Source organism: Roseovarius aestuarii (assembly GCF_019966515.1).
Classification (GTDB): domain Bacteria; phylum Pseudomonadota; class Alphaproteobacteria; order Rhodobacterales; family Rhodobacteraceae; genus Roseovarius; species Roseovarius aestuarii.
In genome coordinates this window covers 56,262-112,887 of record NZ_JAIMIB010000016.1, presented here as the reverse complement: position 1 = coordinate 112,887, position 56,626 = coordinate 56,262, and the positions used below count along the sequence as shown (strand labels likewise).

Below are 56,626 nucleotides of genomic sequence, written 5' to 3'. Positions count from 1 at the left end.
GGGAAAGCCTTTATTTCGGCAAACCGCATCCGCCGATCTACGATCTGGCCCGCCGCCGCCTGACGGCCCTGGGGAAAGACATCGATTCGGCGGCGATTCTGGCGATCGGCGACGGGATATTGACCGATATCGCGGGCGCCATGGGGGAAGATATCGACAGCCTCTTTATCTCGGGTGGGCTGGCCGCCGCCGAGACCAGAACCACTCAGCAACCGGACGAAAAGGCGCTAAGAGCTTATCTTGAAAGCGAAAATAGCAATCCAACCTATACGATTGGCCATTTACGATAAAGCCAGAAAAGACTTGATTTTCTGCAACTGCAAAGTAATAAAGTTCCAACTTTTGACGTTGGCGCATTAGAAAGTTTCGCGCCGATTCTGACTGGAGGGTCGAATGTTGGACAATATGCCCCGCGGAACCATCACTATCGAAGAGATCGAGATGGGCATGACACGGTCTCTGAGAAAGGTCGTGACCGATCAGGATATTGAGATGTTTGCCGAAATTTCAACCGACCACAATCCGGTGCACCTGGATGATGATTACGCGCGCGACACAATTTTCGAGGGTCGGATCGCCCACGGCATGCTAACCGCCGGGCTGATTTCGGCGGTTATCGGCGAGCAACTCCCCGGCCACGGCACCGTCTACATGGGTCAGACGCTGAAATTCCTTGCACCGGTGCGCCCGGGCGACATGGTCGAGGCCGAGGTCGAAGTGATCGGTATCGACCACGCCAAACGCCGTGTGCAGCTGGATTGCCGCTGTATGGTGGGAGGTAAAAAGGTGCTGATCGGTGAAGCGACAGTTCTGGCACCCTCGGGCAAGTTCGACTGACCCCACCGCCATTTAGAGAGGTGAATTCGATATGCAGATTGCTCTTTGAACGATCTGCATGTTTTTTTAAATATCTCGCCATTAATCGTACCGCACGAATGGCCTATCTGTTTGTCACCTTGATCGACAACACAGGAGGCTACCGTGCCCATCAAATTCGTCACCAGAAATATTCACGCTTATCTTGACTATCCCGTCGCCCTCGCCCTGATCGGCCTGCCCTTTCTTCTGGGCCTTGGTGCCAGCAACCCGATGGCGCTTTGGCTGTCGGTCGTCACCGGCATCGCCGCCTTTCTGCTGACGGTCCTGACAGACCATCACCTGGGTATCTTACGGCTTGTGCCCTACTCGGTGCATATGGCGGTTGACCTGGTTGTCGGGCTGACCTTCCTCGCCGCGCCTTTCCTGTTTGGTTTCACCGGGCTCGACGCGGCATTCTACTGGCTTAACGGCGCGGCGGTTTGCCTTGTAATCGCATCGCATAAACCCGAAGCCACGGTCCAACCGGCCGAGTAAACCTGACTAGCGGACTAACCCGCTTGCACAGCATCGCATGGGGCGCTACCCCTGCCCCATGCGCATCATCCGTGACTACGAATACCTTGACCCGTCCGACCGCGGCGCCAGCGTGGCCATCGGTAATTTCGACGGGGTGCACATTGGCCATCGCACAGTGATCGAACTGGCACGCGAGGCGGCCACCGCCAGCAATGTGCCGCTGGGTGTTCTGACCTTTGAGCCCCATCCCAGACAGTATTTTGCGCCGGACGCACCGCCCTTTCGCCTGATGGGTCCCGAGGCGCGCGCGCATCGTCTGGAAAAACTGGGCGTTAGGCGGCTCTACGAGCTGAATTTCAATGCTGCATTGTCGGCCCTGTCGCCACGCGACTTCGTTCAGAATGTCGTCCGCGACGGGCTGGGGCTGACCCATGTGGTCGTGGGGGCGGATTTCTGTTTCGGCAAAGGCCGTGCGGGCAATGCCGCTGACTTTCAAGCTTTTGGGAAAGAAATGGGCTTTGGCGTCACCATCGCCGAATTGCTGGAAGGCGAGCAGGGGCAGGTGTCGTCCACCGCCATCCGCGCCGCTCTTAGCCAGGGCCGCCCCGGAGACGCTGCCGCCATGCTGGGCCATTGGCATCGGATCGAGGGCCCGGTCGTGGGCGGCGAACAGCGCGGACGAGAACTGGGCTATCCCACCACCAACATGTCGATCGAAGGGCTGCACCCGCCCAAATTCGGGGTCTATGCGGTGCTGCTCGATGTGCTGAGCGGACCTCACAAGGGCAGCTACCAGGGTGCGGCCAGCCTTGGCATCCGACCGATGTTCAATGGCGAGATACCCAACTTGGAGACTTTCATCTTCGATTTCTCGGGCGATCTTTACGGGGCCGATCTGTCGGTCGCGCTGGTCGAATACCTGCGCCCCGAAGAAACGTTCGATAGTCTGGAAGCCTTTATCGCGCAGATGGATGCCGATTGCGACCGCGCCCGAAAGATCCTGGCACAGACATGAAAGACCCGATCGACCGCAGCGGCTTGCGACCGCGCTTCTGGGAAACCGTCCGCCCTGACCGCATGACCCAGCAGGAATGGGAAGCGCTGTGCGACGGCTGCGGCAAATGTTGCATGAACAAGCTGGAAGACGAGGACACCGCCGAAGTGGCGCTGACCTGCGTGGCCTGTCGCCTGTTTGACGACGAAACCTGCCGCTGCACCCAATACGCGATCCGCCACCAATTTGTGCCCGAATGCGTCGTCCTAAGCCCAAAAAACATGGATCAGAACTTGTATTGGATACCCGAGACCTGCGCCTACAAGCTGATCTGGACCGGTAAGCCGCTGTTTGACTGGCACCCGCTGATAACCGGTAATCCGCAGAGCGTCTTTGACGCCGGCGTATCGATGCAGCACCGCACCCGGCCCGAATTCGAGGTAGACGAGGACGACTGGGAAGATCACATCATCGAGGAGCCCCAATAGATGTATTTTGCCTCAGACAATTGCGGCCCGGCGCATCCGGCGGTGATGCAGGCCGTTGCGGATGCCAATAACAGCTATCAGCCATCCTACGGCGCCGATGCGATGACGGACGAACTGCGCCGCCTGATCCGCGATCAGTTCGAGGCCCCCGAGGCAGCGGTTTACCTGGTCGCCACGGGCACCGCCGCGAATTCACTGGCCCTTTCGACGCTAGCGCAATCCTGGCAGACGATCTTCTGCACCCCGCTGGCCCATATCCACACGGATGAATGCAACGCGCCAGAATTCTACACCGGGGGCGCAAAACTCAGCCTTGTGGGCGAGGCCGACAAGATGACGCCCGACCAACTGGCCGCGGCGATCGAGGGCTGGACCTATGGCGACGTGCATGTATCGCAGCGCGGGCCGGTCTCGATCACGCAAGTGACCGAACAGGGCCATATCTACTCTCTGAAAGAAATCAATGCCCTGACCGGCATGGCCCGCACCTACCGTCTGCCGGTTCACATGGATGGCGCACGCTTTGCCAATGCGCTTGCGGCGCTTGGCTGCACGCCTGCCGAGATGACCTGGCGGGCGGGTATCGACGCGCTCAGCTTCGGCGGCACCAAAAATGGCTGCATGGGCGTCGAGGCAGTGATCTTCTTCGATCCGAAACACGCCTGGGAATTCGAGCTGCGCCGCAAGCGGGCGGCACATCTATTCTCCAAGCATCGGTATCTCTCGGCCCAGATGATCGGCTATCTGCGCGACAAGCTGTGGCGCGACACCGCCACGCAAGCCAATGCGGCCTGCGCCCGGCTGGTGGCTGGCCTGCGCGAGATACCCGGCGCGGTGATCACCAACACCCCGCAGGCCAACATGATCTTCGCCACCCTGCCCCGCGCGACTCACCAGCGCCTGCACGATGCCGGTGCGGCCTACGGCCTTTTTGCACCTCTAAAGGGCGACGACCCGGACGAGGCGCTGCCGATGCGACTGGTATGCGACTGGTCAATGAGCGATGATCTGATCGACCGGTTTTTGGATATTGCCCGAGGCTGACCCGGGCGTCACCGGGGCGCTTACAATTCCTGCGCCACCTTCCGCAGTTCAAATTTCTGGATCTTGCCGGTCGAAGTTTTAGGCAGTTCCTGAAACACAACGCGCTTAGGCGTTTTGAACCCGGCAAGGTTCTGGCGGCAGTATACGATCAGCGCAGCCTCATCCGTGGCGGCGTTTTTCTTGAGTTCGACAAAGGCGCAGGGCACCTCGCCCCATTTCTCGTCCGGTTTTGCGACCACGGCACAGAGCAACACATCCGGGTGCGCCATCAGCACGCCCTCGACCTCAACCGACGAGATGTTCTCTCCGCCTGAGATAATGATGTCCTTGGCGCGATCGGCAATCTTGAGATAGCCGTCGGGGTGTTGATAGGCGATGTCCCCGGAATGGAAATACCCTCCGGCAAAGGCTTCGGCGGTCGCCTCGGGGTTTTTCAGGTAACCTTTCATCACAGTGTTACCGCGGATCATGATCTCGCCTTGGGTCTCGCTATCCATCGGGATCTGGGCCATGGTCTCGGGATCCATTGAGGTGATATCCTCGGCCATCGGCATCAGCACGCCGGTGCGGGCCTTGATCGCATAACGCTCATCATCGGGCCTGTCGTCCCAGTCTCGGTGCCAGATACATTCGGTAACATGACCGTAGGTCTCGGTGAGGCCGTAGACCTGCATCACCTCAAAGCCAAGCGGTTCAATCTTGCGCAGGGTAGCGGCGGGGGGCGGCGCACCGGCAGTGAAAACCTTGACGGTATGGTCGAAATCGCGGCGATCTTCCTCATCGGCGTTGACGATGGTGTTGAGCACGATGGGCGCACCACCGAAATGGGTAACCTTTTCATCCGCGATCAGATCATAGATGCCCTTCGCGGTGACGTCGCGCAGGCAGATCACCGTTCCGCCCAGAAGTGGCATCATCCATGTGTGATTCCAGCCATTGCAATGGAACAGCGGCACAATCGTCAGGTAGCGCGGGTGCAGCACCATTTCCCAGCTGATCACCGTGCCCATTGTCATCAGGTACGCGCCGCGATGGTGGCAGACCACACCCTTGGGTCGGCCGGTGGTGCCGGATGTATAGTTGAGCGAGATGCTCTCCCATTCATCTTCTGGCATGATCCATTGATAGTCAGGATCGCCCGAAGCAAGCAGATCCTCATAAGTCATATGATCGCCAGTTGCGGGATAGCCTGCTACATCATCGGGCACTTCGATGATGATCGGCGCGGTACCTTCCATCTGTTCAATAGACGCCAGGGCAAGCGGCAGAAATTGCGTGTCGACCAGCAGGGCCTTGGCTTCGCCGTGATCAAAGATATATCCGACGGTGCCCGCCTCAAGTCTTGTGTTGATAGTGTTCAGCACAGCACCGCAGGCGGGCACGCCAAAATGCGCCTCGGCCTGGGCGGGCACATTTGGGATGATCGTGGCAACCACATCGCCCGAGGTCACGCCCAGTTTTGTCAGCCCCGAGGCCAGGCGCGTGCAGCGCTCGTAATAGTCAGCGTAGCTGCGTCTGGTGTTGCGATAAACCACCGCCTCGTATCCCGGAAAGAGATGGGCGGCGCGGCGCAGGTGTGACAGCGGTGTCAACGGTACGAAATTAGCCGCGTTCTTCTCCAACCCGGTTTCGTCATTCATCCAGCCCATTGGCCTCTCCCTGATTCTGCCCCTCGACACGGTTAATTGAGAATATTGAAAAAGAGCGCGCGATCAATTTCTAAATGTCAGACAATTAAGAGTGGAATGTCGAGATATCCTGCCGCAGGTTAGCACACGATCGAAGCGAACTGACCGCTATTGGCCGCTGAGCGGACATTGGCTCAAAGCCGCACATCCACGACGCGCGCGGGGCCGATCCGCCAGTAGTGACTGGTATCTTATCGTAGCCAAACCCGAAAAACTTCAAGTTAAGACGCCTACCTCAACGAATCGCCGCCGTGTGGGGGCGCGTCGTCGATGCGCGGCGGCCTGCGGCCTTGAGTCCGCGCTGGCGGCAAACCCGAATGGCAACTCAAGGCCAAAATTGACGAGAGTGTTTCCAATTGCCTCTGAAGCGATCTAGCCTGCCACCCATGATCATCTCGCCGGGGCGCAATTACATCTTTGTTCATATTCCCAAGACCGGTGGCACGTCACTGGCGCTGGCGCTGGAGGCGCGGGCGATGAAGGATGACATCCTGATCGGCGATACGCCGAAAGCATTGCGACGGCGCAACCGGCTGAAAGGCAAGCAGACCGCTGGGCGGCTCTGGAAACATTCGACTTTGACCGATATTGACGGCCTTGTGCCGCTGGATCAGATCACCCGCGCATTCACCTTTACGCTGGTACGAAACCCGTGGGACCGGATGGTCAGCTATTATCACTGGCTGCAGGATCAAAGCTTCGACCACCCGGCAGTAGAGCTGGCAAAAAGCCGCGACTTCAATGGTTTTCTGAACGCGCCGCAAACCAAAGCGGCACTGATCGCACAACCTTCAGATCACTACATGACCTCCAGCGACGGGCGCGAACATGCCTCGGCCTATCTGCGGCTGGAACATTTCGCGGCGGATGCGGCCCCTTTGTGGGATCATCTGGGATTCGAGCTTTCCCTACCGGCGACCAATCAATCAAAACGCGACCCGGCATACGAAAACTATTATTCAGATGCCGACCGGCAATTGATTGCAGATATCTGCGCATCGGATATCAGGCGATTCGGCTATCGATTTGGTTAAGGAAAGTCGGTCAACTCTCCTAAATTCCTGACCTATCGCAGCAAAAACGTGAACAATCTCGGATAGCAGGAGCTGATTGACCACGTGTAAGCGACATTGCCTTGATTCTGCCCGGTTCCGGCCAAAGAGCTGGCAAATGATGATCTCAAAGTAAACGGGTTAACGCCACAGTCCGGCAGCCACCGGAATTACTTGAGGAAAGCAAGAATGCTTGTAAGGAGATCGACAACAGACGGGACCACCCGTCGCGTGTCAGAGGCCACAGGTGTTCATGAAGGCGGCGCCACCGGGATGATGACGGGCCTCACGATGGCAACCAAAGTCGCCTCCTCACTAGGCTGGCGGAAGGTGGAAGGATTAACCGAAGGCGACAAAGTGCTGACCTTTGACGCCGGGATGCAACCGATCAGCAAAATAACACGCTTTCAACTTTGGGATGGTGACCGGCCGTGCCCACAGCATTTCTGGCCGCTCGAAGTGCCGGTTGGTGCCCTGGGTAACCGCGACATCATTACACTGTTGCCGGACCAAAGCGTGATGATCGAAAGCGACGCAGCGGAGGAAGTCTATGGCGACCCTTTCACTCTGATCCCGGCCGCAGCGCTGGACGGGGTGAACGGCATTCACCGGGTCAAACCTGAAGAGGAGTTCACAGTGTCCATACTCCACTTTGAACGCGATCAGGTTGTCTTTGGGAACAGCGGGGCATTATTGTTTTGTCCCTCCGCCAAAAACCTGCTGGAACATGCTTTCGACACGGCCGAGCAATCGGCCTATGTCGTCAGACCGCTGCGGGAGGCGCGTATCTTAGCAGAAGAGATACGCAACGCCACCGCGGCTGTTTGCGATGTGTCCCCGTGCCACGGCATGGTTGCCGCCTAACAGGCAGAGAATAAGGCGGCAAAAAAAGAAACCGCGCGGCTTGCATGGATGCCGCGCGGTTTTTTTATTCAAGGCAGGTATCCGGTCTGCCAGTTCCGGCGCGTTATTCAGCGGCGTAGAGACCCTCGTAGATCGGACCCAGGGTTTCGGTGTCAAAAAGTGATGAAACCGACGTGCCGTTCCAGATATTCAAGATCGCCTGGGCAAAGACCGGCGCCGTGGGCACGATGCGGATATTGGATGCCTCTGCCACGGATGTGCGCGGTTCAATGGTGTCGGTGATCACCAACGATTTCATGACCGATTTGGTCACCCGCTCTACCGCAGGGCCGGACATGACGCCGTGGGTGATGTAGGAATGCACTTCGGACGCGCCGTTATCCATCAACACTTCGGCGGCCTTGCATAGCGTCCCGGCGGTATCGACCATATCGTCCACGATCAGGCACTTCTTGCCCTTCACGTCGCCGATAACGGTCATCTCGGCCACTTCGCCGGGCTTCTCGCGGCGTTTATCGACGATGGCAAGCGGCGCGTTGATGCGTTTCGCCAGTTCGCGCGCGCGCGCCACACCACCCACATCGGGTGAGACGATCATAATATCGCTCATCGCGCCCTTGAATTGCTTCATGATGTCCAGCGCAAAGACCGGCGAGGCATAAAGGTTATCCACCGGGATATCGAAGAAGCCCTGAATTTGCGCAGCATGTAGATCCATGGTCAGAACCCGCTCAATCCCCGCCTCGACGATCATATTCGCCACCAGCTTGGCCGAAATCGGCGTCCGCGCGCGCGAGCGGCGATCCTGCCGCGCATAGCCGAAATAGGGTATCACAGCCGTGATGCGCTGCGCCGAGGAGCGCCGGAGCGCATCAGCCATGATCAGAAGTTCCATTAGATTGTCATTCGCCGGGTTCGAGGTGGGCTGGATGATGAACATATCCTCGCCGCGAACATTCTCGTAGACCTCGACAAAGATCTCACCGTCGTTGAAGCGCTCCACCCGCGTATCGCAAAGCCCGACATTGGTGCCCCGATGCATCGACATCCGTCGGGCGATAGCCTTGGCAAGCGGCATGTTGGCGTTGCCCGAAATGAGTTTGGGCTCTGGTCTGGATGGCATGTGCGGCTTCCCCAAGTGGTCTGAGATGACAGAATCGTGACATTGACTCCGCTTAGCATGTGCTTAGGGTCTGGCAAAGCTATGCCTAGGGGGGAGGAGGTAAAAAAATGCCACATGTGGATTATTATTTCTCGACATTGTCCCCGTCGGCGTATCTGGCTGGGACACGGCTGGAGGAGATATCAGCCAGACATGGTGCGGACATCACTTACAAACCGCTCGATATCATGGCGCTTTTTGCCCGTACCGGTGGGGTCCCGCTAGGCGAGCGGCATCCAAACCGGCAAGCCTACCGGGCGCAAGACATGGCCAGGCAGGCAAAACGACTTAACATGCCAATCAACGTAAAACCCGCTTTCTGGCCGCCCAATCCGGCGCCGTCTTCCTACGCAATCATCGCCGCACAGAATGTCGGCGGCGGCGATCTGGGCGCGCTCAGCCACTCTGTACTGCGCGCACTATGGGTGGAAGAGAAGAACATCGCTGACGATACGATCATTCGCGACTGCCTGAGCGCCGCAGGGTTTGACGCAGACCTCGCGGATAGCGGCCTGTTGAGTGGGGCCGAGACTTATGCCGCCAACCTGGAAGAAGCAGTGGGTGCGGGCGTCTTCGGCGCGCCGTTTTATATCGTAGATAACGGGCAGATGTTCTGGGGGCAGGACAGGCTGGATGATCTCGAAGCACATCTGTCGGGTGATCTCTGAGATTTGTCAAAGGCGCTGATACCATACTTCCGGCACAGCCCTATAATATCTCAACTAAAACCTGAAACATCTAACGCTGCCTGAAATCAAAGATTTCAATGCATTAGATGATGCCGGTATCTCAAGTTAAAATCGAAACGCTTTGGGTGTCAGATGCAGCGCTTACCCGCGGAACGCGGCGCACCGATTACATTCAACTGCATTTCCACAGCAAAAACCCTATTGGAGGTCGCGTTTCGATGGGAAGGTGATGCATCGTCAGAGAGATACAATTTCAAGGGTCTTACTAGGTTTGGCGGTGACCTACTCTCCCACGCCTTAAGACGCAGTACCATCGGCGCTAAGGCACTTAACGGCCGGGTTCGGGATGGGACCGGGTGTTTTGCTCTTGCTATGACCACCAAACCAAGAAAAACCCTTGAATTCCAAGTCGCGTACGCTGTTTAAGTGTATGCTTTCGATCAGTAAAAGTCTGGCTTTTACTGGATCAAATCAAGCCTATCGGACAATTAGTACCGGTCAACTGAACGCATTGCTGCGCTTACATCTCCGGCCTATCGACGTGGTGGTCTACCACGGTCCTCAGGGATACCTTGTTTTGAGGGGGGCTTCCCGCTTAGATGCCTTCAGCGGTTATCCTGTCCGAACATAGCTACCCAGCACTGCCGTTGGCACGACAACTGGTCCACCAGTGGTTCGTTCACCCCGGTCCTCTCGTACTAGGGGCAACTCCTCTCAAGTATCCTACACCCACGGCAGATAGGGACCGAACTGTCTCACGACGTTCTAAACCCAGCTCACGTACCTCTTTAAACGGCGAACAGCCGTACCCTTGGGACCTGCTCCAGCCCCAGGATGAGATGAGCCGACATCGAGGTGCCAAACACTGCCGTCGATATGGACTCTTGGGCAGTATCAGCCTGTTATCCCCGGCGTACCTTTTATCCGTTGAGCGATGGCCCTTCCACTCGGGACCACCGGATCACTATGGCCGTCTTTCGACTCTGCTCGACTTGTCAGTCTCGCAGTCAGGCTGGCTTCTGCCATTGCACTCAACGAGCGATTTCCGACCGCTCTGAGCCAACCTTCGCGCGCCTCCGTTACGCTTTAGGAGGCGACCGCCCCAGTCAAACTACCCGCCACACAGGGTCCCGGATCCGGATAACGGACCGCGGTTAGACATCAAGCAGAACAAGGGTGGTATCTCAAGGGTGGCTCCACGATGACTGGCGTCACCGATTCAAAGCCCACCACCTATCCTGCACATGTTCGGCCTAATGCCAATGTGAAGCTGTAGTAAAGGTGCACGGGGTCTTTCCGTCTAACCGCGGGAAACCTGCATCTTGACAGGTAATTCAATTTCGCTGAGTCGATGTTGGAGACAGCGGGGAAGTCGTTACGCCATTCGTGCAGGTCGGAACTTACCCGACAAGGAATTTCGCTACCTTAGGACCGTTATAGTTACGGCCGCCGTTTACCTGGGCTTCAATTCAAGGCTCTCACCTCTCCTTTTAACCTTCAGGCACCGGGCAGGCGTCAGACCCTATACGTCGTCTTGCGACTTCGCAGAGCCCTGTGTTTTTAGTAAACAGTCGCCACCCCCTGGTTTGTGCCCCCAGCCAATACTTGCGTAGAAACTGGGCCTCCTTCTCGCGAACTTACGGAGGTATTTTGCCGAGTTCCTTCAACATCGTTCTCTCAAGCGCCTTGGTATTCTCTACCAGTCCACCTGTGTTGGTTTAGGGTACGATCTAATGGAGGTGCTATTTCCAGGAACCGATTAACGGCCCACCCAATCCGATAAGGGTGAACAATCTTCACGATCCGTCACATTCCTCCTGGCCTGGGAATATTAACCCAGTTCCCATCGTCTACGCCTTTCGGCCTCGACTTAGGGGTCGGCTTACCCTGCTCAGATTAGCTTTAAGCAGGAACCCTTGGACTTTCGGCGAGAGTGTCTCTCACACTCTTTGTCGCTACTCATGTCATCATTCTCACTAGTGATCTCTCCACCGGATCGCTCACGCGCCGGCTTCATCGAAAGCTCCGCTCCTCCAATGCACCGCGAACGGTACTAAGGAGGAATGGAACTATGTCACACTACGCTCTGCTACCATGCCTTACGGCATCCTAAGCTTCGGCTCATGGCTTGAGCCCCGTTACATCTTCGCCGCAGGATAACTTATTTAGACCAGTGAGCTGTTACGCTATCTTTAAAGGATGGCTGCTTCTAAGCCAACCTCCTGGTTGTTTTGGTCGTCCCACCTGCTTTCCCACTTAGCCATGAATTGGGGGCCTTAGCTGTAGGTCAGGGTTGTTTCCCTCTCCACTACGGACGTTAGCATCCGCAGTGTGTCTGCCATCTAGTACTCCTCGGTATTCGGAGTTTGGTTAGGATCAGTAAGCCTGTGGGGCCCCATTACCCATCCAGTGCTCTACCCCCGAGGGTATTCGGATGACGCTCTACCTAAATAGATTTCGCAGAGAACCAGCTATCTCCGAGTTTGATTGGCCTTTCACCCCTAGGCACAGCTCATCCCGATCTTTTTCAACAGATGTGGGTTCGGTCCTCCAGTAAGTGTTACCTTACCTTCAACCTGGCCATGCCTAGATCACTCGGTTTCGGGTCTGATCCACCTAACTCATTCGCCCTATTAAGACTCGCTTTCGCTGCGCCTACACCTAACGGCTTAAGCTTGCTAGATAGACCAAGTCGATGACCCATTATACAAAAGGTACGCCGTCACAAGACTGGACACTAATGACAACCCTGTAGTGGGGTTATTTGGTGGGAATTGAGACCCGGAATTGGACGGTTTCCAGACCAGGATTGTCGCTGTAGATCCCGAGGTTCGATCTGTGATCGACGCTCAGGCTCATGCGAACACCGGCTTTGTTCTGATATCCGACCGACAGGCCCGATCGAAATTCAATGGGTCCGCCCAGATCGACGCCACTGCCTTCTTCATAAAGGCCGGTCATGGCGTTGAGCTGCAGGAAAAGGTTCTGCTTGCGGTTCGTGAGCGTGTAGGCATGACCCACACCAGCCCAAAGTTCGCCGTCAGATGAGGCGGATATACCCCAAATCCGCTGGAAAGGACCGTCTGCAACGCCCGTTTCCCGCCGGAAGTAGAATTCTTCTCCAACTTCGTCTTCCTGAAAATACGTGTTTCCGACCGATATGCTGTTATATGATTGCACTTCGTTTTTGGCGAAGCAGCCCTCGTTTGGGCAGTGATTTACACCTGCATCAATTAGTCCTGCTATCAGGAAAACTACTGCAGCTGTACCATCTGTTATAAAAGCTAGGTCTGACACGTTTTGCTCCATCCGCGATTCATTAATCACGTTGATGAAGCAGATTGTCATTAGAGTCCAGTCAAGCTCCGACTGATTGTAGGCGTTCGGTTTCAGGTACTGTTTCACTCCCCTCGTCGGGGTGCTTTTCACCTTTCCCTCACGGTACTGGTTCACTATCGGTCAGTAAGGAGTACTTAGCCTTCGAAGGTGGTCCTCCGATCTTCAGACAGAATTTCACGTGTTCCGCCCTACTTAATACGTCCAATCATGCTTCATATACGGGGCTGTCACCCACTATGGCCGTGCTTCCCAACACGTTCTATTCACACTCATGGCTCGGCTGGTCCCCGTTCGCTCGCCGCTACTAGGGGAGTATCAATTGATGTCCTTTCCTCCGGGTACTTAGATGTTTCAGTTCTCCGGGTTTGCTCTTAAAAACCTATGTATTCAGTTCTTAAGTACCTGTTTCAGCAAGTTATAAGCTGCCCGAGGGCAATTATAACAAACTGTCAGGTGGGTTGCCCCATTCAGAAATCCATGGATCAAAGCTTATTCTCAGCTCCCCATGGCTTATCGCAGAGTATCACGTCTTTCATCGCCTCTTACTGCCAAGGCATTCACCAAACGCCCTTCTCGCGCTTGATTTGATCCAGAAAAAGCAAGACTAGCTTGCGCGATAACAGAAGCTGGTAAGAAACTGTCATCCTTATTCTGAATCAAAAGCATACTTTCCCGCACTCTATCAAAGAACCTCATGTCGGTGAGGTCCCCCGTAAGATAGAGTACTTAATGAGCAATCTTGCGACTGCTCGGGTTAGTGTACTTGACTTGGACAACTCTGTTCGTTTCAGCTGGCAGACGCATGGCAGGTCGAGGAAACAACCCGGTCATACGCTCGCTTTGGAATTTTCTGCATCCGTCATCCTTGCGGGTGACATGGACAGAATTCCGCCGCACCAAACTGAGATCATCCACTTACTCGTGGCGATCAAACAGTGTTGATATTTGTATCTCTCTATACGATGTCAATTCGTCCGATTGGACGGTTAAGAACTGCGGGCAGTACTTAACGGTCAAATCGGTATATGGTGGAGCCTAGCGGGATCGAACCGCTGACCTCCTGAATGCAAATCAGGCGCTCTCCCAGCTGAGCTAAGGCCCCATAATGTCCTCATGGGACAATGGTGGGTCGAGGAGGACTTGAACCTCCGACCTCACGCTTATCAGGCGTGCGCTCTAACCACCTGAGCTACCGACCCAGACAGGCCGGTAGGGCCTGAAAACTTGTCTGAAGAGATATGAGGACGGTCCGGTCCTGATGTTGACCAGCTTTGTTTGCTGATCTTCTGCTAAGTGTTCCACGATCAAGAGCAAGCCCTGTGATGCTAGGAACATCCTTAGAAAGGAGGTGATCCAGCCGCAGGTTCCCCTACGGCTACCTTGTTACGACTTCACCCCAGTCGCTGAGCTCACCGTGGTCCGCTGCCCCCTCGAAAGGTTGGCGCACGGCCTTCGGGTAAACCCAACTCCCATGGTGTGACGGGCGGTGTGTACAAGGCCCGGGAACGTATTCACCGCGTCATGCTGTTACGCGATTACTAGCGATTCCGACTTCATGGGGTCGAGTTGCAGACCCCAATCCGAACTGAGACAGTTTTTTGGGATTAACCCATTGTCACTGCCATTGTAGCACGTGTGTAGCCCAACCCGTAAGGGCCATGAGGACTTGACGTCATCCACACCTTCCTCCCGCTTATCACGGGCAGTTTCCATAGAGTGCCCAGCCGAACTGCTGGCAACTAGGGATGTGGGTTGCGCTCGTTGCCGGACTTAACCGAACATCTCACGACACGAGCTGACGACAGCCATGCAGCACCTGTCACTGATCCAGCCGAACTGAAGGAAACCGTCTCCGGTAACCGCGATCAGGATGTCAAGGGTTGGTAAGGTTCTGCGCGTTGCTTCGAATTAAACCACATGCTCCACCGCTTGTGCGGGCCCCCGTCAATTCCTTTGAGTTTTAATCTTGCGACCGTACTCCCCAGGCGGAATGCTTAATCCGTTAGGTGTGTCACCGAACAGTATACTGCCCGACGACTGGCATTCATCGTTTACGGTGTGGACTACCAGGGTATCTAATCCTGTTTGCTCCCCACACTTTCGTACCTCAGCGTCAGTATCGAGCCAGTGAGCCGCCTTCGCCACTGGTGTTCTTCCGAATATCTACGAATTTCACCTCTACACTCGGAGTTCCACTCACCTCTCTCGAACTCTAGACTAGTAGTTTTAGAGGCAGTTCCAGGGTTGAGCCCTGGGATTTCACCCCTAACTTTCTAATCCGCCTACGTACGCTTTACGCCCAGTAATTCCGAACAACGCTAACCCCCTCCGTATTACCGCGGCTGCTGGCACGGAGTTAGCCGGGGTTTCTTTACCAGGTACTGTCATTATCATCCCTGGCGAAAGAGCTTTACGACCCTAAGGCCTTCATCACTCACGCGGCATGGCTAGATCAGGCTTGCGCCCATTGTCTAAGATTCCCCACTGCTGCCTCCCGTAGGAGTCTGGGCCGTGTCTCAGTCCCAGTGTTGCTGATCATCCTCTAAAACCAGCTATAGATCGTAGACTTGGTAGGCCATTACCCCACCAACTATCTAATCTAACGCGGGCCGATCCTTCTCCGATAAATCTTTCCCCCGAAGGGCGTATACGGTATTACTCATCGTTTCCAATGGCTATTCCGTAGAAAAGGGTACGTTCCCACGCGTTACTAACCCGTCCGCCGCTCACCCGAAGGTGCGCTCGACTTGCATGTGTTAGGCCTGCCGCCAGCGTTCGTTCTGAGCCAGGATCAAACTCTCAAGTTGAAAAGCTGTTACCAGCTTATCCTTGACGTTCGAACCTCTGCACATATTGATCCGGCCGGCATGACCGGATCGTACTGTCTGTTGTGCTTCTGGTTTCATAAGAAACCGGAAACCGTCCAAACAGTGAAGCTGTATCTACATGATCGGCCGAAGCCTAGTAGAGCGACATATGTGCAGTGTTGATCCATCGAATGAACCAAACCGCCCACATATCTCTTCAGAAACTATCGATTTCAAAGAGCGTCGAGACAAAATCAACCGGCTGCGCTTGAACTTTCTAGCGCGACCCGCCTCATCTACCTCAGTATTTTCTTACCGTCTGTTCCTCTGGAGCGTCGCTCCGTTGTCCCGTCTGGCGTCCCGTTGTGCGCCTCAGCGCCGCCGGTGAGGGGGGTTCTACGGTTAACTCCAAATACCCGCAACCCCTTTTTTTGGGAAACGTCATCTTTTTTTCAAATTTCTGATTTTCCCTGCAAAAATATGCACTTACGTCCCAATTATTTCAATTTTCGCCACTTTCAGGAAATTTTATTGCCCGACGCCAGCAGGGAGCCCCACCATATATTGGGTTTTCCACCGGGTTATCCCCAACTGAGCGCAGACTCACCCCGCGACTCTGCCTAAATAAAGCGAACCGCGCGCGTATTTTTCCGAAACCAAGGTTGGAATCGCCAAAGTTCAGGAATCGCCAACCGAATCCGGGCCGGAGTTAGAATGAGAATCGGCATGCGCTTCTTGGCGCCGGGTTCTGAGTTTCAGGAGAATCTTGCGGTTGTAGCAATACGCCGGCGGCTCAGCCATAACGCCCTGTGTCTGAGCCAGGGTCGCACGACATGTCTCCGACTCCCCGCAGGCTGCGCAATGGCTCATCATCCGTTCCACTGTACGGTGCCGCAACCCAAGGTATTTGCGGCAATGCGCCAGATTCAGGCCCAACCGGGCGATCAACCTCTCCATCAAACCCTCATACCCGTTTTGGCGTTGGACCCCGAGCAGGTTCAGATCTTCGTCTTCGGACATATGAATAAGTCCATTCCAGCGGTGATGGCTGGCAATAATACGTCTTGGATGTTGAGCAGATATTAAAGCGCTGCAAATAGCACGGCGCTCATACCTTTGCCGGTCGCGCCCGCCGCCTGACCCGAAGCAGCAGAAGAACCAAGATGATTGCCAGAAAAACCAGGGGGCGCAACTGCCAACCCTTGACCAGCATCACATAGTGCATGCCGCCAAGCACTGCCGCCGCATAGGTCAGCCTGTGCAGCTTGCGCCAATCAGCCCCCAGCCAACGAAGCGATCGGTTATTCGAGGTTAGCGCCAGCGGGACCATCAGCAAAAAGCCCGCCATCCCTACCGTTATATATGGACGCTTAAGGATATCGGCCCATACTCGATCCAGTGCCTGCACATCCAACACAGCCCAGGTCAACAGATGCAACACGACAAAGAAGAAACAGCTCAGCCCGATCGCCCGGCGGAACTTCAGCAGGTTCAGGCCAGCGAAACGCCGCAAGGGTGTCACGACAAGCCCCGCGACGAGCAGGTAGAGCGCGGCCTCCCCCAGCGCATGCTCCAAGGCCTCGACCGGGTTGGCACCCAGTCGGTTTTCGATGCCAAGCCATAGCAACCAACCGGCATAGGCGAGGCTGCACATATAGATCAATCCTGCGGGGATGTGCCGAACCGGCGTATTGATGACCGCGGCCACGCTCATTTTATACCTGACAACAACCTTGGCCGCTTTGAATGGGCGGGCATTGTACGGAACCATATGAACAGAATACGCAACAATCCCCGGCTTCCGGCTTCAGCAATCGCCCGCACCCGGTGCATTCGTAAAAGTACATGCATGCATCCTCTGGCATCAGCTCACGCGAGACATGTCCGCAATGCGGACAAGAAAGATCAGAATGCAGGACAATACCCATTAGTGAAATTCTAACAAATCCATGCCTTCATACAAGCTGGCCACTTCTTCTTCATAGCCGTTGAACAGGCGCGTTGGGATTTTCTCGGCAAACAGCCCCTGCCCCAGCAACTGCTCATATTCCTGTGACCAGCGCGGATGGCTCCGGTTCGGGTTCACATTTGAATAGAAGCCGTATTCGCGGGCGCTGTAATTATTCCAGGCAGTGGGCGGCTCGGTTTCAGTCACAGTTATGCGCACGATCGACTTGATGGATTTGTAGCCGTATTTCCACGGCACCACCAAACGCAGCGGCGCGCCGTTCTGGTTGGGAATATCCTTGCCGTAAATGCCGGTGGCGATGAAACTCAACGGATGCATCGCCTCGTCCAGCCGCAGCCCCTCGACATAGGGCCAATCGATCACCGGCTGACTGACACCCGGCATTTCTTCGGGACGCAGGGCGGTTTCAAACGCCACGTATTTCGCTCCACTCTGAACACCGGCCAGCTCCAGCAGATCGGCAAGCTCAAACCCGTTCCACGGCACGATCATCGCCCAGCGTTCGACACAGCGGAAACGATAGATGCGTTCCTCGATGCTCATCTTCGACATAATGTCTTCGAACGCATAATCGCCGGGCTTGTCCACCAACCCGTCGATTGTAACGCTCCAGGGCTTGGTCGTCAGCATATGTGCATATTTCGCCGGATCACCTTTACCGGTACCGAACTCATAGTAGTTATTGTAGCTGGTGATATCTTCCCACTCGTTGGGTTCGCCGACGTCGTCAGCATTCCAGGGTCCCATAGCCCGCGCCGATGTCCCCAGCGCGCCCGCCGCTATGCTACCGGCGACACCGGCCATGATCTGACGCCGGTTGAGGAAAGCCGACTCGCTCGTGACGTCACTTTCTTTCAGGTTGTTCTTCCAGCGATAGGCCATTCATTTCTCCGGCAGAGTTGCATCAAACATACGTACCAAGCCTTTACCTGCACCGAGGGGCCCTCGCAAAACAACAAGCCTCACAATGAGTTTGGATGTTGTAACAAATGCCAGCGCAGCTAATGCCATCATGGCGAAGTGCCTGCGAACAACAGCGACCTGATCCTTGTGGGCATGCTGATCCCACGCCGGTTCTGCGATGCAGCCGGATATGTCGCTGCCACCCCAAATCAGATTTCACCAGAACCATCGTAGCCGCAGAAATGTCGAGATGAGCCATTTGCCCCCGACACGAACACACGCCACAAAGCAACACCCCGCACAGGATGCGGGGTGTCTGGTCCGTTTTTGAGATTTAATGTACGACAGCGTCCTCAGGCGGTTGCCGTCCCGACGTGCCCACCCGGTCACCAATGATCAACCCATCGGCGCCCGTACTGACCGGTACCACGGCACCATCCAGCACATCACCCGCCAAAAGCATCTCGGCCAGCGGATCCTGCACCGCACGCTGGATCACGCGTTTCAACGGCCGGGCACCAAAGACCGGGTCGTAACCCTCATCGGCCAGCCATTTTCGCGCGCTTTCATCCAACTCCAGCGTGATGTTGCGCGTGGCCAGGCGTTTGGCCAACCGTGCCAGCTGGATATCGACGATGCCATCCATATCGGTCCGCGCCAGCCGGTCGAAGATGATGGTTTCATCCAGCCGGTTGAGGAATTCGGGGCGGAAATGCGCCCGTACCGCATCCATCACGTCGCGCTTGGCGTCGGACGCATCGGCGCCCTCCGGCAACTGGCTTAGCGCCTGCGACCCAAGGTTACTGGTCAGCACGATCAGCGTTTGCTTGAAATCGACCGTGCGGCCCTGTCCATCGGTCAGCACGCCATCATCCAGCACCTGCAACAGCACGTTGAATACATCCGGATGCGCCTTTTCGACCTCGTCGAACAGAACCACCTGATAGGGTCGGCGCCGCACCGCTTCTGTCAACACGCCACCTTCATCGTAACCGATATAACCCGGAGGTGCCCCGATCAGGCGGGCCACGGCATGTTTCTCCATGAACTCGGACATGTCGATCCGCACCATGGCGCTGTCATCGTCAAACAGGAACTCGGCCACGGCCTTGGTCAGCTCGGTCTTGCCCACACCGGTAGGACCGAGGAAGAGGAACGATCCCAAAGGCCGCCCCTCGTCGTTCAGCCCTGCCCGCGCCCGGCGCACCGCATTAGCGACGGCCTTGACGGCACTGTGCTGACCAATGACGCGCTTGTGCAGCCCGTCTTCCATGCCCAGCAGTTTCTCGCGCTCGCCTTCCAACATCTTGGCGGTGGGTATCCCGGTCCAGCGCTCGACCACCTGCGCGATCTGCTCGGGCCGCACGGCTTCCTCGACCATCATGCCGTCTTCTTCGGCCTGCTCGGCCTCGGAAAGCTGCTTTTCAAGCTGCGGTATGCTGCCATATTGCAGCTCACCAGCCCGGGCATAGTCACCCGAACGGGTGGCATGATCCAGTTCGATCCGGGCCTTGTCCAGTTGCTCTTTCAGGTCACGGGCCGAGGCAAGCTTGTCACGCTCCGCCTGCCATTGCGCGGTCATCTCGCTCGAGCGTTCCTGAAGTTCCGACAGTTCTTTCTCCAGCTTTTCCAGCCGGTCTTTCGACGCCGCGTCATCTTCTTTCTTCAACGCCTCGGCTTCGATCTGCATCTGCAGAATCTGCCGGTCCAGCGCGTCTAGCTCCTCGGGCTTGCTGTCCACTTCCATGCGCAGACGGCTGGCGGCCTCATCCATCAGGTCGATGGCCTTATCCGGCAGGAACCGGTCGGTGATGTAGCGATGGCTCAGCGTGGCCGCCGCCACCAGCGCGCTGTCACTGACCCGCACCCCGTGGTGCAGCTCATATTTCTCCTTGATGCCGCGCAGGATGCTGATCGTATCCTCCACTGTCGGCTCCTCGACCAATACAGGCTGAAATCGCCGCGCAAGGGCCGCGTCTTTCTCGACATGTTTGCGATATTCATCCAGCGTGGTCGCCCCGACACAGTGCAATTCGCCGCGCGCCAGCGCCGGTTTGATCAGGTTGGCCGCATCCATCGCGCCATCCCCCTTGCCCGCGCCGACCAGCGTGTGCATCTCGTCGATGAACAGCACAATCTCACCGGCGGCCGCAATCACCTCGTTCAGAACCGCCTTCAGCCGCTCTTCGAACTCACCGCGATATTTCGCCCCGGCGATCAGCGCGCCCATATCGAGCGACAAGAGACGTTTGTTCGCCAGACTTTCCGGCACGTCCCCATTGACAATCCGCAGCGCCAGCCCTTCGGCAATCGCGGTCTTGCCCACGCCCGGCTCGCCGATCAGCACTGGGTTGTTCTTGGTCCGGCGGCTCAGCACCTGCATGGCCCGGCGGATTTCATCATCCCGGCCAATGATCGGATCTATCTTGCCTTCCTCGGCTGCCTTGGTCAGATCATGGGCGTATTTCTCCAGCGCCTCATAGGAATCCTCAGCGCTGGCAGTATCCGCCGTGCGCCCCTTGCGAATATCGTTGATGGCCTCGTTGAGCTTCTGCGCCGAAACAGCACCTGCCTCCAGCGCGTCTTTGGCCGGAGATTTCACAATCGCCAGCGCCGTCAACATCCGCTCGACCGGTACAAAACTGTCCTTGGCCTTGGCCGCCAGCTTCTCAGCCTCTGCCAAAACCTTGGCGGTTTGCTGATCCATGTAGGTCTGCCCCGTATCGCCACTGACCTGAGGAATCTTCCGCAGTGCCGCCTCCAACGCCTCTACCACGCGCTCAGGCGCACCGCCCGCGCGTTTGATCAGGTTGCTGGCCAACCCCTCACCATCGTCCATCAAGGCTTTGAGTATATGTTCGGGCGCCAGTTTCTGGTGGCTTTCCCTAATTGCGATCGTCTGGGCGGCCTGAATAAAGCCGCGCGACCGCTCCGTGAACTTCGACAAGTCCATGGGCTTTCTCCTTCTTACAAGCGTTACCCCAGGTGGCGCACCCTGCAATAGGCATGTGCCGGTCGGGAACCTTAGACCCAAGATGGGTAACGGATCCGTTATCTTCAAGCCACCAGGGCGTCAAAAGATTACATCGACAAACTTTTTCGTGAGTCCTCTTGGAACGTCATCTGCCCGTCATACTTATCCCCACAGTTATCCACAGGCCCATCAGAGGCTTCGAGCAGAAGGAAGTTTAGAAATGCGTACCGAAAAACTGCAACTTTCGGACATCCGCTATAACCCGGAACACGGTGCTTTTGAGGCAATCGTCAAAATCCATGATGACGGCGAAAGCTATGAATACCCCTCACACGTAGTCGCACCCTTACAGGCCGAGTTCGCCCTGATTGCCGGCGGCCTTGTCGCCAAAGCCCATCGTTCGCACACGGCATCATCGCCATCGCTGCGGATGCGCAAGGCCACGGCGCCGGTCCAGACCGTCAATCGCCCGGCACCACGACAGCGCGAAACACCGTTGATGATGCGGATGCTGCGCGCCCTGGCAGCCTGATCGGCCAAGGTACCCGCAAATCCCGGCCCAACCCCTTGACGAAAACTTCCCCCGGGGCAACAAGGACGCCAATCCTTAACCACCGGGGGCTGCCCATATGTCCGATGACCGCCTGATCGTCGCGCTTGACGTGCCAAACGCCATCGAGGGTCTGCGTCTCGCGCAGCAGCTGGGTGATGCGGTCTCGTTCTATAAGATCGGTCTGGGCATGCTGACGGGCGGCGGGTTGGCGCTTGCCAATGAGCTGAAACAAGATCACGGCAAACGCATCTTCCTCGACATGAAGCTTTTTGATATTGGCGCCACTGTGGAAAAGGCGGTGCGCGGGCTGGCGCAGTTCGATCTCGATTTTCTGACGGTACATGGCGATCCGCATGTGGTACGCGCAGCGCGCGACGGCGCCGCCGGGAAGGATTTGAAGATCCTCGCGGTGACCATCCTGACGTCGCTTGATCGCGCGGATCTCGATGCCGGCCTGATCCGAAGCGGCGATCTGCCCGACCTCGTGGCTGAGCGCGCCTCGCGCGCCTTTGATGCCGGGGCCGATGGCGTCATCGCCTCACCGCAAGAGGCGGCGATGATCCGCGCCTTGCCAAATGCCCCTGGCAAACTGATCGTCACCCCCGGCGTACGCCCCGCCGGTGCCGCCCTTGGTGATCAGAAACGCGTGGCCGCCCCGGCTGAGGCCATCGCCGACGGCGCTGACCATATCGTTGTCGGCCGCCCGGTCTGGGCCGCGCCAGACCCCGCCGCCGCCGCACACGCCATCCTCGCAGAACTCGCTTAAAATCGGTCCCGCCCGCCGGAAACAGAGCACCAATCCGAGGAGGCGGCCGGAGGCCAACGACGAGACATCCTGTGCGCGTGAAACGCGCTCCTTTCGGCAGTGCTGAAATCGCTGTTTCCCGGCGAACAAACAAAGTACACTTCCGCCAGCACCAACCCTAGATGGCCTCCGCCGATGCCCGCCCTTTGCCGCGACTGCCTGACCCAGTTCGACACCGAACCTCGCTGCCCATCCTGTCGCAGCCCGCGGATTACGTCACATCCGGAACTGTTTGAGCTTTCCATCGCCCATATGGATTGCGACGCCTTCTATGCCAGCGTCGAAAAACGCGACAATCCCGATCTCGCCTCAAAGCCACTCATCATCGGTGGCGGACGGCGTGGCGTGGTCTCGACCGCGTGCTATATCGCTCGTATTCGCGGTGTCCGCTCGGCGATGCCGATGTTCCAGGCGCTGAAGCTTTGCCCCGATGCGGTAGTTCTAAAAGCCCGGATGGAGGTTTACGCCGAAACCTCGCGTGCGATCCGCAAGATGATGGAGGAACTTACCCCCTCGGTTGAGCCGCTGTCGCTGGACGAAGCCTTTCTTGATCTCACCGGAACCCAGCGTTTGCATGGCGTGCCGCCCGCCGTGATGCTGGCCGGTCTCGTGCGCCGGATGAAAACCGAACTGGGCCTGACAGGATCAATCGGGCTGTCGCATAACAAGTTTCTGGCCAAGGTTGCCTCGGACCTGGACAAACCGCACGGGTTTTCCGTGATCGGCCAGGCCGAAACCCAGGACTTTTTGCGAAACAAACCTGTCAGCCTGATCTGGGGTGTCGGCCAAGCGACACAAGCCTCTCTCGACAAGGCTGGTATCCGCTCGTTCGCCGATCTTCTGCGGTGGGACCAGGAGGAGTTGATCGCACGGTTCGGCTCGATGGGATACCGGCTCTGGCATCTCGCACGCGGCCAGGACAAGCGGCGCGTTTCAGCAAACAGTCCGATGAAATCCATCTCGAGCGAGACTACATTCTTCGAAGATACCGCCAACGACGATATCCTCGACGGCCATATCTGGCGCCTGTCGGAAAAAGTATCGGATCGCGCCAAGGCAAAGCAATTGGCCGGTCGGGTGGTAACGCTGAAACTCAAACGCGCCGATCATTCGCTGATAACAAGGCGACTGGCGCTACGCGATGCCACCCAGATGGCAGATACGATCTATCGCACCGCGCGAAACCTGATGGATCAGTTCGAGGAAAAAACCGCGTTCCGGCTGATCGGCATCGGCATTTCCGACCTGATCCCGGAAGAGGGGGCGGATCGCTCAGGTGACCTGCTGGATCCGCAGGCGCGAAAACGCAGCCAGGCGGAAAAGGCCACCGACAGCATCCGGCGCAAATTCGGACGTGACGCCATACGCAAGGGCCGCTCCCTCAGATAAACAAGATGATCTATTCCGCCGCGAGCGACTGGCCGACTGGCCGCCCGATTGATGCTATCTCGGCAACGACACCTTTCAACAGGTCGCGGAAAGCCTGAAAATTGCTGTTGGGCCGGATCTGTTGTTCGTTCATGTAAAGCGCACGATCTATTTCGACCTGTATCGCATGGCGGCCCCGCATTGGCCGGCCGTAATGCTGGGTGATATACGCGCCCGCAAAGGGCGTATTGCGGGTGACCGCCAGACCGGCATCGCAAAAGGCCGCCTCGACCCGATCCATAATCGCCTCGTCAGCCGCAACGCCGAACCTGTCGCCCAGCACAACCTCGGGGCGGCGAACGCCGGCGCGTGCCACCGAGTCCATCGCCTCATGGGGCATCGAATGACAATCAATCAGAATCGCCTGCCCAAACATCAGATGGGCCTGATCCAGCTGCGCCTGCAATGTCTCATGATAAGGCTGCCAATAGCCCGTGATACGCCTTTCAGCCTCGGCCATGGTGATCTTGCCGGAATAGATCGCCTTGCCGTTTGCCACCACGCGCGGCACCACGCCCAGACCCGAGGCCACGCGGGGATTGTGCCCCGAGCGTTGCGCCCCGTGGATCAGCGCAGGATCAAGCTCCTCAGCGCTGCGGTTCAGATCGACAAAAGCCCGCGGCGCCCCGGCTTTCAGAAAAGGTGCGCCAAATTTTGGTGCACAGTCAAAGAGTTGGTCAACAAAGGCGTCCTCGGAGCTGCGCACCGTGTGTTCATTGAGGTTGGTCCGCCGGATAAAGCTCCACGGATAGTCCCGCCCACTGTGCGGCGACGCGAAAACCACACTTGTGGTGCGCCGCTCGGGGTGGATCAGTTGATAGGCGACCTTTGGCATCATCTCTCCTGTTGCGAATTATCATAACCGCAAAATGTCATTCTAAAAGCCCTTGATCCCTCTTCCGACTCCTTTTATAGACACCAGCGAACCGGCGCGGATTTCCGCGCCCCTATTTATTGGGGGCTACTGAAGCGCAGGTGAAACGGGCGATTAGCTCAGCGGTAGAGCACTTCGTTGACATCGAAGGGGTCACAAGTTCGATCCTTGTATCGCCCACCATATTCACTGCACCGCGCAAGCGGGGCACCCGACAACCCCAGGCGCTGGCCCGCGCCGCGACATAAAGGAGAGGACCATGAAGGTTCGTAACTCGCTTCGCTCGCTGAAGAACCGGCACCGTGATTGCCGCGTCGTGCGCCGCAAAGGCCGCGTCTATGTGATCAACAAAACCCAACGCCGGTTCAAAGCCCGTCAGGGCTGAGCCAACACCACTTCTGTGATCGAAAAGACCCCGCCCCGCCGGCGGGGTTTTTTGCAAACAGGACGGTCTGATCCGACGCAGTCCCGATGCCCGCGTCAGCATGAGGAAGAAATGAAGCAAAGGTCCGCTCTGAGCCCAAAGCGACGGATGCTGCACAGTTCGTGAACGACCGCTTTTGGGTTTGACTTGGTTTTGCTGCAGCTTGCACTCATCGCGGGTCAGGAAAACTAAACTTGTCTTTGCTATTTCGAAGAGCTGCCTCTGCAATTTTTTGGGCTTCTTTAATCAAGTCTTGCTCCCCTGCAGAGAATATTCCATCGCCGTCTGTATCAGCGGCAAGAATGGCAGCAAATATAGGCATTGTGAACTCCTCGAAATCGACTTGAAGATTCGAATTCGTATCAAATACCGAGAAAAAGGGCGGACCCCAGGTACTTGTGTTGTTTAGCAACTTCTGAAGGTCCTCAACCGGGGCATAGCTGTCCCCCTGCGCCTCAATGTCCACATCAGGGGCAGCGCTAACCCGATCGCGTAGGCTCTTTGTTCTTTCTGCAAGCAACTGCTGAAAACGCTTTTCAACGGAAAGCCGAGACCGCGTTTCAGCATAAGCGGTGCTTGCTGTAACCCATGTTTTTTGGGAGAGGCTTACTTCCAGCTCGTTCTGTGTCGCGACACCATCTTGGTTTAGGTCATACTTGGCAAAGTCGGTGGTCCTAGAATGATTCCCATTTGCGACAAATGACCTAGTGTAATCCAAGGTATCGTCCGCGCTGACAACTCCATCCTGGTTGGCTTGTACGCGGAAGAAATACGCTACAACCCTTTGGGAAGCTAATTCGACACTGGCTTGATCGCCCAGGGCGCCAGCCTCGTTTACGGCTCTCCCAACATAATAATCATTTGCCAGGTCGTTTGGCTGTTGCGCTTGAAGAGCCGCTGGCCAGATCAAGAGAATCGTAAAAAGGAGACGTCTTTTAGGTATTTTCGGTACATGCGGCATAGGTGTTCACTGAGCGGCCAGGTTCAATCTGTTCATCTTATTACTGATGATCTGTGTCATGATTTGGGCAGCTTACTGCAACCAAAAGCGGACATTGACGTCCAACAGAGCATTGGCAGCTTTGGTCCGCACACGGACACCCGGTCGCATCGACATAATACACTGATTTGCCCTTTCGTCCGGATACCAGCGAGGTAATCTCCGGCCATGAGGCTAACCATGCGATACATCTTTCTGTTTTTACTGCTGATAGCGCCAGGCAGCGCATTGGCACACGCCTCGGAACAGGGGTTCGTCCTGCTGTTGCCCACGAACGCCTATATTGCGGCGGGCGTCGCGACTGTTGCACTGACGGTATTGTTGCTTGCGCGGGTTCCGGCGCGAGCGGCGCTTGGTATCTTCCGGCCATTGTTGCTTTGTAGACGCCACGGTTTGCCGCTGCACCATGTCAGCAGTTGCACGGCGGCTTTGGTGCTCGGGGCCCTGATCTGGATCGGTCTGACCGGATCGCGCGATCCGCTGACCAACCCGCTGCCGCTCTTTGTCTGGACCGTGTGGTGGATCGGCCTCGTTGCCCTTCAGGGTGCGATCGGCGATCACTGGCGCTGGACCAACCCGTGGACTGGGCCTGCGGCAGTTCTTTCGCACGTGACAGAAATGCGGCCCCTTTTCAGATATCCGGTCTTCTTGGGCTATGGCCCGGGCATCGCCATCTTTTTCAGCTTTGCCCTTTTGCTGCTGGCCGATCCCGCACCCGCTGACCCGGCACGGCTGGCGCTATTCGCGGGTGGGTACTGGTACGCAACGCTGCTGGGCGTCGTGCTGTTCGGTCCCCGCTGGCTGATCCGGGCCGAAGCGCTGACAATTCTGATGCGCAGCTACGCCAGCGTCAGCATGCTGGGCCGTAAGGGGCAACATCTGGCGGCAGGGTTGCCCGGCTGGAAGATCATGGCACGGCCACGCACGTCATTGGGCCTCGCGCTTTTTATGCTGATCCTGCTGGGCACCGGCAGTTTCGACGGGCTGAACGAGACCTTTTGGTGGCTGGGTAAACTTGGCCTCAACCCACTTGAATTTCCGGGCCGCAGCGCGGTTGTAACACCGACCATTCTGGGCCTGATCGCGGCAAACATCGCGCTGGTTGTTGTTTTTGGAACCTCGATCTGGCTGGGCCTCGTGGTCGCCCGCAGCAATATGGGGCTGACCCTCGCCTTTTGCCTTTTTGCCCCGTCGATCCTGCCAATTGCGCTTGGCTATCACGTGGCACATTACCTCACCAGTTTCATGGTCGACGGGCAATATGCGCTGAAAGCTGCCAGCGATCCGATGACCACTGGCGCTGATCTGCTGGGCCTTGGGCAGTTCTACGTGACCACCGGTTTCTTTAACACCCCCGGCACCGTGCGCACGATCTGGCTGACGCAGGCGGGGGCGGTGGTCGCGGGCCATGTCATTGCTATTTTGCTGGCGCACGGGCTGGCGCTGAAGGCGTTCGGGGATCATCGCCGCGCGGCACTCTCGCAGGCGCCGCTTGCGGCTTTCATGGTGCTATATACCTTTTTCGGTCTTTGGCTGCTGGCCTCGCCACGCGGGCTGTGACCCTCGTTTCCGCTGGACAATCCCCGAGCCACTTCGCAAAATCACCTGCAATTGCGGGCCACCACGTGCCCACCTGCTCAGACATGGGAGACTGAGGATATGACAAATGCCACCACGCGCCGCGGCGCCCTGAAAACCCTTGGCTTGGGGGCCGCCGCAGCCAGCTTGCCGCTATGGGCGCGCTACACCAACGCGCAAACGTCGGAACCTGTCAAGATCGGCTTTCAGGTCCACCGTACCGGCATCGGCGCCGCCTATGGCCGCTGGTATGACCGTACCACACAGGCGGCGGTCAAACTGATCAACGACGGCGGCGGCATCAATGGCCGTATGATCGAGATAATGGCCGAAGATGACGGCACCGACCCCAAGCGCGGCGCAGAAGTGGTTGAGAAATTCGCCAACCAGCACGGCTGCGACGTGGGCTTCGGCACGCTCTTCAGCCATGTGGTCATCGGCTCCTCGCCCCGGGCAGGTGAATTGAAGCTGCCCTATTTTGTCGTCTCCGAGGGCCACCACGTGGCCTCAGGCATGCTCAACCGCTATACGTTGCAGCCCGGCATTACCGATGTAAAAAGCCAGGTGCAGGCGATGGCCCCTTACGTGGCCGATAACCTTGGCAAGAAGGTCACGATGATCTTCCCCGATTTTGCCTTCGGCCACGATCACCGCGACTATTTCAGTGCAGCGATCGAAGCTCAGGGCGGCGAGGTGCTGGAAAAAATTGCCATTCCGCCGTCTGAAACCTCCTTCACCAAGTACTTTCCGAAAATCCCGCGCGACACCGAAGTGCTCTATCACGTCATGGTCGGGCCTGCGGTGCTGACCTTCGTCAAGGAACTGGGTGAATTCTTCGGGCCGTCGCGACCTGAGATGTTCGGGTTCATCGACAGCCTTGAGGCGGTCGATATCGCCAGCCCGGGTCTCGAATACCTTGAGGGCACCTATTTCTGGGAGGGGAACCCGCGCAACGCGCAGCCAGATCAATCCGAGCATGACAAGTTCTATCGCGCCGCCGTCGGCGTTGACGACAATGGCGCGTCGGTCAGCGACCCCACGGATGTGTCAACCTATGCCCACATGTTCGGCTGCTGGGAGACGCTACATGTCATCAAGGCCGGAATGGAGGCCGCAGGATACCAAGGGCCGGGCGATCGGGCCACGCTGATCGAGGCCGTCGAGGCGATGACCGACATGCCGCACAGCCAGGCCCATCCACAAGGCGCCAAAATCTTCAATGGCAAGACCCACCAGGTATTCGGCCATCAGTATATCTCGCGTGTCGAAGCTGGCAGGTTGGTAAAGGTGCATACAACCTCGATCGAAGACACGCTTTATCCTGACGAGGTCGACTATACCACGCAAGCATTCTGAGATCAGGGTGCTCCGACCGGAAAGGCCGGGGCACCGAAATCCATCCATATCTGCGATTCGTGCCTGACTTCGTTTCGCGCAAAACATCTCGTTTTAACAATAATTGACCGGATGAGTGCCGCGATACCTGGTGATCGCTCGCAAAAACAAATTTTTTCCAATTTCAGAACGATCAGCGCCCAGTGAAAATCATCAGGCTCCACGTCCTTAATTTGGGACCGCGGCTGCTTCACCCGGAAACAGTTCCGCAAATTTGCTGCCGTTTCCAGCAAAGCACGCGAAACTGTTGCGGAAATGCGAACACTGTCAATTTAACTAAAAGTAGGCGTTTCTCATTAATCCTAATTATAGGACTTGCGATACCTAAATTTAGTCACAATGTTAAGACATCGAAGGATCACAGACGGAAAGCGTATGCTCAAATCCATGTTCTGCAAGAGTGTACGAGTAAAAGTTAAGAGTATGAGTGAAAGTTATTTCCTAAAGCATGCGCTTTCTGTCTGCGATTTCTGCATTGCGGTGCTGGGGTGTGTTCGTGCCCCAGAGCCGTGCAGGGCCGTCGCCCTTGGGCACACGACCCGTTCTGATGATTGGCTGCGTATGAGGCCGACAGATTAACGTGTATCCGTTGAATGGTTAAGGATGGCTTTCGTTAGGACTTGGTGGGAAATCCTGACTGGAGTTTAGGTTGATGAGTGAAGAGTTTGAAGAACCGCAGTCGCCTGCGATGTTAAATCATGGTTGGCACGAAATGGAAGGTGAGCCGAAGCCCGGGATCGAAGAGACCGTGGACGAGGCGATTTACAAAGTAATGGTCGAGCAACGCCGCGAGGTTAATAAGCGCAATCTGCCCGATCTGAACGGTTAACGAGTCACATTGGAATATGCAGCCAATGCCCGATCCGGTGGAAGGTCACCGGGTCGGGCGTTTCTTTGCTACGACCGCTTTGCGATGGAGCCGTAAAACGAGCGTAGGTTCGCCCGAAACACGTCGGCTTGGTATCAATCGGCTTCTGCCATTTCGAAACCCAGATGTTTGGCGACGGTGAAGATATCCTTGTCGCCACGCCCGCACATATTCATACAGATCAGGTGATCCGAGGGTAGCGTGGGCGCGATCTTCATCACATGGGCCAGCGCATGACTGGGTTCCAGCGCCGGAATGATCCCCTCCTGCAGACAACAAAGCTGGAATGCTTCAAGCGCTTCCTTGTCAGTGATCGAGACATATTTGGCGCGGCCGATCTCGTGCAGCCAGCTATGTTCCGGCCCGATGCCGGGATAATCCAGGCCAGCGGAGATAGAATAACCTTCTAGAATTTGCCCGTCATCATCCTGCAGCAGATAGGTGCGGTTACCGTGCAGCACGCCGGGGCGTCCGCCGGTGAGTGACGCGCAATGTTCCATCTTGGCATTGACGCCCTTGCCACCCGCTTCGACGCCGATGATGTTCACCTCTTTGTCGTCGAGAAACGGGAAAAACAGGCCCATGGCATTCGATCCGCCACCGATTGCGGCGATCAGCGTGTCAGGCAGGCGGCCCTCGGCGGCCATCATCTGTTCCTTGGCTTCCTTGCCGATGATCGCCTGAAAATCACGCACCATTGCCGGATATGGGTGCGGGCCCGCAACGGTACCGATGCAGTAAAACGTATCGCGCACATTGGTAACCCAATCACGCAACGCATCATTCATCGCGTCTTTCAGCGTACCCCGGCCAGAGGTCACCGGAATTACCTCGGCCCCCAAAAGGCGCATGCGGAAGACGTTGGGCTTTTGCCGTTCTACATCATGCGCGCCCATGTAAACAACGCATTTCAGTCCGAATTTGGCGCAGACAGTCGCCGTCGCCACGCCGTGTTGGCCCGCGCCGGTTTCGGCAATGATCCGGGTCTTGCCCATGCGTCGCGCTAAGATGATCTGGCCCAACACGTTGTTGATCTTATGCGCACCGGTATGGTTCAACTCGTCACGCTTGAGGTAAATCTTGGCCCCGCCCAGATGGCTGGTCAGCCGGTCGGCATAATAAAGCGGAGAGGGGCGCCCCACGTAATGGGTCCAAAGATCGTGCATCTCAGCCCAAAAGCTCTCGTCAGTCTTGGCGTTTTCATACTGGGCTTCCAGCTCAAGAATGAGCGGCATCAGCGTTTCTGACACGAACCGCCCACCAAAGTCGCCAAAACGGCCTTTTTCATCGGGGCCGGTCATGAAGCTGTTGAAGAGATCGTTGGCCATATGCCACCTCCGGTAAAATGCACCGTATCACCTAGCCCCCGCATTGCAGGGTGTAAAGCCATTCCTGAACTTAGATCAGGACCGTTTCCATCGCTGGCTGATCTTCTGCCAAGCTGATGTCGGTGCCGTCGGCTCAGGGGGTCCAGCCGGCTCGGGGACCGGCGCGGCCTCGTCGGGAAGCTGCGGGATTCGGGCCGAAATCGACCGTGCCAGGACATCAAGCTGTTCGGCACTGAAGTTGAAACTTTCCGACACATCCGGATCGGCGTCACCGTAGCTGTCTTCATAGGACCCAACCACGTAGCGCTCCTCGGCGGGAATGATGGCATTTACATCCGCCACCATCTTGTCGATCACACGCACGAATTCCTCGTAGGCGGCGCGCGAAACCAATGGTTTCTCGGCCTTGATATCCGGCAGTTCATTGCAAAGAGGGTCTGACACGAAAGCACTGCTCTTACGGCCCCATTCTATGTTGAATGCCCGCTGCAGGCGTAACTCGGATCGGGTCAGCCCACGGTTAATCGTCGGGCGTGCCGGATCCAACAGATCAGACGCCTCCACACCGATCGTCCGGGCAAAAACTGAGTTCAGATTTCTCTTGTGATTGGAATAGTTCAGAACCTCCAGATCAAGCCCAAGTCGACGCGCATTTACGATGAATTGGAGCACCCGGACCGGCCGGTCATAGAGGGCCAGTTCTTCTTCCAGATGGCGGGTCGAACCTCGCCTTTTGATGGTTTGAACATAGCGCGAAACGGCATGGTCCAGGGGATTTCGGATAAACAGAATGGCGCTGATCTGAACGCCGCGATCTAACAGAGGCTCCAGGAACTCGGGCGTATCAACGATTGCCGGGAAGAAATATTCGTTGGAGTAAAGCACGCTATGCGCATCAGGATAGCGTGCACAGGTTTCATCATAGCTTTCGACAATATTCATCGGCTCGATGTTGCCGCTAGAGATCTTACCCGCACGGGCATCGTCAAAGCTGGGATGGTCCGGATAGGCGATCCCCTTCTTCAGCAGATTAGCCTGGCTTAGTGCCAGTGAGGATTGCAACGCGCTTGTCCCGGTCTTCCCATGACCTGCATGAATGATAATTCTGGGGCTTGTAGCATTCATTCTGACGGGCTCGCTGAAATTACCTGCGCTGACCGCTTTAATTAAGGATGGCCTGCAACACAACGGATGAGACATCGCTCGCATACTGGCGCAGCCGGTTTTAAATCGGACAGGCCGTGCCCCGCCAAGACCACAGAATATACCTGCAGGAACAAGCCACTTACGTCCCAAGCTTGAGGGAGGTTCAAAACCATGATACACTTATAACTTGTATTTATACTTTTATTTCAGATTTCAGATTGGCGGCCTGCGGGGCCATGTCAGATGACAGATACCAAAACGCAATTGGACAGCGATGCGCTGCAAGATCTCCGAACTCAGCTTTCTGATGGTGGGCACGCGATAATCATTGTCGACGCAGGCCTTATGAAATTCGCAAAGTTCGCGGCCTGTTTGTTAGGGCTTTTTGCCTTGATCGGCGTGATTTTCTTTGGGTTCGACGTCAAGAAAGCGGCGGGTGAAGTGGCGACCGCGAACAAGCAGATCAGCGAGGCGCAGCGGAAGCTCGACCAGACGCGAGATGTTGTCAGCCGGGAAAAGGATGCGTTGGACGGATTAATGACCGAAGCGGGCGAGATGCTGCGCCGGCTCGAACAACAGGAAGCCCGCGCCACCCAAATCGCTGATCAGAGCCTTGAACAAACCATGTCGACCTTCGCGGATTACGTGCGCTCGACAGCCCCTTCGGTCGGGGATGCTGTCAGTGAAGAGGATACGGCCAGCAAGGTTGAGGCCGAAAAGCTCAAGACCGCTCTGGGAAATTTCTACAACTCGAACATCGAATTCGCGAAGGCAGTCAATCTGCCCGCAGTCGAAGTCGGCATGTTGGGACGTCACGCGCTGCTGGAATGGGAAATCGGCAACGTCTCAACGGCAGAGGACAAGTTTGAAGCGGCTATCCGACTGGCACTTGCGCATCAGCGCTATGACCTGGCGGCGGAAATTCAGATGCGATACGCCGACCTGATCAAGAAAAGCTTTTTTACCGATCGCTCTCCTGCGACGGTCAAAGCGCGCAGACGGTATGAAGATGCCATCGACAGCTTCAAGGAAACCGGCAATCTGAAGGGCACGGCACTGGCACTGGACAGCGTGGCGCAGACCTACCAGCTTGACCTGGATTTCGATCGCGCGCTCAAGACCCTTGCCGAGGCGCGCGCGATCCACCGCCAGCTGAAAGAGGTAAGCTATGACGAGTTGACGGTGATCAACCGCATGGCCGATATCGAAGAAGAGGTCGGCAGGATCTCAACCGCCAAGCGCCTGATCACCGAAAGTATTTCAATTGCCGAGGATCTGGACGATTTCGACTTTGCCGCCAACGGGTATCTCAGACTGGCCCGTCTGACCAACCAGCCTAGCAACCGTACGACAATGCTGTGCCTGGCGTGGGAAAGCCTGCAACAGCAGGACAGCCGCTCAGCCCGGCAAGTTGAAAGATTCAGGAAGAAAGCCCAGCGAATGCAAGAGGATTTCACTACCAGCAAATGCGAGGCCTTGTAATGTCACGGTTCACGCCAAAAAGCACTATCCAGGCGATCCTCCTGGCGCTGCTACCAGGCATCGCCAGCGCAGAAATGACCTGCAATCTGGTTGATGGAGACAAGCTTTTCCTCAGTGCTGGCGAGATCATCGAGGCACGTATCCTGACGGGCACCCATGTCAAGAAAACCGGCGTTTCGGGGCCCAAGATTCACCTCTTTTGCGAAAAGCGCAGCGATGACGAGATTGTCGAGATGAAAAAGCGCTGCCCCAAAGATGTCGCTGATGTTCAGGTCAACTGGGACGGCGAGGGAAGTGTCAGCGCGGCCTGTCTGCGCCGAACGTTCCAGGAGCCCAAAATTGATCCAACGCCAGAAGAGCCCGAAATTCCAAAGACCGGAGGAGCACCGGATGACGACCCAGATGTGCCGCCACAAAATGAGCAATCCTCGTAGAAGGTCGCTACTTATGCGACATTCAGTTCTGTCAGCCCTGTTTGCGACCCTCTTTAGCAACGTCGCTCTGGCACAGCAGCCTAATCCGAATAACCTCCTGGACCGGATCGAGCTGAAATGCGCCGAGCAGGAATTCATGGTTTGGGGAAGCGTCGATGACCTTCACGTTCAGCCCGGCGGAAGTGCTTGGGTCAGTGTCGATGGTCCAGAGGTGGTTCATTTCTGCGGCTCATACGAAGATCGGGTATATTGTCCGGCAGAGACCGCAACCGTCTGGATCACCCGGTCATATGAATTCGAAGTGTTGTTGGCCTGCTACCGGTGACCAGCAACAGGGTGTCATCGTCTGATCAGACATCGACCTGTTTTCACGTCACAATGCGCGCTTGAAACCCGTATGGGTCGGTTTAAATCCCAGAAGCTCGTAAAACCTGTGACTATCGGTGCGCGTGGCATTCATTGTCAGCTGCATCAGGCTGCATCCCGCCGCGCGCGCCCTCGTTTCGGCATCGGCAAACATCGCCTCGCCGATCCCCTGCCCGCGCAGATGGCTGGCAACCCGTACGCTTTCCACCTGTGCCCGGCGCGCCGCGGCAAGGGAAAGCCCGCTGATAAAGGTCAGTTGATAGGTAGCGACCAATGTGCCGGCGGCATCCTCACCCACGATCACAGTATTGCCGGCCTCATTCTGCATGACATCAAATGCCGCAAGATAGGCCCCAAGGTCGGAAAGCTCGCGGGCCTGGCCCAGCACGTCATCCGCGAGTAGCGCCACGATGGCAGGCACGTCCTCGCGCGTCGCTTCGCGAAAACGGGTCATGCCTGCGCGGCTGAAACGAAATCAGCGATCATCTGCGCATCCTTGACCCCCGGCGCGCTTTCCACGCCCGAGGCTACATCGACCTGTTTCGCTCCGGTCCGGGCAATGCCTTCGGCTACATTTTCCGGTGTCAGCCCCCCCGCCAGCATCCAGGGCACCGACCAACGGCGCCCGGCGATCAGGTTCCAGTCAAAAGCAAGCGCATTACCGCCAGGCCGGTCGGCACCGGGCGGCGGCTTGGCGTCCACCAGCAATTGATCAGCGACCCGTGCATGCAGGTCCAAAAGGGGCAGATCGTCCTTGGTGGCAACACCCACGACCTTGATCACCGGCAAGCCGTAGCGCGATTTCACCGCCAGCACCCGCTCGGGCGTTTCACTGCCATGTAACTGCAACATGTCGAGCGGCACCGTCCCGGTCAGCGCATCCAGCAGGTCATCATCGGCATCAACGGTCAGCGCCACCTTGGCCACCCCATCGGGAACGTCAACCGCAAGTACCGCTGCGTCGGGGAAATCCAGATAACGGGGGGATCTTGGAAAGAAGTTGAAGCCAAGATAGGACGCGCCCGCGTCAACCGCAGCAGACACATCTGAGGGCCGTGTCAGCCCGCAAATCTTGACCCTAATATCCTGTGGCATGGCGCGGGCCTCAGCTGGCCTCTTCCAAAATCGCCAGAACTTCATCCTTGCCCTGGTGCTTTTCGCCTTTCAGGCGGCGGATCTCTGCACGCATCTGCTGCATTTCACGTGCCTGGCGCGCCGCGGCCATCCGCTCCTTGGCCTCGCGTATCCATTCCCAGATGAAGCCCACGATCAGCCCGGCCACGATGCCACCGAAAATAACGATGAAAAGCGGAATTTCGTAGCTGGGGTTCAACGCCGCCAGTGAGGCCACCTCGTCAGGAAGTAACCTCACCGTCACCATGCCACGATTGGCAAGCGCGATCAAAATCAGGGCCACCGCGAAGATGGCGATCGAGGCATAGCGAATATAACGCATGGGTTTACTTCCCGTTCAGACGGTCCCGGAGCAGTTTACCCGTCTTGAAGAACGGGACGTGTTTTTCTTCAACCTGAACCGATTCACCCGTACGCGGGTTCCGACCAGTGCGGGCATCCCGCTTCTTGACCGAGAACGCGCCAAAGCCGCGCAGTTCCACTCGGTTTCCCTTGGCCATCGCATCAGTAATCTCATTGAAGATCGTATTGACGATACGTTCAACGTCCCGCTGATACAAATGCGGGTTCTCGTCGGCAATTTTCTGAATCAACTCCGATCGGATCATCGGCACCCTCCCCCGAGCGTTTTATTGTTTTGGTCGACTGGCAACGAGGTAACTATAGATAAAATCGTAGAAAAAAGAAGTGCCTCGCAACAGGTGAAGAGCATGATTTTGCCCATAAATTCGCTCTCAGACAGAAAAATTTTGCCATCTGGTCAATGCAACATGCCCCACTCGCGCTCTCAAAGCCCGATTCTGCAACGCGGCAACTACTTTGATTCGCAATCGTCACTCACCCCAGAATAGCGGTCACCCGACACTGCGTGATTGCAGAATCTCCGACCTCAATGCGATGGTTGCAGAAGATATGTCACTTCTGTGATCCAGACCCCGAGGAAGGCGCCGGAGGCAACTGACGAGATATCCAGCGTGCGCGCCTGCGCACTCCCTTTGACAGCACCCGCCATAGAAAAGGCCCCGCCGATTAAGGCGGGGCCTGATCAATTTTCCAAACCTTAGAAGGTTCGACTTATTCGTCGCCCTTCAGCGCCGCACCCAGGATATCGCCCAGCGATGCGCCTGAATCCGAGCTGCCATATTGTTCGACGGCTTCTTTTTCTTCGGCGATCTCACGGGCCTTGATCGACAGACCCAGACGGCGGGTCTTGCTGTCGACATTGGTTACGCGCACATCGACCTTGTCACCGACCGAGAACCTGTCAGGGCGTTGCTCTGCGCGATCCCGCGACAGGTCCGAACGGCGGATGAAAGATTTCATGCCTTCATACACAACCTCAACGCCACCATCTTCGATCGAAGTAACCTCAACCGTGATGATCGAGCCACGCTTCACGCCGCCGACGGCTTCGGCAAACTTATCGCCACCGAGTGCCTTGATCGAGAGTGAAATGCGCTCTTTGTCGGTATCGACTTCCGAGACAACCGCCTGAACCATGTCGCCCTTGCGGTAGTTCTGGATCGCATCCTCGCCACGCTCGTCCCACGAGATGTCCGAAAGGTGAACCATGCCGTCGATTTCGCCTTCGAGACCGATGAAGAGACCGAATTCGGTGATATTCTTGACCTCACCTTCAACCTCGGTTCCCTCAGGGAACTGCTCGGCAAAGACTTCCCAAGGATTGCGCATGGTCTGCTTGAGGCCCAGCGAAACCCGGCGCTTGGCGCCGTCGATTTCCAGCACCATGACCTCAACCTCTTGCGAGGTCGACACGATCTTGCCGGGATGCACGTTCTTCTTCGTCCAGGACATTTCGCTGACGTGAACCAGACCTTCGACACCGGGCTCCAGCTCAACAAAGGCACCGTAATCGGTGATGTTGGTAACGCGTCCGGTATGGGTCGATTCCAGCGGGTACTTGGCAGCAACCAGATCCCACGGATCGTCCTGCAACTGCTTCATGCCCAGCGAAATGCGGTGGGTTTCCTTGTTGATCTTGATGACCTGAACATTGACAGTCTCGCCGATCGACAGGATCTCCGACGGGTGGTTGACCCGGCGCCAGGCCATGTCGGTGACGTGCAGCAGCCCGTCAACACCGCCCAGATCCACGAACGCACCGTATTCGGTGATGTTCTTGACCACGCCTTCGACATTCTGACCCTCGGTCAGGTTGCCGATCACTTCGGCGCGCTGTTCGGCACGGCTTTCTTCCAGGATGGCGCGGCGCGAAACAACGATGTTGCCACGGCGACGGTCCATTTTCAGAACCTGGAACGGCTGCTTCAGACCCATCAGCGGGCCGGCGTCGCGCACGGGGCGCACGTCAACTTGGCTGCCGGGCAGGAAGGCCACGGCACCGCCCAGATCAACTGTGAAACCACCTTTGACACGGCCAAAGATCGCGCCTTCGACGCGCTCATCATCGGCATAGGCTTTTTCCAGACGATCCCAGGCTTCCTCACGACGCGCCATTTCGCGCGAGATGACGGCCTCGCCACGGGCGTTTTCAGCCGAGCGCAGGAACACCTCAACCTCGTCGCCAACAGCGATTTCGGGGGCTTCACCGGGATTTGCGAATTCTTTCAGCTCGACGCGGCCTTCCATTTTGTAGCCGACGTCGATGATGGCTTGTCCCGCTTCAATTGCGATGACCTTGCCTTTGACAACTGACCCCTCTTCGGGTGTGTCCATTTCGAAGCTTTCGTTCAGGAGGGCTTCGAATTCCTCCATAGATGTGTTTTGAGCCATGTGGCGTTTCAATCCTAACGTTTCGTGTTTCGGGCCGCGCGGTTGTCTCCGCCGGTCTTCAGGGTTTCATTGGTCAGACGGGAGCCGTCACTTTCCGCAAAACAAAGAGGGCCGGTTAGTCCCGACCCTGCTCATCTCAATGCTCTGCGGCGGTTTCCGCCTTATCGACAGGCGCGCGTATATGCCAGTTACGATGTGGGATCAAGCCCCGCCCGCAGCCGCCATTTCTTTCGACTTTAGTTTACCTAGCCTAATGCTCCGACCTTTGGCACTCTCCCCACAATAGAAAAGCAATAAAAAGGGAGAATGTGATGCTTGATATGACACTGGCCGACCAGACGCAGGCCTTTCTCGACGATTTCGGCGGGGCGCTGGAAGCGGGCGATGTGACCAAGGCGCGCGATATGTTTCAGGACGATTGTTATTGGCGCGATCTGGTGAGTTTCACCTGGAACATAAAGACCGTCGAAGGCAAGGATCAGGTCGAGGATATGCTTGCGGCTCAGCTTTCGGCCACAAAGCCGCGCAACTGGCAGATTGCCGACGGCGAGGCACCGACCGAAGACGGAGGCATTACAACCGCCTGGATCAGTTTCGAGACCGACGTGGCGCGCGGCTACGGGCTTTTGCGCCTCAAGGATGGCAAGATCTGGACCCTGCTGACGACGATGGTTGAACTCAAGGAGCACGAGGAGCCCCGTGGCGACAACCGCCCGCTCGGCGCCAAACACGGCGCGGGCAAGAACCGCACCACCTGGAAAGAGGAACGCGAACAGGAAGAGGCCGATCTGGGCTATGGCACCCAGCCCTATTGCCTGATCATCGGCGGCGGCCAGGGCGGCATCGCCCTTGGAGCCCGGATGCGGCAGCTTGGCGTGCCCACGATCATCGTCGAGCGCAACGACCGGCCCGGCGACAGCTGGCGGCGGCGCTACAAGTCGCTCTGCCTGCATGATCCGGTCTGGTACGACCACCTGCCTTACATCAAGTTCCCTGAAAACTGGCCCGTGTTCAGCCCAAAGGACAAGATCGGTGACTGGCTTGAGATGTATACCAAGGTCATGGAGTTGAACTACTGGACCCGGACCAGTGCCAAATCGGCCAGCTTCGATGCCGAAAAGGGCGAATGGACCGTTGTCGTGGACCGCGACGGCGAGGAAGTGACCCTGAAGCCCAAACAGCTTGTCATGGCCACTGGCATGTCGGGCAAGGCGCGGATGCCCGATTTCCCCGGCATGGAGAAATTCAAGGGTGATCAGCATCATTCCTCGCAGCACCCCGGCCCGGATCAGTACAAGGGCAAGAAATGCGTCGTGGTCGGCTCCAACAACTCGGCCCATGACATCTGTGCCGCGCTCTGGGAAGGCGAGGCGGATGTGACCATGATCCAGCGTTCCTCAACCCATATCGTGCGCTCGGATACGCTAATGGAGATCGGTCTGGGTGACCTTTATTCCGAACGCGCGGTGGCCTCGGGCATGACCACCGAAAAAGCCGATCTGATCTTTGCCTCCCTGCCCTATGCCATCCTGCATGAATTCCAGATCCCCGCCTACGCGGCGATGAAAGAGCAGGACAAGGAGTTCTATGACGGGCTGGAGAAAGCCGGGTTCTGGCTTGACTGGGGCGATGACGACTCGGGGCTGTTCATGAAATACCTGCGCCGCGGCTCGGGCTATTACATCGACATCGGCGCCAGCCAGCTGATCATCGACGGCGAGATCAAACTGAAACGCGGTCAGGTCACCGAAGTGGTCGAGGATGGCGTCATTCTCGATACCGGCGAAAAGGTCGAGGCCGATCTGATCGTCTATGCCACCGGCTACAATTCGATGAACGGCTGGGTGGCCGATCTGATGGGACAAGAAATGGCGGATCGCGTCGGCAAGGTCTGGGGGCTAGGCTCGGACACAACCAAGGATCCCGGCCCGTGGGAGGGCGAGCAGCGCAACATGTGGAAACCGACACAACAAGAGAACCTCTGGTTCCACGGCGGTAACCTGCACCAGTCGCGCCACTATTCACAGTTCCTGTCCCTACAGATCAAGGCCCGGATGGAAGACATCCCCACCCCCGTCTATGGCCTACAAGACGTACACCACCTGTCCTGACGGGCGCGCGGCCCGCCTCCCAGACGTCGGGCGGCCGCATCACCAAACCTGAAGATTGCAGGCGTTACCGCTGTGATGCCAACTGATTAGTTTTCATCCATTCGTTCTTCAGTCTGAACGATCTGCAAGTTTTTCTGAATTATTCACCATTTAAGTTTCAACACAGCGCTCCAAATTGATCCTTGTCGCGTCACAACAGACCGACCCGAAAAACCTGAAAGGATCGAAAATGAAAAACCTGCTGATCACCACCATCATTGCCACCCTGCCCCTGATCGCCGCGCCTGCATTTGCAGCCGATGAAATCAACGTCAGCAGCGGCCTTTCCACCGCTGGTGTCCCGCTGGCTGCGCATGGCGCAGACCCGGTTGCCTTGCTCAACCAGGGCAAAGTCATGGAAGGATCGGCGGACATCGCTCTCGCACATGATGGCGCGGCCTATTACTTCGCCAGCGCCGAAAACAAAGCCGAGTTCGAAGCCAACCCTGCAAAATATGTGCCTCAGCATGGCGGTTTCTGCTCGTACGGTGTTGCGGTCGGTCAAAAATTTGACGGCGACCCGGAACAATTCGTTGTGCATGACGGCAAACTCTTCCTGTTCCTGAATGCCACCACACGCGACCTGTTCCTCAAAGATGTCGAAGGCACCAAGGCGACCGCAGACAACCAGTGGAAAGACATCAAGCACACATCGGCAGCAGATCTGGCCAAAGAAGGCTGATCCCAAGCGCAGCTACACGGATAAATCCGACAAACATCGGCACTGATCCAAATCTTCGGGGCAGTGCTTTGACGGGACTGCTCAGGCAGTCCCGTTTTGCTTTTGCAACAACCCGGTCACCAACTCGTTTAGTGCATGTGATCCAGCAAAGAGCCATGTTCCGTTCAAACATCAAACGGAGGCCCTTTCATGTCGCTCAGCCGTCGTCGTTTCATCGCCAGCACAGCCGCACTGGGTGCTCTAACCTCACCCGTGATTGCACAAGATAGCACATCGGAATTCGATTTACTGCGACGCACCATTGTGGGCCCACCCGAGCAAGCGATTGAGGCTCTGAGCACCATCCGCAAGCGTGGCAAACCCGATCTGGCCTCGGGTCTGATCATGGCGATGCGGTTTTCACAGCTGCCATCAACCTATTTCGCCGAAACGCTGACAGCGATCACCGGAACGGATGCCGGTGACAGCTGGTTCGACTGGATGCTCTGGCAGGAAGCCAACCCGCAGATCATTCCGCACCAACCCTCTTTGATCGAATTGAAGCGGGAAGTGTATTTGCAGATTGACCCCAACTTCAAAGTGTTTCTCAAACCGCGCGACCTGAGACGCGACAGAATGAAAATCCGGCTGGAAGAGATTACCTGGGGTGGGGTGCGCAAGGATGGCATCCCGTCGCTGGACAATCCCCGTCTGGTTGCTGCCGCCAACGCGAGTTACCTTCGGGGTAGTGACCTGATCTTCGGGGTGGCGATCAATGGGGACGTCCGCGCCTACCCACTCAGAATCATGGGCTGGCACGAAATGTTCAACGAGGTGATCGGCGGTGTCCCGGTGGCGCTCGCTTATTGCACGCTTTGCGGGTCGGGCATTCTGTTTGAAACCAAGGTCAAGGGGCGATCAAAACCACTGGTTTTCGGGTCGTCCGGATTTCTTTATCGCTCGAACAAGTTGATGTTTGACCGGGCCACCCATTCGCTCTGGAACCAGTTCACCGGCAAGCCAGTCTCGGGGCGGCTGGTCAATAGCGGGATTGAGCTGCAACAGCGCCCGGTGGTGATCACCACCTGGGATAGCTGGCGGCGCAACAACCCGGAAACCAAGGTGCTGTCGCTGCAAACCGGGCACCGGCGCGATTACGGCTCGGGCGTCGTTTATCAGGATTATTTTGCCTCGAACGATCTGATGTTTCCCACCAATGTCGATCAGCGGCAACATCGACAAAAAGACTATGTCTTCGGCATTCGCGAATTCGGCGGCGCCAAGGCCTGGCCGCTCAAGGCATTTCGCAAGCGCCGGGTGATCAACGACGCCATGCGGGGCAAGGCGCTGGTGTTGATTGGCGATGAAAAGACCCGCACCGTACGCGCGTTCGAGCGCGGATCACTCACCTTCAAGGCGGCTGGCGATCAGCTATTATCCAATGACGGCACCCGTTGGGACATCACCGAAGAAGCCCTGACCGCCCCGAACGGTCGCACCCTGCCCCGCGTGCCCGGCCATATTGCCTACTGGTTCGCCTGGAACGGGTACCTGGGCGCCGAGAGCGAGGTGTATAAGGGCTAGTTGCAGTGGTGCATGTCAGAGTGAGGGCACGCCCTCATCTTTCTAACTCACCAAAGCCAGCCGCGCCTGCACGATGCCAATCGCCGTCTCGATCGCGGTCGCAATGGTCATTTCTGACGTATCAAGCTGCGTCGCATCCTCGGCAGGTTTCAGTGGTGCGGTCGCGCGGGCACTGTCGCGGGCGTCGCGGGCGCGAAGGTCAGCCATGACCTCGTCATAGGTGATATCATGGCCCTTTTCGACCAGCTCCTTGTGGCGGCGTCTTGCGCGCACCTCGTCACTCGCGGTGACAAACAGCTTCACCTCTGCCTCGGGGCAAATAACCGTGCCGATATCGCGACCATCCAACACAGCGCCACCACCCCGGGCCGCGAAAGCACGTTGAAAATCCAGCAGCGCTTGGCGCACATCGGGTAAGGCCGCCACGCGGCTGGCGGCCTGAGCCACTTCGGGCGAACGCAGATCATCCGCCTCAAGGTCGGCGGCAGCCAGCGTGCGGGCCGCCTCCACCGGGTCGGTTCCACCCAGTGTCCGCCGTCCAGTAGCGCGATAAAGCAGACCGGTATCCAGATGGGCAAAGCCGAAATGCTCCGCCACGGCGCGCGAAATCGTGCCCTTGCCAGCAGCTGCCGGCCCGTCGATTGCAATGGTGAACGACATGAATACTGCCCCCTGCGTCGCCCCTATAGCTAGAGGAACGTGGCGGGGCACTCAAGATCAGCTCTGATTGTTGAACCGATCGGGGCTGAGCGCTGCGACCACCTCACCGCCAAGCACCGATGTCTTGCCGCAACACAGCGCGTGGGTCAGCGCGGCCATCACAGGCGAGGTCTGAACCCCATATCCGCCCTGCCCCGCCAGCCAGAAAAACCCCGGCGCATCGGGTGCAAAGCCCACAACAGGCGTACGGTCAGCGACAAAGCTGCGCAGGCCCGCCCAGCTATGGGTGGGACGGGTGATCGGAAAGTGCGTGACCTCTTCGAACCGGTGCAACCCCTCGGCCAGAACCATGTCATCGGGCCAGGCATCCTGCGGTTCAACCGGGTCTTCGTCGGCGGGCGAAATCAACAGTTTCCCCGCATCGGGCTTAGCGTACCAGGTCTCGGAGGCTGAGATGACCAGCGGCCAGCGCATCGCATCTTCGTAAGTCTCCGGAACCTTCATCAGGACAGCAGAGCGGCGGCAGGGCTGCAACCCGATCTTCCAAACGCCCGCCATCGCGGCAACCACATCAGCCCAGGCGCCGGCTGCATTGACGACCAAAGGCGTTTCGTAGGTCTCTGTCCCGGTCGCAACCTGCCATGCCCTACCCTTGCGCCCGATAGCAATAACTTCGGCGTCGGTCTCGATCTGGCCGCCACGCGCCCGCAACAGTCGGATGTAACCCTGCAATAGCCGGTCCACATCGATATCCTGCGCGCTATCCTCGTAAAGCGCAGCCACAAGCCAGTCGCGTCGGAGATACGGGGCATGCTGCATTGCCTCATCTGGGTCGATCCGTTCGATGCCGCTAGCGTCCTCGGCGAAAGCGTCAAGTGCTGCGACCTCGTCTTCGCCGGCCACCACCAGCGCCCCACGCGGTGAAAGCAGCGAACTGTCGGCGATACCATCGGGCCGGGTCAGGATCGGCTCGGCCGCCGCATTCAGTACCTTGAGCGTGGCATTGCCATAATTGCGCACGAAGGTTGCCGCCGAGCGACCTGTCGCGTGATAGCCTGGCTGGCCCTCGCGTTCGAGCACCAGCACATTGGCATCCTCGGCCAACAGTGCGGCTGCGCTGACACCTGCGATACCGCCTCCAACCACGATGATGTCGGGCGCTTTCATTTAGATGTTCCGTTCCGTCCGGGTTGAGTTGTCCCCGAATAAGGCCCGGTTTCCAGCAGAAATTCAACACGACTGCCCAGAGATCTAGGTGTGCAATGCGCCCGCCCTACAGATGCCCAATCGGGCCGCACCACTGACCGTCAATGGTTATCGCGCCTGATCTGTGCGCCGAGTGATGCCATCAAAGGTTCAAAAATCGGGAAGGAAGTGGCGATCGGACCGCCGTCATCGACACTGACGGGTTTCTCGCTGGCCATGCCCAGCACCATGAAGGACATGGCGATGCGGTGATCCAGATGACTGGCGCAGGTGGCGCCGCCCGGGACGTTACCGTGGCCCATGCCGGTAACTGTCCACCAGTCGGGGCCATCTTCGACGGTCACGCCGTTGGCGCGCAACCCGGTGGCCATTGCATCTATCCGGTCGCTTTCCTTGACCCGCAGCTCCTTCACGCCGCGCATCACTGTGTCGCCCTGCGCAAAGGATGCCACAACCGACAGCACCGGGTATTCGTCGATCATGCTGGCCGCACGTTCCGGTGGCACCTCGATGCCTTGCAAGTCCGGCGAAAAGCGCGCGCGTAGATCGGCAACGGGTTCTCCACCTTCTGTACGTTCATTCTCGTATGTCAGATCCGCGCGCATGTCGCGCAGCGTTGTAAACAGCCCTGCGCGGGTAGGGTTCAGGCCGATGCCCGGCACCAGCACATCCGATCCGGGCGTGATGATCGCGGCGCAGACCGGAAACGCCGCCGAGCTGGGGTCTCGCGGCACAACGATGGTCTGGGGCGTCAGTTCGGGTTGACCGGTCAGGGTAATTACCCGGCCTTCATCGGTTTCCTCACTCGTGATGTCCGCACCGAAACCCGCCAGCATCCGTTCCGTGTGATCGCGGGTCGCTTCCTTCTCGACCACGATGGTCTGGCCCGGCGCGTTGAGGCCCGCCAGCAGCACAGCGGATTTCACCTGCGCCGACGGCACGGGCACGGTGTAATGCACCGGGACCGGATCATGCGCGCCGGTGATTGTCATCGGCAGGCGCCCGCCCGAACGGCCCACCGATTGCGTGCCAAAGAGCGCTAGTGGATCGGTCACCCGCGCCATCGGGCGCGAGTTCAAAGACGCGTCGCCGGTGAACGTCACAGTGATCGGCGAGGTCGCCATTGCCCCCATGATCAGCCGCACGCCCGTGCCAGAGTTGCCGCAATCGATCACTTGATCCGGTTCAGCAAAACCACCGGTACCGACACCGTAGACTGAATATTCTCCACCGCCATGATCGATGACCTCGGCCCCGAAGGCGCGCATGGCCTTAGCGGTATCAAGTACGTCCTCGCCCTCCAGCAGCCCGGTGATGCGGGTTTCGCCTATGGCCATCGCACCCAATATCAACGACCGGTGCGAGATCGATTTGTCGCCCGGCACATCGGCAGTACCTTTCAACGGTCCGCATTTGGCAGATGTCATCGGGATCGGGGTGCCGTGGCCTGACATGGGCGCGCCTTTCAGAGTGTTTTTCTGCCCGCCTGATAGCGCAACCACCAAGCGGCGTCCATCCGGGCGGGCAGTCATTGTTTACACCACCGACCGCCGTGGGTCGGTGCCTTCGAAACGGATTAGCGTCCGCGTTCCAGATCGCGGGGCCGAGCCGCTGCAACCACCAGAATTTCAACCTTCAGCTCGGGCCGCGCAAGTTTCGATTCGCCGCAGGCACGTGCAGGAGCATGGCCTTCTGGCACCCATGCATCCCAGACCGCATTCATCTCGGCGAAATCGGCCATATCTGCCAGCCAGATGGTGGTTTGAAGGATACGTTGCTTGTCCGAGTCCATTTGCGCCAGCAGTTCCTCGACCTTTTCAAGGCAGGTGCGAGTCTGATCGGCGACGCCATCCTCTGCGTTACCGACCTGGCCAGCCAAATAGATGGTGTTGCCGTGGCGCACAGCCGCGCTCATGCGTTGTTTGGTGCCGTGGCGGATAATGTCGTTCATCTTCAGTATCCTCTGATTTCTGTGAATTGAGTGTAAGGTGATGCGAACCCAGCAAGGTCGCACGCGCTTGTCCCTTGCACGAAAACCGGACAAGGCCAAGCCCCGCTGTCGAAAATGAAACGTCTGCCGTCGGGAACGAACACCATGCCCGGATCACCGCGGCGGTCTGGGCCATGTGTCACGACAGTTCTGCGATCATCCAGTCGAGCAAGACCTGCACCTCGGGCCTTGGCGGGTTGCTATTCGGCGCATAGAGCCCGAGCCCATCCGGCAGCGACACATCGTCGGCACAAGGGCGGATCAGTGCGCCGGTTGCGAGCAGATGTTCGCAGGTCCGCCGCCAGCCGACGGCTATACCGTGGCCTTCAGTCGCGGCCTGAACCACCATCGGATAGCTGTCATAAACCAGATCCAAGCGCGAAACCCGGGGCTTAATGCCCAGTTTGGAAAGCCAGACGTCCCAAGTCATCCAATCCTGATCGGCAGTCTGATGATGCAGAAGGCGGAGGTCGAGCAATTGATCGACCGACAGGCTTTGCGCCCCGGATGTCAAATATCCTGGGCTACAGACCGGGAAGACCTCGTCCTCTGCGTGATGCACCAGAATTGCCGTCCCGTGATTCCGGTCGATAGATTGAAGCGCCAGATCAAAATCTTCACTGGCGTCGCTGATCGGCCGTGTCGACACGCTGACCCGAAGCTCGATCTCGGGGTGTTCCTGATAGAACTTCGAAAGCCGCGGCATCAGCCAGTAAATCGCCTCGCATTGCTGCGATCGAAGAATGATCTCATTGTCGCTGTGGCGATCGCGGATGTTTTTGCATGCGGCAGCGATATCGCCCAGCGAAGCCCGGATGATCCGCCGTAACTCGCGCCCTTCCTCCGTCAGATAGACCGCGCGGTTGCGCCGATCGAACAAGGGGGTGCCCAGATTATCCTCAAGCACCCTGATCTGCTTGCTGATGGCGGCCTGTGTTAGCGAAAGCTCCTCGGCGGCCTTGGTGATGCTTTCAAGTCGCGCAGCGGCCTCAAAGGGCAGCAGGCACGAAAGCGGTGGTAGGTTGGAGCGGCTTGGTTTCATAACTTTTAGTAAATCAATATGGAAAAAACGTAAATATCCAAGGCGCGCTGAGTAGAATAGATAACTTTTAGAGTAATGTTTAAACAGGGAAAAGCATGCCAGACACCCAATCAAAGGACAACACACCGCTGGCGGTCCTGGTGATCGTCGGAACCGTGTTGCTGCTGACACTCGGCGACGCAGCCATCAAGGGGTTCAGCGCCGATCTGCGCCTATGGCAGATATTCGTACTGCGGTCGCTGATGGTATTGCCGGTTCTCTATGTCATCCAGAGGATGATAGTTGGGACCGTCCGGCTATGGCCCAAAGCACCCGGCTGGACAGCCCTGCGCAATCTGATGCTAAGCCTCATGTGGGTCGCCTATTATACCTCACTGCCGCATTTGGATCTGTCGGTCGCCGCCGCCGCCTATTATACGCTGCCCATTTTCATCACGCTGTTTTCGGCCTGGTTCGTCGGCGAAAAAGTAACCGGCACCGGTTGGCTGGCGGTGCTGCTCGGCTTTGTTGGTGTTTTGGTGGTATTGCGACCAACTTCGGACAATTTCAGCCTTTATGCGGTATATCCCCTGATTGCCGCCGTGCTCTATGCGCTTGCGATGATACTGACCCGCACCAAATGCCGCGACGAGCACCCGTTGATCCTCTCTGCGGCGTTGAACCTCAGCTTCATTCTGGTCGGTGCCGGGGCAACGCTGGCGCTTTGGCTCTGGGGTGGCACGACCTCTCCGGATGCTTCGGGCGGTTTCCTCTCCCCCGACTGGGCCGCGCTGACCGGATCTTCCGCAACCGCGCTTGCCTTGATGTCCATAGCGATACTGATTGGCAGCATTGGCACTGCCATCGCCTATCAGATCGGCCGGTCTTCGGTCATTGCAACATTCGACTTTTCATATGTCGGCTTCGCCACGATCTGGGGCATCATGTTTTTCGGCGAACGCCCGGATATCCTGACACTGTCGGGGATTGGCCTGATCGTGCTGGCGGGCATTCTGGCGGTGTCAAAATAGCAGCCACGAGATTTCTCCGACATTCTTGCCGCAATGGCGCGAACCTCAGACGCTTTCGTCTTCCAGATGCAGCTTCATGTCGATCAGCACCTGCTGCAGCATCGTGGTTTCCTTGAGCAGCCGTTTGGCCTCGTTCACCGTGATCACGCCATCGTCGATAGATTGCTGGTATTCCGCCATCAACACGGCAAAGCGCTGGCTGAGCGCAATCACGTCTGAGTTGACGCCACCCTTGTCATCAGCGTTCCGGCGGCGGTCGTCGAACGTCAGGCTGATGCCTTTCAACTCCGCCAGCGCACTGGTGACATGCGGATAAGAGGCCGCTTCTTCAAGCGCCGCGACGGCATCGATCGGCATGAACCTGTCGGAATGTTCGTCATGGTCTGAGTAATACCGACCCAGCGTTGCCTTGGACTTCCCGCTTAGTTCGCAGGCCGGTTCGATCCCCACATCCTTGACCAGCGCCTCGGTGTGCTTTTTCAGGTAACTTCCGGTTTTCGACATTCACTCATCCCCAAGGTAACGGGCCCCGCGTTCAGGCGGGGAAAGCCGCAGACGTTTTCCCATTAACCGCTTTATCCCGAAATGTCATTTGTAAAGCAATCCCAAGGTTTTCCGGGATGACTAGGTGCTCGACGTCCCCAAGAGCGGGCACAAGGGTGAGGCCGGGGTGGTTTGGGAATGTCCTTTCCCCTCGCGCCCGATTGAGGGCATCGACGATGCCATCGCATTCCATCCACGGAAGCTTGCTTCCTGATGATGACATCGGCCCGTCAATACCGGCCTCACCCACCACACTTGTCGCTTCGATCTCTTCGTTCGGAAAAGACCCTGAGTTTTGGGTGCCAAACGCGGACTAGCTCGGCGTTCGACTTGTGGTATTTGCCTGGATTCGCCAAAACCCGGCCTGATAAGCTCACTCAGGCCCGCTCAACCAGCACCGACCCCACCGAATAGCCCGCGCCGAATGAACAGATCAGCCCTGCATCGCCCGGCTGCAGATCGTCCGAAAATTTCGAGAACGCGATGATCGACCCCGCCGAGGATGTATTCGCGTAATCCTGCAGGATATTGGGCTGCTCATGCGGCTCGGGCACCCGGCCCATCACCTTACGCCCGATGAAATCGTTCATCGCCTTGTTGGCCTGATGCAGCCAGAGACGTTTGAGCGCGCTGGCCTCAACCCCTTCCGCCTCCAAATGATCGGCGATGTGTTTTGACACCAGCGGCAGCACCTCCTTGAAGACCTTGCGGCCCTCCTGCACGAACAGCATGTCGCGCCGGTCTTCCATGTGGCCCGCGCGGGTGCGGCGCAGGTAACCGTTATTGTTGCGGATATTGTTGGAAAACTGCGTGGCACAGCGGGTCGAGCGGATGACAAAATGCGCATCCTTCACATCCTCCGTGCGCTCCAGAACCGAGGCGGTGCAGACATCGCCGAAGATGAAATGGCAATCGCGGTCGCGCCATTCGAGATGGCCCGAGCAGATCTCGGGGTTCACCACCACGGCGCAACGCACCGAGCCGGCGCGGATCATGTCCGCCGCCGCCTGCATCCCGAACGTCGCCGAGGAACAGGCGACATTCATGTCAAAGGCAAAGCCGCCCGCGCCCAAAAGCTGCTGGATCTCGACGGCAATCGCCGGATAGGGGCGTTCGTGATTGCTGGCCGCGCAGATCACCAGATCGACCTCTTCGGCGCGGCGGCCAGCCTGTTCAAGCGCCTTGCCGCAGGCATCCAGTGCCATTTCCGCCATAAGTGATGGCTCGTCATCGCCGCGCACCGGCAGATGCGGATGCATCACGTCCGGATCCAGAACCCCGGTCTTGTCGAGTACATGGCGCTGGTGAATACCCGAAGCGCCGACAATGAACTCGGACGAGGACGGGTCTTTCACCGCAAGCTCTCCGGCGGCAATCGCCTCGGCATTCTCGGCGTTGAATTTTTCAGCATAAGCATTGAATGCTTTGACCAGCTCATCATTGGTGATGGTCTGGGCGGGCGTAAAGACGCCGGTGCCGGTAATGGCAGGTACATGCATGGTCGGGTCCTTTGCGCGGATCACCCAAGATCATCCGGTGACCGACCCAAGGTCAAGCACGACCGGGCGGAATAATGCGCAAAAACGCTTTATATTGCAGCGGACATCCGAAACCTTCCCACATCGCCATCTCGATCGGCCCTACACTCGCCATAAATGGGGAGGACCGTGCATTCGTCCACAACTTATTGTGGTTATCCCCAATAAATAGCTTTACAGGGCGCCGCGAAGGCCGCACCATATCTTGTATGGGCGAGGGGATCAGCCCCCGCTTATTGAGCAGGCACCTAGCGCTTGGGGCGCTGAACAGTGCCAAACGCTACAAAAAAAGAGGTGACGCAATGGCCTTGTCCGAGCAGTTTTTGCAAGAAGACCTTCACCCCATAGATATTGTCGAGCATATCGCCGAACATCACGACTGGGATTTCGACCGTATCGCCGATGACCAGATCGCGATGGCTGTTGAGGGGCAGTGGCGCACCTATTCAATCACCCTGGCCTGGTCGGCCTATGACGAAACCCTGCGGTTGATCTGCAGTTTCGAGATGGAACCGCCGGACGAAAAGCTTCCCGCCGTTTATCAGATGCTCAACGACGTCAATGATCAGTGCTGGGCCGGCGCCTTCACCTATTGGGCCGAACCCAAGCTTATGGTCTATCGCTATGGCCTGGTGATGGCGGGCGGGCTGGGGCCGGGCCCCGAGCAGATCGACACATTGCTTACCGCTGCAGTTCTGAGCTGCGAACGCTACTATCCCGCATTCCAACTGGTTGTCTGGGGCGACCGCGAACCCAAGGATGCCCTGCAGGTCGCCATTGCGGAGGCCTACGGGCGGGCTTAAACCTACCCCCGCGCAAGTAAGAAATAACGCGGGGAGCAAACCATCATGGATATGTCATTTGTGGCCGAGAGAGGCCTTGTCTTACTTGGATGCGGCAAGATGGGGTCCGCCATGCTTCAGGGCTGGTTGTCTGATGGACTACCGGCAACATCCGTCTGGGTGATCGACCCGAACCCCTCGGCCTGGCTGCAATCGACCGGCGTACACATCAACGCCGAACTGCCGGCCAGACCCGCCGTTGTATTGATCGCAGTCAAACCGCAGATGATGGGGGACGCGCTGCCTGCGATCGCGGCGATGGGAAATAGTGACACTCTCTTTGTCTCGGTCGCGGCGGGCACACCTATTTCGGCTTTTGAGGCTGCGTTGGGGGCAAAGAGCCCGGTCATCCGCGCCATGCCCAACACTCCGGCGGCGGTCGGACGCGGGATCACGGCGATCATCGGCAATGCGCATGTCGGGGACGCGCAACTTGATCTGACTCAGGAGTTGCTGAGCGCTGTCGGGCAGGTTGTAAGGTTGGAGGTCGAAGACCAGATGAACGCCGTAACAGGTGTCAGCGGGTCAGGTCCCGCCTATGTCTTTCACATGATTGACTGTATGGCTGCAGCGGGCGAGGCGCAGGGATTGGCACCGGAACTGGCGATGCAATTGGCTAAGGTGACGGTTGCGGGCGCCGGGGCGCTGGCCGAAGCTGCCGAAGAAACGCCATCACAACTGCGCGTAAACGTGACCAGCCCCAACGGGACCACACAGGCCGGGCTTGAGGTATTGATGGACGAGGCAAGTGGTCTGCCGCCACTGATGGCCTCGACCGTCAAGGCAGCCACGGATCGCTCAAGGGAACTGGCAGATGGCTGACGACATCACCTTCGATGATTTTCTGAAGGTCGACATTCGTGTGGGCCATGTCATCAGAGCCGAACCCTACCCCGAAGCACGCAAACCGGCGATCAAGATGTGGATCGATTTTGGTGCCGAGATCGGTGAGAAGAAAACCTCGGCTCAGATCACCGCACATTATACGCCCGACAGCTTGACTGGCCGCCAGGTCGTGGCAGTAGTCAATTTTCCGGCACGCCAGATCGGCAGGTTCATGTCCGAAGTGCTGGTGCTTGGCCTCTCTGATGGCGATGGTGAGATCGTCCTGCTGAGGCCCGACCGTGATGTTCCTGTCGGCGAAAGAATGCACTGAAACGCCCCCATCGGATGGGCTACATATCAGTCTGGCTTCCGGCCCGTGAGGGTTCTTCAGCGCGCGACAAGGCGACTTTGACTGCCAGCATCATGCCTTGCGTCGTTGCCCTCCGATGGCACTAACCGGCCCCAGAACAATGAAGAGGTCCACATAAACGCGCGCGCTGTCACAGGTATTGCGGAAGCAAAATCACAGGGTGCCACCACCTGATGCCCCTAAAGTAGCTGCGCCAAGCATGTGTATCACAGACCATGCACAGTGCAATCAAACACCGGCGTACACGTACAGGTCTGACGGTCAGCCCCGGGGAGCGACCAAAGCGAAATCAAGCCGAAAACAACGTTATTTGCTGCTGCCAGCTTCCAGTGCGTCAAGCCGCGCCTTGAGCGCTTCGTTCTCTTCGCGGGCTTTTTGCGCCATGGCGCGGACGGCATCGAATTCTTCACGGGTAACGAAATCCCGATCCGCCAGCCAACGGTCGATCATCGACGACATAGCGGTCTCGGCTTCGTCCTTCGCGCCCTGAGCGACACCCATCGCGTTGGTCATCAGTTTCGAGATGTCATCAAGCACTTTATTACGGGTTTGCATGGGGCCCTCCGGCAAAAATTCCTGACCTCTATATGGGGCGGATTGGCGCGTATCACAAGGTTGACTTCCCCTGCGCCGCGACACACACAGGCAGCCATGCAGGCTATGATCCCTTTCCCCGAAATTGCGCCCGAGATCTTCAGCATCTCGCTCTTTGGTTTTGATCTGGCACTGCGCTGGTATGCGCTGTCTTACATCGCGGGCATCCTGATCGGCTGGCGACTGGTCGTCGCAACGGTCAAGCGCCCGAAACTTTGGGCCAACGAAAAGCCGGTGCTGGACGTGTCCGCCGTCGAGGACCTGCTGACATGGGTCATTCTGGGGGTCATTCTGGGCGGCAGGCTGGGGTTCGTGGCTTTCTATCAACCGGCCCATTATTTGCAGAACCCGGCGGAAATCTTGCAGGTATGGCAAGGAGGGATGTCGTTTCACGGCGGGCTGATCGGTGTGATCATTGCCTGCTTTGCCTTTGCCTGGCGGCGCGGTGTGCGCGGCTTTTCGGTGGCCGACATCCTGTGCATGGCAACGCCGGTGGGGCTGCTTCTGGGCCGGATCGCCAATTTCATCAATGCCGAGCTCTGGGGGCGGCCGACATCACTACCCTGGGGCGTGGCCTTTCCGGGGCCGGCGGCGCAGGATTGCCCAGGTATTGAGGGCATTTGTGCACGCCATCCCTCGCAACTTTACGAGGCGCTGCTGGAAGGGCTGATCCTGGGTCTGGTGCTGCTTTTCCTGGTCTACCGTCGCGGCGCGCTCAAACGGGTTGGTTTTGTCACCGGTGTGTTTTTCGTCGGCTATGGCATCTCAAGATTCATCGTGGAATTTGCCCGTCAGGCCGATGCCCAGTTCATCACGCCGGATAATCCGCTGGGATATGTCGTACAGTTCGGCCCCGCCGGGCTAAGCATGGGGCAACTCTTGTCGCTACCGATGATCGCCTTTGGCTTCTTGATGATCGGTCTTGCGCTACGGCGCACAAAATGAGTGACCTGCGCACGCATCTGATCCGCCGGATCACCGCGGGCGGACCGATCACACTGGCAGAATACATGTCGGACTGCCTGCTGCACCCCGAACACGGCTACTACGCCACGCGCGATCCGCTTGGGGCAGCGGGCGATTTCATCACCGCGCCGGAAATCAGCCAGATGTTTGGCGAATTGATTGGCCTTTGCCTTGCGCAGAGCTGGCTGGATCAGGGCGCGCCATCGCCGTTCGTACTGGCCGAAACAGGGCCGGGGCGCGGGACGCTGATGGCGGACCTGCTGCGCGCCACGCAAAAGGTGCCCGGGTTTCACGAGGCGATGCAGATACAGCTGATCGAGCGATCAGAGCCGTTGAAGGTGCAGCAGCGCACGACATTGAATCGCGAAAATATCACCTGGCAGGACGATCTGAGCACCCTGCCCGACCTGCCCCTCTTTCTTGTGGCGAATGAATTCTTTGATGCTCTGCCGATCCGACAGTTTCAGCGGGATGGCAAAGGCTGGCGCGAACGACAAGTCGGCGTACATGAGGCGGGACTTGCTTTCCGCCTGTCAGGCCCAGTGGCTCCCATAGAACTGAAGCACCGGGTAGAAGATACCAGATCCGGCGATATCGTCGAAATCTGCCCATCAGGTGTGTTGATGGCTGAAGAGATCGGCAGACATATAGCCACTCGCGGTGGCACAGCGCTGATCGTGGATTACGGCGACTGGCGGTCGCAGGGTGATACATTTCAGGCGCTGGCGGCACATGCCTCGGTCGATCCGCTGGCCCGTCCAGGGCAGGCCGATCTGACCGCCCATGTGGATTTCGAAGCGCTGGCCCACGCGACGCCGTCGTGCCACAGCCGCCTCACGCCGCAAGGGGTGTTTCTGGAGCGGCTCGGCATTACCACACGGGCGCAGGCGCTGGCGAAAAATCTTTCGGGTGAAGCACTGCAAAACCATATCGCCGCACATCGGCGCTTGACCCACAGCGCGGAAATGGGGACGCTGTTCAAGGTACTTGCCTTTTATCCTGACGGGGCTACGCCCCCACCCGGATTGGAACCATGACACTTGAAATCCTGACCGCCGATTGTCTGGCCCCCCTGCGCCACGGGTTTTTCACCCGTAAGGGCGGCGCGTCCTCGGGCGTGTTCGAAGGGCTGAATTGCGGGTTGGGATCCTCGGATCAAGCCGAGGTTGTCAAGATCAACCGCGCCCGTGTTGCCGAAGCGATGCAGGTACCGCCGAATCATCTGGTCACGGTCTATCAGGTGCATTCCCCTGATGTCCTGACGGTCGAAGGACCAGTGACGGGCAATCCGAAAGCCGATGCGATGGTGACGTCGCAACCCGGTATCGCGTTGGCAATTCTGACAGCCGATTGCCAACCGGTCCTGTTTGCCGATGCCAATGCGGGCGTGATCGGGGCCGCGCATGCAGGGTGGCGCGGGGCGCTTGATGGCGTGCTCGAATCAACTGTGGCTTCGATGGAGGCGCTTGGGGCAAACCGCGCAGATATCAGCGCGGTCATCGGCCCGTCGATCAGCCAGGCCGCCTATGAGGTCGGTCCCGAATTCATCGACGCATTTCTGGATCAGGACCCCGATAACAGCCGCTTCTTCGCCAATGGCGAGGGCGACCGCTACCAGTTCGACCTTACAGGCTATGGCCTCCACCGCTTGCGCAGCGCGGGCGTGGGCCATGCTAAATGGACGCGCCACTGCACCTATTCGGAACCTGACAGGTTTTTCTCGTTCAGGCGCGCGACGCATGCTCAGGAAGCTGATTACGGGCGACTG

General features: G+C 57.7%; 54 protein-coding genes, 3 tRNA genes and 3 rRNA genes (2 of these 60 only partly in view). 30 read left to right on the top strand and 30 right to left on the bottom strand.

All coding sequences use genetic code 11. The features are described 5' to 3' along the window. The 6 genes from LC334_RS17525 to LC334_RS17500 form a co-directional block, all read left to right on the top strand. Nucleotides 1-290 carry the 3' end of a TIGR01459 family HAD-type hydrolase gene (locus LC334_RS17525; RefSeq protein WP_085801617.1) on the top strand. It extends 583 nt beyond the left edge of the window, so the window shows 290 of its 873 coding nt (coding positions 584-873); its start codon lies beyond the left edge, outside the window; it ends in the stop codon at nt 288-290. Nucleotides 291-393: 103 nt separating this feature from the next. After that, nucleotides 394-837 carry a MaoC family dehydratase gene (locus LC334_RS17520; protein ID WP_085801522.1) on the top strand — a complete coding sequence of 148 codons (444 nt, stop codon included), beginning with the start codon at nt 394-396 and terminating at the stop codon, nt 835-837. Between the two features lie 144 nt (nt 838-981). Continuing rightward, the gene (locus LC334_RS17515) at nt 982-1,353 is read left to right on the top strand and encodes an SPW repeat domain-containing protein (protein WP_085801523.1); all 372 of its coding nucleotides are present in this window, start codon (nt 982-984) and stop codon (nt 1,351-1,353) included. A 58-nt stretch (nt 1,354-1,411) separates the two neighbouring features. Next, nucleotides 1,412-2,350, top strand: coding sequence for a bifunctional riboflavin kinase/FAD synthetase (locus tag LC334_RS17510; protein WP_085801524.1), 939 nt, complete (start codon nt 1,412-1,414; stop codon nt 2,348-2,350). After that, a complete protein-coding gene (locus LC334_RS17505) occupies nt 2,347-2,817 on the top strand; it encodes a YcgN family cysteine cluster protein (RefSeq protein ID WP_085801525.1) in 471 nt (156 codons plus the stop codon). The genes LC334_RS17510 and LC334_RS17505 overlap by 4 nt, the downstream gene beginning before the upstream one ends. Further along, the gene (locus LC334_RS17500; RefSeq protein ID WP_085801526.1) at nt 2,818-3,861 is read left to right on the top strand and encodes a threonine aldolase family protein; all 1,044 of its coding nucleotides are present in this window, start codon (nt 2,818-2,820) and stop codon (nt 3,859-3,861) included. A 20-nt stretch (nt 3,862-3,881) separates the two neighbouring features. Here the strand turns inward: LC334_RS17500 and LC334_RS17495 are convergent, their stop codons facing one another. Beyond that, on the bottom strand, nt 3,882-5,510 hold the full coding sequence (locus tag LC334_RS17495; RefSeq protein WP_085801527.1) for an AMP-binding protein: 1,629 nt from the start codon (nt 5,508-5,510) through the stop codon (nt 3,882-3,884). A gap of 425 nt (nt 5,511-5,935) precedes the next feature. Between LC334_RS17495 and LC334_RS17490 the strand changes: the two genes are divergently transcribed. Together LC334_RS17490 and LC334_RS17485 are read left to right on the top strand one after the other, a co-directional pair. Next, entirely contained in the window at nt 5,936-6,583 is a 648-nt protein-coding gene (locus LC334_RS17490) for a sulfotransferase family 2 domain-containing protein (protein WP_085801528.1), read from the top strand. Nucleotides 6,584-6,790: 207 nt separating this feature from the next. Further along, the gene (locus tag LC334_RS17485; RefSeq protein ID WP_085801529.1) at nt 6,791-7,465 is read left to right on the top strand and encodes a Hint domain-containing protein; all 675 of its coding nucleotides are present in this window, start codon (nt 6,791-6,793) and stop codon (nt 7,463-7,465) included. Nucleotides 7,466-7,568: 103 nt separating this feature from the next. Here the strand turns inward: LC334_RS17485 and LC334_RS17480 are convergent, their stop codons facing one another. Further along, entirely contained in the window at nt 7,569-8,588 is a 1,020-nt protein-coding gene (locus tag LC334_RS17480; protein WP_085801530.1) for a ribose-phosphate pyrophosphokinase, read from the bottom strand. A 107-nt stretch (nt 8,589-8,695) separates the two neighbouring features. Between LC334_RS17480 and LC334_RS17475 the strand changes: the two genes are divergently transcribed. Next, the gene (locus tag LC334_RS17475) at nt 8,696-9,295 is read left to right on the top strand and encodes a 2-hydroxychromene-2-carboxylate isomerase (RefSeq protein WP_085801531.1); all 600 of its coding nucleotides are present in this window, start codon (nt 8,696-8,698) and stop codon (nt 9,293-9,295) included. Between the two features lie 290 nt (nt 9,296-9,585). On the opposite strand, the gene rrf is transcribed toward LC334_RS17475, so the two are convergent. The 10 genes from rrf to clpB form a co-directional block, all read right to left on the bottom strand. Continuing rightward, nucleotides 9,586-9,700 (bottom strand): 5S ribosomal RNA (gene rrf, locus LC334_RS17470). 83 nt (nt 9,701-9,783) lie between these two features. Continuing rightward, nucleotides 9,784-13,240: ribosomal RNA gene (locus LC334_RS17465) — 23S ribosomal RNA — on the bottom strand. A 441-nt stretch (nt 13,241-13,681) separates the two neighbouring features. Further along, nucleotides 13,682-13,757: transfer RNA gene (locus LC334_RS17460), tRNA-Ala, on the bottom strand. Between the two features lie 20 nt (nt 13,758-13,777). Next, a tRNA-Ile gene (locus tag LC334_RS17455) sits at nt 13,778-13,854 on the bottom strand. A 142-nt stretch (nt 13,855-13,996) separates the two neighbouring features. After that, a 16S ribosomal RNA gene (locus tag LC334_RS17450) occupies nt 13,997-15,462 on the bottom strand. The 16S, 23S and 5S rRNA genes sit together here with 2 tRNA genes alongside, the layout of an rRNA operon. Nucleotides 15,463-16,140: 678 nt before the next feature. Then, entirely contained in the window at nt 16,141-16,419 is a 279-nt protein-coding gene (locus tag LC334_RS23305; protein ID WP_223413049.1) for a DUF6455 family protein, read from the bottom strand. A gap of 151 nt (nt 16,420-16,570) precedes the next feature. Further along, nucleotides 16,571-17,176: a protein-methionine-sulfoxide reductase heme-binding subunit MsrQ gene (gene msrQ / locus LC334_RS17440; RefSeq protein WP_085801533.1), complete on the bottom strand. Its 606-nt coding sequence runs from the start codon at nt 17,174-17,176 to the stop codon at nt 16,571-16,573. A gap of 1 nt (nt 17,177) precedes the next feature. Continuing rightward, complete coding sequence (locus LC334_RS17435; RefSeq protein WP_085801534.1) at nt 17,178-17,390, bottom strand: GDCCVxC domain-containing (seleno)protein; 213 nt, start codon at nt 17,388-17,390, stop codon at nt 17,178-17,180. After that, nucleotides 17,390-18,313: a protein-methionine-sulfoxide reductase catalytic subunit MsrP gene (gene msrP / locus LC334_RS17430; RefSeq protein ID WP_085801535.1), complete on the bottom strand. Its 924-nt coding sequence runs from the start codon at nt 18,311-18,313 to the stop codon at nt 17,390-17,392. The genes LC334_RS17435 and msrP overlap by 1 nt, the downstream gene beginning before the upstream one ends. A 355-nt stretch (nt 18,314-18,668) precedes the next feature. Beyond that, nucleotides 18,669-21,287, bottom strand: a complete 2,619-nt coding sequence (gene clpB / locus LC334_RS17425; RefSeq protein WP_085801536.1) for an ATP-dependent chaperone ClpB — start codon at nt 21,285-21,287, stop codon at nt 18,669-18,671. 241 nt (nt 21,288-21,528) lie between these two features. Here clpB and LC334_RS17420 point away from each other — a divergent pair, with 241 nt between their 5' ends. The 3 genes from LC334_RS17420 (at nt 21,529) to LC334_RS17410 (ending at nt 24,055) form a co-directional block, all read left to right on the top strand. Continuing rightward, the gene (locus LC334_RS17420) at nt 21,529-21,840 is read left to right on the top strand and encodes a hypothetical protein (protein ID WP_085801537.1); all 312 of its coding nucleotides are present in this window, start codon (nt 21,529-21,531) and stop codon (nt 21,838-21,840) included. Nucleotides 21,841-21,937: 97 nt separating this feature from the next. Further along, nucleotides 21,938-22,627: an orotidine-5'-phosphate decarboxylase gene (pyrF, locus tag LC334_RS17415; protein WP_085801538.1), complete on the top strand. Its 690-nt coding sequence runs from the start codon at nt 21,938-21,940 to the stop codon at nt 22,625-22,627. A gap of 174 nt (nt 22,628-22,801) precedes the next feature. Further along, on the top strand, nt 22,802-24,055 hold the full coding sequence (locus tag LC334_RS17410) for a DNA polymerase IV (protein WP_085801539.1): 1,254 nt from the start codon (nt 22,802-22,804) through the stop codon (nt 24,053-24,055). A 10-nt stretch (nt 24,056-24,065) separates the two neighbouring features. Here the strand turns inward: LC334_RS17410 and LC334_RS17405 are convergent, their stop codons facing one another. Further along, nucleotides 24,066-24,929 (bottom strand): N-formylglutamate amidohydrolase, encoded by an 864-nt coding sequence (locus LC334_RS17405; protein WP_085801618.1) that lies wholly within the window; start codon nt 24,927-24,929, stop codon nt 24,066-24,068. A 147-nt stretch (nt 24,930-25,076) separates the two neighbouring features. Here LC334_RS17405 and LC334_RS17400 point away from each other — a divergent pair. Both LC334_RS17400 and ykgO read left to right on the top strand, forming a co-directional pair. Continuing rightward, nucleotides 25,077-25,151, top strand: a tRNA-Val gene (locus LC334_RS17400). Nucleotides 25,152-25,227: 76 nt separating this feature from the next. Next, on the top strand, nt 25,228-25,353 hold the full coding sequence (gene ykgO / locus LC334_RS17395; RefSeq protein ID WP_005850168.1) for a type B 50S ribosomal protein L36: 126 nt from the start codon (nt 25,228-25,230) through the stop codon (nt 25,351-25,353). Between the two features lie 208 nt (nt 25,354-25,561). On the opposite strand, the gene LC334_RS17390 is transcribed toward ykgO, so the two are convergent. Next, nucleotides 25,562-26,353, bottom strand: coding sequence for a hypothetical protein (locus tag LC334_RS17390; protein WP_085801540.1), 792 nt, complete (start codon nt 26,351-26,353; stop codon nt 25,562-25,564). 219 nt (nt 26,354-26,572) lie between these two features. Between LC334_RS17390 and LC334_RS17385 the strand changes: the two genes are divergently transcribed. The 3 genes from LC334_RS17385 (at nt 26,573) to LC334_RS17375 (ending at nt 30,194) form a co-directional block, all read left to right on the top strand. Then, nucleotides 26,573-27,952 (top strand): hypothetical protein, encoded by a 1,380-nt coding sequence (locus LC334_RS17385; protein ID WP_085801619.1) that lies wholly within the window; start codon nt 26,573-26,575, stop codon nt 27,950-27,952. A gap of 99 nt (nt 27,953-28,051) precedes the next feature. Continuing rightward, complete coding sequence (locus LC334_RS17380; RefSeq protein WP_085801541.1) at nt 28,052-29,326, top strand: ABC transporter substrate-binding protein; 1,275 nt, start codon at nt 28,052-28,054, stop codon at nt 29,324-29,326. 691 nt (nt 29,327-30,017) lie between these two features. After that, nucleotides 30,018-30,194, top strand: a complete 177-nt coding sequence (locus tag LC334_RS17375; protein WP_176237732.1) for a hypothetical protein — start codon at nt 30,018-30,020, stop codon at nt 30,192-30,194. Between the two features lie 134 nt (nt 30,195-30,328). Here the strand turns inward: LC334_RS17375 and trpB are convergent, their stop codons facing one another. Then, the gene (gene trpB / locus LC334_RS17370; protein WP_085801543.1) at nt 30,329-31,561 is read right to left on the bottom strand and encodes a tryptophan synthase subunit beta; all 1,233 of its coding nucleotides are present in this window, start codon (nt 31,559-31,561) and stop codon (nt 30,329-30,331) included. 75 nt (nt 31,562-31,636) lie between these two features. Further along, entirely contained in the window at nt 31,637-32,686 is a 1,050-nt protein-coding gene (locus LC334_RS17365) for a hypothetical protein (protein ID WP_085801544.1), read from the bottom strand. Between the two features lie 264 nt (nt 32,687-32,950). On the opposite strand from LC334_RS17365, the gene LC334_RS17360 reads away from it, so the two are divergent. From LC334_RS17360 to LC334_RS17350, 3 genes are read left to right on the top strand one after another with little or no spacing between them, the layout of a single operon-like run. After that, nucleotides 32,951-34,189, top strand: a complete 1,239-nt coding sequence (locus LC334_RS17360) for a hypothetical protein (RefSeq protein ID WP_085801545.1) — start codon at nt 32,951-32,953, stop codon at nt 34,187-34,189. Further along, nucleotides 34,189-34,623 (top strand): hypothetical protein, encoded by a 435-nt coding sequence (locus LC334_RS17355; RefSeq protein WP_085801546.1) that lies wholly within the window; start codon nt 34,189-34,191, stop codon nt 34,621-34,623. The genes LC334_RS17360 and LC334_RS17355 overlap by 1 nt, the downstream gene beginning before the upstream one ends. 13 nt (nt 34,624-34,636) lie before the next feature. Beyond that, the gene (locus LC334_RS17350) at nt 34,637-34,948 is read left to right on the top strand and encodes a hypothetical protein (protein ID WP_085801547.1); all 312 of its coding nucleotides are present in this window, start codon (nt 34,637-34,639) and stop codon (nt 34,946-34,948) included. Nucleotides 34,949-34,996: 48 nt separating this feature from the next. Here the strand turns inward: LC334_RS17350 and LC334_RS17345 are convergent, their stop codons facing one another. The 6 genes from LC334_RS17345 to rpsA form a co-directional block, all read right to left on the bottom strand. Beyond that, nucleotides 34,997-35,443: a GNAT family N-acetyltransferase gene (locus LC334_RS17345; RefSeq protein WP_085801548.1), complete on the bottom strand. Its 447-nt coding sequence runs from the start codon at nt 35,441-35,443 to the stop codon at nt 34,997-34,999. Continuing rightward, nucleotides 35,440-36,084 (bottom strand): phosphoribosylanthranilate isomerase, encoded by a 645-nt coding sequence (locus LC334_RS17340; RefSeq protein WP_085801549.1) that lies wholly within the window; start codon nt 36,082-36,084, stop codon nt 35,440-35,442. The genes LC334_RS17345 and LC334_RS17340 overlap by 4 nt, the downstream gene beginning before the upstream one ends. A gap of 10 nt (nt 36,085-36,094) precedes the next feature. After that, complete coding sequence (locus LC334_RS17335) at nt 36,095-36,445, bottom strand: lipopolysaccharide assembly protein LapA domain-containing protein (RefSeq protein ID WP_085801550.1); 351 nt, start codon at nt 36,443-36,445, stop codon at nt 36,095-36,097. A 4-nt stretch (nt 36,446-36,449) separates the two neighbouring features. Next, nucleotides 36,450-36,731, bottom strand: a complete 282-nt coding sequence (gene ihfB, locus LC334_RS17330) for an integration host factor subunit beta (RefSeq protein ID WP_085801620.1) — start codon at nt 36,729-36,731, stop codon at nt 36,450-36,452. 281 nt (nt 36,732-37,012) lie between these two features. Beyond that, nucleotides 37,013-37,135 (bottom strand): hypothetical protein, encoded by a 123-nt coding sequence (locus LC334_RS23100; RefSeq protein WP_263286548.1) that lies wholly within the window; start codon nt 37,133-37,135, stop codon nt 37,013-37,015. Nucleotides 37,136-37,197: 62 nt separating this feature from the next. Then, entirely contained in the window at nt 37,198-38,877 is a 1,680-nt protein-coding gene (gene rpsA / locus LC334_RS17325) for a 30S ribosomal protein S1 (protein WP_085801551.1), read from the bottom strand. 311 nt (nt 38,878-39,188) lie between these two features. On the opposite strand from rpsA, the gene LC334_RS17320 reads away from it, so the two are divergent. The 3 genes from LC334_RS17320 (at nt 39,189) to LC334_RS17310 (ending at nt 43,272) form a co-directional block, all read left to right on the top strand. Further along, nucleotides 39,189-40,988 (top strand): NAD(P)/FAD-dependent oxidoreductase, encoded by a 1,800-nt coding sequence (locus LC334_RS17320; RefSeq protein WP_085801552.1) that lies wholly within the window; start codon nt 39,189-39,191, stop codon nt 40,986-40,988. Between the two features lie 229 nt (nt 40,989-41,217). Further along, complete coding sequence (locus LC334_RS17315; RefSeq protein ID WP_085801621.1) at nt 41,218-41,709, top strand: YHS domain-containing (seleno)protein; 492 nt, start codon at nt 41,218-41,220, stop codon at nt 41,707-41,709. Between the two features lie 189 nt (nt 41,710-41,898). Further along, nucleotides 41,899-43,272, top strand: coding sequence for a DUF3179 domain-containing protein (locus tag LC334_RS17310; RefSeq protein ID WP_085801553.1), 1,374 nt, complete (start codon nt 41,899-41,901; stop codon nt 43,270-43,272). A 42-nt stretch (nt 43,273-43,314) separates the two neighbouring features. On the opposite strand, the gene cmk is transcribed toward LC334_RS17310, so the two are convergent. From cmk to LC334_RS17285, 5 genes are all read right to left on the bottom strand, one after another. Beyond that, nucleotides 43,315-43,932 carry a (d)CMP kinase gene (gene cmk / locus LC334_RS17305; protein ID WP_085801554.1) on the bottom strand — a complete coding sequence of 206 codons (618 nt, stop codon included), beginning with the start codon at nt 43,930-43,932 and terminating at the stop codon, nt 43,315-43,317. Between the two features lie 57 nt (nt 43,933-43,989). Then, a complete protein-coding gene (locus LC334_RS17300; protein ID WP_085801555.1) occupies nt 43,990-45,099 on the bottom strand; it encodes an NAD(P)/FAD-dependent oxidoreductase in 1,110 nt (369 codons plus the stop codon). A 140-nt stretch (nt 45,100-45,239) separates the two neighbouring features. Next, a complete protein-coding gene (gene aroA, locus LC334_RS17295) occupies nt 45,240-46,592 on the bottom strand; it encodes a 3-phosphoshikimate 1-carboxyvinyltransferase (protein WP_085801622.1) in 1,353 nt (450 codons plus the stop codon). A 122-nt stretch (nt 46,593-46,714) separates the two neighbouring features. Further along, nucleotides 46,715-47,089, bottom strand: a complete 375-nt coding sequence (locus LC334_RS17290; protein ID WP_085801556.1) for a RidA family protein — start codon at nt 47,087-47,089, stop codon at nt 46,715-46,717. Between the two features lie 178 nt (nt 47,090-47,267). Beyond that, complete coding sequence (locus LC334_RS17285; RefSeq protein ID WP_085801557.1) at nt 47,268-48,170, bottom strand: LysR substrate-binding domain-containing protein; 903 nt, start codon at nt 48,168-48,170, stop codon at nt 47,268-47,270. 95 nt (nt 48,171-48,265) lie between these two features. Here LC334_RS17285 and LC334_RS17280 point away from each other — a divergent pair, with 95 nt between their 5' ends. Further along, complete coding sequence (locus LC334_RS17280) at nt 48,266-49,180, top strand: DMT family transporter (protein WP_085801558.1); 915 nt, start codon at nt 48,266-48,268, stop codon at nt 49,178-49,180. 45 nt (nt 49,181-49,225) lie between these two features. Here LC334_RS17280 and LC334_RS17275 read toward each other — a convergent pair whose 3' ends face one another. Then, entirely contained in the window at nt 49,226-49,684 is a 459-nt protein-coding gene (locus tag LC334_RS17275; protein WP_085801559.1) for a hypothetical protein, read from the bottom strand. 416 nt (nt 49,685-50,100) lie between these two features. Beyond that, complete coding sequence (locus LC334_RS17270) at nt 50,101-51,222, bottom strand: beta-ketoacyl-ACP synthase III (protein ID WP_085801623.1); 1,122 nt, start codon at nt 51,220-51,222, stop codon at nt 50,101-50,103. 341 nt (nt 51,223-51,563) lie between these two features. Between LC334_RS17270 and LC334_RS17265 the strand changes: the two genes are divergently transcribed. From LC334_RS17265 to LC334_RS17255, 3 genes are read left to right on the top strand one after another with little or no spacing between them, the layout of a single operon-like run. Further along, on the top strand, nt 51,564-52,064 hold the full coding sequence (locus tag LC334_RS17265; RefSeq protein WP_085801624.1) for a type III secretion system chaperone family protein: 501 nt from the start codon (nt 51,564-51,566) through the stop codon (nt 52,062-52,064). A gap of 45 nt (nt 52,065-52,109) precedes the next feature. Continuing rightward, on the top strand, nt 52,110-52,925 hold the full coding sequence (proC, locus tag LC334_RS17260; RefSeq protein ID WP_085801561.1) for a pyrroline-5-carboxylate reductase: 816 nt from the start codon (nt 52,110-52,112) through the stop codon (nt 52,923-52,925). Further along, a complete protein-coding gene (locus LC334_RS17255) occupies nt 52,918-53,259 on the top strand; it encodes a tRNA-binding protein (RefSeq protein WP_085801562.1) in 342 nt (113 codons plus the stop codon). Before proC ends, LC334_RS17255 begins: the two co-directional genes overlap by 8 nt. Nucleotides 53,260-53,604: 345 nt before the next feature. Here LC334_RS17255 and LC334_RS17250 read toward each other — a convergent pair whose 3' ends face one another. Further along, nucleotides 53,605-53,853, bottom strand: coding sequence for an accessory factor UbiK family protein (locus LC334_RS17250; RefSeq protein WP_085801563.1), 249 nt, complete (start codon nt 53,851-53,853; stop codon nt 53,605-53,607). Nucleotides 53,854-53,949: 96 nt separating this feature from the next. Here LC334_RS17250 and lgt point away from each other — a divergent pair, with 96 nt between their 5' ends. The 3 genes in view from lgt to pgeF are tightly spaced (each overlapping or abutting the next) and all read left to right on the top strand, a layout consistent with a single transcriptional unit that may run on beyond the window. Beyond that, complete coding sequence (gene lgt / locus LC334_RS17245) at nt 53,950-54,837, top strand: prolipoprotein diacylglyceryl transferase (RefSeq protein ID WP_085801564.1); 888 nt, start codon at nt 53,950-53,952, stop codon at nt 54,835-54,837. Further along, entirely contained in the window at nt 54,834-55,895 is a 1,062-nt protein-coding gene (locus tag LC334_RS17240; RefSeq protein WP_085801565.1) for a class I SAM-dependent methyltransferase, read from the top strand. The genes lgt and LC334_RS17240 overlap by 4 nt, the downstream gene beginning before the upstream one ends. Further along, a protein-coding gene (gene pgeF, locus LC334_RS17235; RefSeq protein WP_085801566.1) for a peptidoglycan editing factor PgeF crosses the window boundary here: on the top strand, nt 55,892-56,626 show its 5' portion. It continues 21 nt past the right edge of the window; the window shows 735 of its 756 coding nt (coding positions 1-735); it begins with the start codon at nt 55,892-55,894; its stop codon lies off the right edge, out of view. Before LC334_RS17240 ends, pgeF begins: the two co-directional genes overlap by 4 nt.

Bases quoted from the DNA above. Each gene is read 5' to 3' on its own strand.
- LC334_RS17520 (WP_085801522.1), top strand. From the start codon at position 394: ATGTTGGACAATATGCCCCGCGGAACCATCACTATCGAAGAGATCGAG.
- LC334_RS17510 (WP_085801524.1), top strand. From the start codon at position 1,412: ATGCGCATCATCCGTGACTACGAATACCTTGACCCGTCCGACCGCGGC.
- LC334_RS17505 (WP_085801525.1), top strand. From the start codon at position 2,347: ATGAAAGACCCGATCGACCGCAGCGGCTTGCGACCGCGCTTCTGGGAA.
- LC334_RS17500 (WP_085801526.1), top strand. From the start codon at position 2,818: ATGTATTTTGCCTCAGACAATTGCGGCCCGGCGCATCCGGCGGTGATG.
- LC334_RS17495 (WP_085801527.1), bottom strand. From the start codon at position 5,510: ATGGGCTGGATGAATGACGAAACCGGGTTGGAGAAGAACGCGGCTAAT.
- LC334_RS17490 (WP_085801528.1), top strand. From the start codon at position 5,936: ATGATCATCTCGCCGGGGCGCAATTACATCTTTGTTCATATTCCCAAG.
- LC334_RS17485 (WP_085801529.1), top strand. From the start codon at position 6,791: ATGCTTGTAAGGAGATCGACAACAGACGGGACCACCCGTCGCGTGTCA.
- LC334_RS17480 (WP_085801530.1), bottom strand. From the start codon at position 8,588: ATGCCATCCAGACCAGAGCCCAAACTCATTTCGGGCAACGCCAACATG.
- LC334_RS17475 (WP_085801531.1), top strand. From the start codon at position 8,696: ATGCCACATGTGGATTATTATTTCTCGACATTGTCCCCGTCGGCGTAT.
- LC334_RS23305 (WP_223413049.1), bottom strand. From the start codon at position 16,419: ATGGAGAGGTTGATCGCCCGGTTGGGCCTGAATCTGGCGCATTGCCGC.
- msrQ (WP_085801533.1), bottom strand. From the start codon at position 17,176: ATGAGCGTGGCCGCGGTCATCAATACGCCGGTTCGGCACATCCCCGCA.
- LC334_RS17435 (WP_085801534.1), bottom strand. From the start codon at position 17,390: ATGGGTATTGTCCTGCATTCTGATCTTTCTTGTCCGCATTGCGGACAT.
- msrP (WP_085801535.1), bottom strand. From the start codon at position 18,313: ATGGCCTATCGCTGGAAGAACAACCTGAAAGAAAGTGACGTCACGAGC.
- clpB (WP_085801536.1), bottom strand. From the start codon at position 21,287: ATGGACTTGTCGAAGTTCACGGAGCGGTCGCGCGGCTTTATTCAGGCC.
- LC334_RS17420 (WP_085801537.1), top strand. From the start codon at position 21,529: ATGCGTACCGAAAAACTGCAACTTTCGGACATCCGCTATAACCCGGAA.
- pyrF (WP_085801538.1), top strand. From the start codon at position 21,938: ATGTCCGATGACCGCCTGATCGTCGCGCTTGACGTGCCAAACGCCATC.
- LC334_RS17410 (WP_085801539.1), top strand. From the start codon at position 22,802: ATGCCCGCCCTTTGCCGCGACTGCCTGACCCAGTTCGACACCGAACCT.
- LC334_RS17405 (WP_085801618.1), bottom strand. From the start codon at position 24,929: ATGCCAAAGGTCGCCTATCAACTGATCCACCCCGAGCGGCGCACCACA.
- ykgO (WP_005850168.1), top strand. From the start codon at position 25,228: ATGAAGGTTCGTAACTCGCTTCGCTCGCTGAAGAACCGGCACCGTGAT.
- LC334_RS17390 (WP_085801540.1), bottom strand. From the start codon at position 26,353: ATGCCGCATGTACCGAAAATACCTAAAAGACGTCTCCTTTTTACGATT.
- LC334_RS17385 (WP_085801619.1), top strand. From the start codon at position 26,573: ATGCGATACATCTTTCTGTTTTTACTGCTGATAGCGCCAGGCAGCGCA.
- LC334_RS17380 (WP_085801541.1), top strand. From the start codon at position 28,052: ATGACAAATGCCACCACGCGCCGCGGCGCCCTGAAAACCCTTGGCTTG.
- LC334_RS17375 (WP_176237732.1), top strand. From the start codon at position 30,018: ATGAGTGAAGAGTTTGAAGAACCGCAGTCGCCTGCGATGTTAAATCAT.
- trpB (WP_085801543.1), bottom strand. From the start codon at position 31,561: ATGGCCAACGATCTCTTCAACAGCTTCATGACCGGCCCCGATGAAAAA.
- LC334_RS17365 (WP_085801544.1), bottom strand. From the start codon at position 32,686: ATGAATGCTACAAGCCCCAGAATTATCATTCATGCAGGTCATGGGAAG.
- LC334_RS17360 (WP_085801545.1), top strand. From the start codon at position 32,951: ATGACAGATACCAAAACGCAATTGGACAGCGATGCGCTGCAAGATCTC.
- LC334_RS17355 (WP_085801546.1), top strand. From the start codon at position 34,189: ATGTCACGGTTCACGCCAAAAAGCACTATCCAGGCGATCCTCCTGGCG.
- LC334_RS17350 (WP_085801547.1), top strand. From the start codon at position 34,637: ATGCGACATTCAGTTCTGTCAGCCCTGTTTGCGACCCTCTTTAGCAAC.
- LC334_RS17345 (WP_085801548.1), bottom strand. From the start codon at position 35,443: ATGACCCGTTTTCGCGAAGCGACGCGCGAGGACGTGCCTGCCATCGTG.
- LC334_RS17340 (WP_085801549.1), bottom strand. From the start codon at position 36,084: ATGCCACAGGATATTAGGGTCAAGATTTGCGGGCTGACACGGCCCTCA.
- LC334_RS17335 (WP_085801550.1), bottom strand. From the start codon at position 36,445: ATGCGTTATATTCGCTATGCCTCGATCGCCATCTTCGCGGTGGCCCTG.
- ihfB (WP_085801620.1), bottom strand. From the start codon at position 36,731: ATGATCCGATCGGAGTTGATTCAGAAAATTGCCGACGAGAACCCGCAT.
- LC334_RS23100 (WP_263286548.1), bottom strand. From the start codon at position 37,135: ATGGCGGGTGCTGTCAAAGGGAGTGCGCAGGCGCGCACGCTGGATATC.
- rpsA (WP_085801551.1), bottom strand. From the start codon at position 38,877: ATGGCTCAAAACACATCTATGGAGGAATTCGAAGCCCTCCTGAACGAA.
- LC334_RS17320 (WP_085801552.1), top strand. From the start codon at position 39,189: ATGCTTGATATGACACTGGCCGACCAGACGCAGGCCTTTCTCGACGAT.
- LC334_RS17315 (WP_085801621.1), top strand. From the start codon at position 41,218: ATGAAAAACCTGCTGATCACCACCATCATTGCCACCCTGCCCCTGATC.
- LC334_RS17310 (WP_085801553.1), top strand. From the start codon at position 41,899: ATGTCGCTCAGCCGTCGTCGTTTCATCGCCAGCACAGCCGCACTGGGT.
- cmk (WP_085801554.1), bottom strand. From the start codon at position 43,932: ATGTCGTTCACCATTGCAATCGACGGGCCGGCAGCTGCTGGCAAGGGC.
- LC334_RS17300 (WP_085801555.1), bottom strand. From the start codon at position 45,099: ATGAAAGCGCCCGACATCATCGTGGTTGGAGGCGGTATCGCAGGTGTC.
- aroA (WP_085801622.1), bottom strand. From the start codon at position 46,592: ATGTCAGGCCACGGCACCCCGATCCCGATGACATCTGCCAAATGCGGA.
- LC334_RS17290 (WP_085801556.1), bottom strand. From the start codon at position 47,089: ATGAACGACATTATCCGCCACGGCACCAAACAACGCATGAGCGCGGCT.
- LC334_RS17285 (WP_085801557.1), bottom strand. From the start codon at position 48,170: ATGAAACCAAGCCGCTCCAACCTACCACCGCTTTCGTGCCTGCTGCCC.
- LC334_RS17280 (WP_085801558.1), top strand. From the start codon at position 48,266: ATGCCAGACACCCAATCAAAGGACAACACACCGCTGGCGGTCCTGGTG.
- LC334_RS17275 (WP_085801559.1), bottom strand. From the start codon at position 49,684: ATGTCGAAAACCGGAAGTTACCTGAAAAAGCACACCGAGGCGCTGGTC.
- LC334_RS17270 (WP_085801623.1), bottom strand. From the start codon at position 51,222: ATGCATGTACCTGCCATTACCGGCACCGGCGTCTTTACGCCCGCCCAG.
- LC334_RS17265 (WP_085801624.1), top strand. From the start codon at position 51,564: ATGGCCTTGTCCGAGCAGTTTTTGCAAGAAGACCTTCACCCCATAGAT.
- proC (WP_085801561.1), top strand. From the start codon at position 52,110: ATGGATATGTCATTTGTGGCCGAGAGAGGCCTTGTCTTACTTGGATGC.
- LC334_RS17255 (WP_085801562.1), top strand. From the start codon at position 52,918: ATGGCTGACGACATCACCTTCGATGATTTTCTGAAGGTCGACATTCGT.
- LC334_RS17250 (WP_085801563.1), bottom strand. From the start codon at position 53,853: ATGCAAACCCGTAATAAAGTGCTTGATGACATCTCGAAACTGATGACC.
- lgt (WP_085801564.1), top strand. From the start codon at position 53,950: ATGCAGGCTATGATCCCTTTCCCCGAAATTGCGCCCGAGATCTTCAGC.
- LC334_RS17240 (WP_085801565.1), top strand. From the start codon at position 54,834: ATGAGTGACCTGCGCACGCATCTGATCCGCCGGATCACCGCGGGCGGA.